General features: G+C 62.5%; 58 protein-coding genes, 2 tRNA genes and 3 pseudogenes. 26 read left to right on the top strand and 37 right to left on the bottom strand.

The genetic code is table 11. The annotated features are described in order from the left end of the window. On the top strand, positions 1-257 hold a 257-nt coding region (locus tag NKJ94_RS27035), incomplete at its 5' end, for a TCP-1/cpn60 chaperonin family protein (RefSeq protein WP_352529412.1). 79 nt (positions 258-336) lie between these two features. On the opposite strand, the gene NKJ94_RS27030 is transcribed toward NKJ94_RS27035, so the two are convergent. Continuing rightward, entirely contained in the window at positions 337-948 is a 612-nt protein-coding gene (locus tag NKJ94_RS27030; RefSeq protein ID WP_352529410.1) for a TetR/AcrR family transcriptional regulator, read from the bottom strand. A gap of 97 nt (positions 949-1,045) precedes the next feature. Here NKJ94_RS27030 and NKJ94_RS27025 point away from each other — a divergent pair. The 4 genes and pseudogenes from NKJ94_RS27025 to NKJ94_RS27010 all read left to right on the top strand — a co-directional run. Continuing rightward, positions 1,046-1,375: pseudogene (locus tag NKJ94_RS27025) on the top strand (alcohol dehydrogenase catalytic domain-containing protein); the annotation flags it as partial. A gap of 229 nt (positions 1,376-1,604) precedes the next feature. After that, the gene (locus tag NKJ94_RS27020) at positions 1,605-2,057 is read left to right on the top strand and encodes a zinc-binding dehydrogenase (RefSeq protein ID WP_352529408.1); all 453 of its coding nucleotides are present in this window, start codon (positions 1,605-1,607) and stop codon (positions 2,055-2,057) included. 37 nt (positions 2,058-2,094) lie between these two features. Then, entirely contained in the window at positions 2,095-2,541 is a 447-nt protein-coding gene (locus NKJ94_RS27015) for an OsmC family protein (RefSeq protein ID WP_352529406.1), read from the top strand. Positions 2,542-2,556: 15 nt separating this feature from the next. Continuing rightward, entirely contained in the window at positions 2,557-2,943 is a 387-nt protein-coding gene (locus tag NKJ94_RS27010) for a nuclear transport factor 2 family protein (protein ID WP_352529404.1), read from the top strand. 6 nt (positions 2,944-2,949) lie between these two features. Here NKJ94_RS27010 and NKJ94_RS27005 read toward each other — a convergent pair whose 3' ends face one another. Both NKJ94_RS27005 and NKJ94_RS27000 read right to left on the bottom strand, forming a co-directional pair. Further along, entirely contained in the window at positions 2,950-3,561 is a 612-nt protein-coding gene (locus tag NKJ94_RS27005; RefSeq protein ID WP_352529402.1) for a LysE family translocator, read from the bottom strand. 168 nt (positions 3,562-3,729) lie between these two features. Continuing rightward, on the bottom strand, positions 3,730-4,146 hold the full coding sequence (locus tag NKJ94_RS27000; protein ID WP_352529400.1) for a nuclear transport factor 2 family protein: 417 nt from the start codon (positions 4,144-4,146) through the stop codon (positions 3,730-3,732). A gap of 171 nt (positions 4,147-4,317) precedes the next feature. On the opposite strand from NKJ94_RS27000, the gene NKJ94_RS26995 reads away from it, so the two are divergent. Then, positions 4,318-5,271 (top strand): AraC family transcriptional regulator, encoded by a 954-nt coding sequence (locus NKJ94_RS26995; RefSeq protein WP_352529398.1) that lies wholly within the window; start codon positions 4,318-4,320, stop codon positions 5,269-5,271. 22 nt (positions 5,272-5,293) lie between these two features. On the opposite strand, the gene NKJ94_RS26990 is transcribed toward NKJ94_RS26995, so the two are convergent. From NKJ94_RS26990 to NKJ94_RS26960, 7 genes are all read right to left on the bottom strand, one after another. Continuing rightward, positions 5,294-5,632: a YkgJ family cysteine cluster protein gene (locus tag NKJ94_RS26990; RefSeq protein WP_352529396.1), complete on the bottom strand. Its 339-nt coding sequence runs from the start codon at positions 5,630-5,632 to the stop codon at positions 5,294-5,296. 50 nt (positions 5,633-5,682) lie between these two features. Continuing rightward, positions 5,683-5,847 (bottom strand): hypothetical protein, encoded by a 165-nt coding sequence (locus NKJ94_RS26985; protein ID WP_352529394.1) that lies wholly within the window; start codon positions 5,845-5,847, stop codon positions 5,683-5,685. Between the two features lies 1 nt (position 5,848). Next, complete coding sequence (locus NKJ94_RS26980) at positions 5,849-6,256, bottom strand: hypothetical protein (RefSeq protein ID WP_023722751.1); 408 nt, start codon at positions 6,254-6,256, stop codon at positions 5,849-5,851. Then, a complete protein-coding gene (locus NKJ94_RS26975) occupies positions 6,256-6,483 on the bottom strand; it encodes a hypothetical protein (protein WP_352529420.1) in 228 nt (75 codons plus the stop codon). The genes NKJ94_RS26980 and NKJ94_RS26975 overlap by 1 nt, the downstream gene beginning before the upstream one ends. A gap of 350 nt (positions 6,484-6,833) precedes the next feature. Then, the gene (locus tag NKJ94_RS26970; protein ID WP_010915421.1) at positions 6,834-7,043 is read right to left on the bottom strand and encodes a cold-shock protein; all 210 of its coding nucleotides are present in this window, start codon (positions 7,041-7,043) and stop codon (positions 6,834-6,836) included. 438 nt (positions 7,044-7,481) lie between these two features. Beyond that, positions 7,482-8,270 carry an SDR family oxidoreductase gene (locus NKJ94_RS26965; protein WP_352529392.1) on the bottom strand — a complete coding sequence of 263 codons (789 nt, stop codon included), beginning with the start codon at positions 8,268-8,270 and terminating at the stop codon, positions 7,482-7,484. 73 nt (positions 8,271-8,343) lie between these two features. Beyond that, positions 8,344-8,805 (bottom strand): RidA family protein, encoded by a 462-nt coding sequence (locus tag NKJ94_RS26960; RefSeq protein WP_352529390.1) that lies wholly within the window; start codon positions 8,803-8,805, stop codon positions 8,344-8,346. A 96-nt stretch (positions 8,806-8,901) separates the two neighbouring features. Between NKJ94_RS26960 and NKJ94_RS26955 the strand changes: the two genes are divergently transcribed. Continuing rightward, a complete protein-coding gene (locus tag NKJ94_RS26955) occupies positions 8,902-9,753 on the top strand; it encodes a LysR family transcriptional regulator (RefSeq protein ID WP_352529388.1) in 852 nt (283 codons plus the stop codon). 14 nt (positions 9,754-9,767) lie between these two features. Here the strand turns inward: NKJ94_RS26955 and NKJ94_RS26950 are convergent. Next, positions 9,768-10,522 (bottom strand): annotated as a pseudogene (locus tag NKJ94_RS26950) (SDR family NAD(P)-dependent oxidoreductase). Positions 10,523-10,605: 83 nt separating this feature from the next. Continuing rightward, positions 10,606-11,274 carry a glutathione S-transferase family protein gene (locus NKJ94_RS26945; RefSeq protein WP_352529386.1) on the bottom strand — a complete coding sequence of 223 codons (669 nt, stop codon included), beginning with the start codon at positions 11,272-11,274 and terminating at the stop codon, positions 10,606-10,608. A gap of 150 nt (positions 11,275-11,424) precedes the next feature. Between NKJ94_RS26945 and NKJ94_RS26940 the strand changes: the two genes are divergently transcribed. Further along, a complete protein-coding gene (locus NKJ94_RS26940) occupies positions 11,425-11,604 on the top strand; it encodes a CsbD family protein (protein ID WP_352529384.1) in 180 nt (59 codons plus the stop codon). Positions 11,605-11,670: 66 nt separating this feature from the next. Here NKJ94_RS26940 and NKJ94_RS26935 read toward each other — a convergent pair whose 3' ends face one another. Then, a complete protein-coding gene (locus tag NKJ94_RS26935; protein WP_352529382.1) occupies positions 11,671-12,801 on the bottom strand; it encodes a metallophosphoesterase in 1,131 nt (376 codons plus the stop codon). 120 nt (positions 12,802-12,921) lie between these two features. Between NKJ94_RS26935 and NKJ94_RS26930 the strand changes: the two genes are divergently transcribed. Next, positions 12,922-13,515 carry a hypothetical protein gene (locus NKJ94_RS26930; protein ID WP_352529380.1) on the top strand — a complete coding sequence of 198 codons (594 nt, stop codon included), beginning with the start codon at positions 12,922-12,924 and terminating at the stop codon, positions 13,513-13,515. A gap of 62 nt (positions 13,516-13,577) precedes the next feature. On the opposite strand, the gene NKJ94_RS26925 is transcribed toward NKJ94_RS26930, so the two are convergent. Beyond that, positions 13,578-14,189 carry a TetR/AcrR family transcriptional regulator gene (locus NKJ94_RS26925; protein ID WP_352529418.1) on the bottom strand — a complete coding sequence of 204 codons (612 nt, stop codon included), beginning with the start codon at positions 14,187-14,189 and terminating at the stop codon, positions 13,578-13,580. A 271-nt stretch (positions 14,190-14,460) separates the two neighbouring features. After that, entirely contained in the window at positions 14,461-14,862 is a 402-nt protein-coding gene (locus NKJ94_RS26920; protein ID WP_352529378.1) for a hypothetical protein, read from the bottom strand. A 133-nt stretch (positions 14,863-14,995) separates the two neighbouring features. On the opposite strand from NKJ94_RS26920, the gene NKJ94_RS26915 reads away from it, so the two are divergent. The 5 genes from NKJ94_RS26915 (at position 14,996) to NKJ94_RS26895 (ending at position 19,459) form a co-directional block, all read left to right on the top strand. After that, on the top strand, positions 14,996-15,772 hold the full coding sequence (locus NKJ94_RS26915; RefSeq protein WP_352529376.1) for an NIPSNAP family protein: 777 nt from the start codon (positions 14,996-14,998) through the stop codon (positions 15,770-15,772). A gap of 114 nt (positions 15,773-15,886) precedes the next feature. Further along, the gene (locus NKJ94_RS26910; protein WP_352529374.1) at positions 15,887-16,645 is read left to right on the top strand and encodes an SDR family NAD(P)-dependent oxidoreductase; all 759 of its coding nucleotides are present in this window, start codon (positions 15,887-15,889) and stop codon (positions 16,643-16,645) included. A 269-nt stretch (positions 16,646-16,914) separates the two neighbouring features. Further along, positions 16,915-18,312 (top strand): class II fumarate hydratase, encoded by a 1,398-nt coding sequence (gene fumC / locus NKJ94_RS26905; RefSeq protein WP_352529372.1) that lies wholly within the window; start codon positions 16,915-16,917, stop codon positions 18,310-18,312. A 154-nt stretch (positions 18,313-18,466) separates the two neighbouring features. Next, entirely contained in the window at positions 18,467-18,901 is a 435-nt protein-coding gene (locus tag NKJ94_RS26900) for a DoxX family protein (RefSeq protein ID WP_023677622.1), read from the top strand. A gap of 144 nt (positions 18,902-19,045) precedes the next feature. Continuing rightward, entirely contained in the window at positions 19,046-19,459 is a 414-nt protein-coding gene (locus tag NKJ94_RS26895) for a DoxX family protein (protein ID WP_352529371.1), read from the top strand. A gap of 18 nt (positions 19,460-19,477) precedes the next feature. Here NKJ94_RS26895 and NKJ94_RS26890 read toward each other — a convergent pair whose 3' ends face one another. From NKJ94_RS26890 to NKJ94_RS26880, 3 genes are all read right to left on the bottom strand, one after another. Continuing rightward, a complete protein-coding gene (locus NKJ94_RS26890) occupies positions 19,478-20,104 on the bottom strand; it encodes a hypothetical protein (protein ID WP_352529369.1) in 627 nt (208 codons plus the stop codon). Between the two features lie 63 nt (positions 20,105-20,167). Next, entirely contained in the window at positions 20,168-21,697 is a 1,530-nt protein-coding gene (gene ppx / locus NKJ94_RS26885) for an exopolyphosphatase (RefSeq protein ID WP_352529367.1), read from the bottom strand. Then, positions 21,697-23,898 (bottom strand): RNA degradosome polyphosphate kinase, encoded by a 2,202-nt coding sequence (locus NKJ94_RS26880; RefSeq protein ID WP_352529365.1) that lies wholly within the window; start codon positions 23,896-23,898, stop codon positions 21,697-21,699. Before NKJ94_RS26880 ends, ppx begins: the two co-directional genes overlap by 1 nt. 150 nt (positions 23,899-24,048) lie before the next feature. Between NKJ94_RS26880 and NKJ94_RS26875 the strand changes: the two genes are divergently transcribed. Then, positions 24,049-24,294, top strand: a complete 246-nt coding sequence (locus NKJ94_RS26875) for a zinc-finger domain-containing protein (RefSeq protein ID WP_254820632.1) — start codon at positions 24,049-24,051, stop codon at positions 24,292-24,294. A 19-nt stretch (positions 24,295-24,313) separates the two neighbouring features. Further along, positions 24,314-25,549, top strand: a complete 1,236-nt coding sequence (locus NKJ94_RS26870) for an FAD-dependent monooxygenase (protein ID WP_352529363.1) — start codon at positions 24,314-24,316, stop codon at positions 25,547-25,549. Positions 25,550-25,768: 219 nt separating this feature from the next. Here NKJ94_RS26870 and NKJ94_RS26865 read toward each other — a convergent pair whose 3' ends face one another. Next, on the bottom strand, positions 25,769-26,440 hold the full coding sequence (locus NKJ94_RS26865; RefSeq protein ID WP_352529361.1) for a TIGR02117 family protein: 672 nt from the start codon (positions 26,438-26,440) through the stop codon (positions 25,769-25,771). 107 nt (positions 26,441-26,547) lie between these two features. Between NKJ94_RS26865 and NKJ94_RS26860 the strand changes: the two are divergent. From NKJ94_RS26860 to NKJ94_RS37635, 3 genes and pseudogenes are all read left to right on the top strand, one after another. Beyond that, positions 26,548-26,812 (top strand): annotated as a pseudogene (locus tag NKJ94_RS26860) (metal-sensing transcriptional repressor). Next, a complete protein-coding gene (locus NKJ94_RS26855; RefSeq protein WP_502896131.1) occupies positions 26,809-27,465 on the top strand; it encodes a cation diffusion facilitator family transporter in 657 nt (218 codons plus the stop codon). Before NKJ94_RS26860 ends, NKJ94_RS26855 begins: the two are co-directional and overlap by 4 nt. Next, positions 27,419-27,856: a cation transporter dimerization domain-containing protein gene (locus tag NKJ94_RS37635; RefSeq protein WP_502896132.1), complete on the top strand. Its 438-nt coding sequence runs from the start codon at positions 27,419-27,421 to the stop codon at positions 27,854-27,856. The genes NKJ94_RS26855 and NKJ94_RS37635 overlap by 47 nt, the downstream gene beginning before the upstream one ends. Before the next feature lie 25 nt (positions 27,857-27,881). Here the strand turns inward: NKJ94_RS37635 and NKJ94_RS26850 are convergent, their stop codons facing one another. The 5 genes from NKJ94_RS26850 to NKJ94_RS26830 all read right to left on the bottom strand — a co-directional run bounded on the left by NKJ94_RS26850 (position 27,882) and on the right by NKJ94_RS26830 (position 34,444). Then, positions 27,882-29,807: a multicopper oxidase domain-containing protein gene (locus tag NKJ94_RS26850; RefSeq protein ID WP_352529357.1), complete on the bottom strand. Its 1,926-nt coding sequence runs from the start codon at positions 29,805-29,807 to the stop codon at positions 27,882-27,884. A gap of 377 nt (positions 29,808-30,184) precedes the next feature. Further along, positions 30,185-30,934, bottom strand: a complete 750-nt coding sequence (locus NKJ94_RS26845) for an amino acid ABC transporter ATP-binding protein (protein WP_502896133.1) — start codon at positions 30,932-30,934, stop codon at positions 30,185-30,187. 69 nt (positions 30,935-31,003) lie between these two features. Continuing rightward, positions 31,004-32,161 carry an amino acid ABC transporter permease gene (locus NKJ94_RS26840; RefSeq protein ID WP_352529353.1) on the bottom strand — a complete coding sequence of 386 codons (1,158 nt, stop codon included), beginning with the start codon at positions 32,159-32,161 and terminating at the stop codon, positions 31,004-31,006. A 4-nt stretch (positions 32,162-32,165) separates the two neighbouring features. Beyond that, positions 32,166-33,353 carry an amino acid ABC transporter permease gene (locus tag NKJ94_RS26835; RefSeq protein ID WP_352529351.1) on the bottom strand — a complete coding sequence of 396 codons (1,188 nt, stop codon included), beginning with the start codon at positions 33,351-33,353 and terminating at the stop codon, positions 32,166-32,168. A gap of 62 nt (positions 33,354-33,415) precedes the next feature. Further along, positions 33,416-34,444 (bottom strand): amino acid ABC transporter substrate-binding protein, encoded by a 1,029-nt coding sequence (locus NKJ94_RS26830; RefSeq protein ID WP_352529349.1) that lies wholly within the window; start codon positions 34,442-34,444, stop codon positions 33,416-33,418. 427 nt (positions 34,445-34,871) lie between these two features. Here NKJ94_RS26830 and NKJ94_RS26825 point away from each other — a divergent pair, with 427 nt between their 5' ends. From NKJ94_RS26825 to NKJ94_RS26810, 4 genes are all read left to right on the top strand, one after another. Next, positions 34,872-36,041: a cystathionine beta-lyase gene (locus tag NKJ94_RS26825; protein WP_352529347.1), complete on the top strand. Its 1,170-nt coding sequence runs from the start codon at positions 34,872-34,874 to the stop codon at positions 36,039-36,041. 255 nt (positions 36,042-36,296) lie between these two features. Beyond that, on the top strand, positions 36,297-36,968 hold the full coding sequence (locus NKJ94_RS26820; protein WP_352529345.1) for an RNA polymerase sigma factor: 672 nt from the start codon (positions 36,297-36,299) through the stop codon (positions 36,966-36,968). 104 nt (positions 36,969-37,072) lie between these two features. Beyond that, the gene (locus NKJ94_RS26815) at positions 37,073-37,597 is read left to right on the top strand and encodes a DUF4142 domain-containing protein (RefSeq protein WP_352529343.1); all 525 of its coding nucleotides are present in this window, start codon (positions 37,073-37,075) and stop codon (positions 37,595-37,597) included. Positions 37,598-37,608: 11 nt separating this feature from the next. Then, positions 37,609-37,923: a cupredoxin domain-containing protein gene (locus tag NKJ94_RS26810; protein ID WP_352529341.1), complete on the top strand. Its 315-nt coding sequence runs from the start codon at positions 37,609-37,611 to the stop codon at positions 37,921-37,923. Positions 37,924-37,927: 4 nt separating this feature from the next. Here the strand turns inward: NKJ94_RS26810 and NKJ94_RS26805 are convergent, their stop codons facing one another. The 6 genes from NKJ94_RS26805 to NKJ94_RS26780 form a co-directional block, all read right to left on the bottom strand. Further along, positions 37,928-39,148, bottom strand: coding sequence for an anion transporter (locus tag NKJ94_RS26805; RefSeq protein ID WP_352529339.1), 1,221 nt, complete (start codon positions 39,146-39,148; stop codon positions 37,928-37,930). A 207-nt stretch (positions 39,149-39,355) separates the two neighbouring features. Next, positions 39,356-39,802 carry a hypothetical protein gene (locus tag NKJ94_RS26800; protein WP_352529337.1) on the bottom strand — a complete coding sequence of 149 codons (447 nt, stop codon included), beginning with the start codon at positions 39,800-39,802 and terminating at the stop codon, positions 39,356-39,358. A 72-nt stretch (positions 39,803-39,874) separates the two neighbouring features. Further along, complete coding sequence (locus tag NKJ94_RS26795; protein WP_352529335.1) at positions 39,875-40,066, bottom strand: hypothetical protein; 192 nt, start codon at positions 40,064-40,066, stop codon at positions 39,875-39,877. 125 nt (positions 40,067-40,191) lie between these two features. Then, entirely contained in the window at positions 40,192-41,208 is a 1,017-nt protein-coding gene (locus NKJ94_RS26790) for a zinc-dependent alcohol dehydrogenase family protein (RefSeq protein ID WP_352529333.1), read from the bottom strand. Between the two features lie 16 nt (positions 41,209-41,224). Continuing rightward, the gene (locus tag NKJ94_RS26785) at positions 41,225-41,686 is read right to left on the bottom strand and encodes a cyclophilin-like fold protein (protein WP_352529331.1); all 462 of its coding nucleotides are present in this window, start codon (positions 41,684-41,686) and stop codon (positions 41,225-41,227) included. Then, a complete protein-coding gene (locus NKJ94_RS26780; RefSeq protein WP_352529329.1) occupies positions 41,683-42,873 on the bottom strand; it encodes an MFS transporter in 1,191 nt (396 codons plus the stop codon). The genes NKJ94_RS26785 and NKJ94_RS26780 overlap by 4 nt, the downstream gene beginning before the upstream one ends. Before the next feature lie 163 nt (positions 42,874-43,036). On the opposite strand from NKJ94_RS26780, the gene NKJ94_RS26775 reads away from it, so the two are divergent. Beyond that, positions 43,037-43,945, top strand: coding sequence for a LysR family transcriptional regulator (locus NKJ94_RS26775; RefSeq protein ID WP_352529327.1), 909 nt, complete (start codon positions 43,037-43,039; stop codon positions 43,943-43,945). Between the two features lie 38 nt (positions 43,946-43,983). Here the strand turns inward: NKJ94_RS26775 and NKJ94_RS26770 are convergent. Next, positions 43,984-44,060: transfer RNA gene (locus NKJ94_RS26770), tRNA-Arg, on the bottom strand. 56 nt (positions 44,061-44,116) lie between these two features. Next, positions 44,117-44,422: an ETC complex I subunit gene (locus NKJ94_RS26765; RefSeq protein WP_352479279.1), complete on the bottom strand. Its 306-nt coding sequence runs from the start codon at positions 44,420-44,422 to the stop codon at positions 44,117-44,119. Between the two features lie 159 nt (positions 44,423-44,581). On the opposite strand from NKJ94_RS26765, the gene NKJ94_RS26760 reads away from it, so the two are divergent. Continuing rightward, positions 44,582-44,658 (top strand) — tRNA-Pro (locus tag NKJ94_RS26760). A gap of 116 nt (positions 44,659-44,774) precedes the next feature. Here the strand turns inward: NKJ94_RS26760 and NKJ94_RS26755 are convergent. Further along, complete coding sequence (locus NKJ94_RS26755) at positions 44,775-45,602, bottom strand: alpha/beta fold hydrolase (RefSeq protein WP_352529325.1); 828 nt, start codon at positions 45,600-45,602, stop codon at positions 44,775-44,777. 132 nt (positions 45,603-45,734) lie between these two features. Between NKJ94_RS26755 and NKJ94_RS26750 the strand changes: the two genes are divergently transcribed. Beyond that, positions 45,735-46,787 carry a GlxA family transcriptional regulator gene (locus NKJ94_RS26750; protein ID WP_352529323.1) on the top strand — a complete coding sequence of 351 codons (1,053 nt, stop codon included), beginning with the start codon at positions 45,735-45,737 and terminating at the stop codon, positions 46,785-46,787. A gap of 440 nt (positions 46,788-47,227) precedes the next feature. Here NKJ94_RS26750 and NKJ94_RS26745 read toward each other — a convergent pair whose 3' ends face one another. The 4 genes from NKJ94_RS26745 to NKJ94_RS26730 are packed head-to-tail and all read right to left on the bottom strand — an operon-like array spanning position 47,228 to position 50,015. After that, positions 47,228-47,563 carry a hypothetical protein gene (locus NKJ94_RS26745; RefSeq protein WP_352529321.1) on the bottom strand — a complete coding sequence of 112 codons (336 nt, stop codon included), beginning with the start codon at positions 47,561-47,563 and terminating at the stop codon, positions 47,228-47,230. A 10-nt stretch (positions 47,564-47,573) separates the two neighbouring features. Next, entirely contained in the window at positions 47,574-48,278 is a 705-nt protein-coding gene (hdaA, locus tag NKJ94_RS26740) for a DnaA regulatory inactivator HdaA (RefSeq protein WP_352529416.1), read from the bottom strand. Between the two features lie 5 nt (positions 48,279-48,283). Further along, a complete protein-coding gene (locus NKJ94_RS26735) occupies positions 48,284-49,486 on the bottom strand; it encodes an AI-2E family transporter (RefSeq protein ID WP_352529319.1) in 1,203 nt (400 codons plus the stop codon). Beyond that, positions 49,458-50,015 (bottom strand): CDP-alcohol phosphatidyltransferase family protein, encoded by a 558-nt coding sequence (locus NKJ94_RS26730; protein ID WP_352529414.1) that lies wholly within the window; start codon positions 50,013-50,015, stop codon positions 49,458-49,460. The genes NKJ94_RS26735 and NKJ94_RS26730 overlap by 29 nt, the downstream gene beginning before the upstream one ends. Between the last annotated feature and the right edge of the window lie 195 nt (positions 50,016-50,210).

Genomic DNA, 50,210 nt, shown 5'->3' with positions numbered 1-50,210 from the left:
AGATCCTCGAGAACAAGGGCGCGACCTTCGGCTACAACGCCCAGACCGGCGAATATGGCGACATGATCGCCATGGGTATCGTCGATCCGGTCAAGGTTGTGCGTACGGCTCTGCAGGACGCGGCCTCGGTCGCCGGCCTGCTCGTCACCACCGAAGCCATGATCGCGGAGGCTCCGAAGAAGGAGTCGGCTGGCGGCGGCATGCCTGGCGGCATGGGCGGCGGCGGCATGGGCGGCATGGGTGGTATGGATTTCTAATCCAACCCATCAGCCTTGAGATACAGAAAGGGCGCCGAAAGGCGCCCTTTTTGTTTGCTTTGTTTAGCGGGTTGCCCGCTCAGACGGCGGCGTCAATACGCCGCGAGGGCGAGAGCTTTGCCGGCAATGCACCTTCAATCACCGCGGCGACTTCGTCGGCCACCGCCAGCACCGGGGCGCGGTCGCGGGTGGCGCGTGCGATCACCATCAGCCCTTCCAGTGATGATTCGACCAGCAGCGCCAGCGCATGCGCGCGGCGCTCGGGCACCCCTGCCCTGACGAAGGCCGCCCTGAGCAAGCCTATCCATTGCTCGAAAGCCGAGCGGCACAATTCGGCCAGCTCCGGCATGTCAGTCGGCGAGTCCAGCACCACGGGCGCGATCGGGCAGCCGAGCGTGAACTGGTTGTCCTCCAGCATGCGGGCGATCGACTGGTAAATGTGGTGGACGGCGACTGCCGGATCCTTTTCGGCAGCGAGCGCGGCGCCAAGCCTCTGCGTCACCTCGTCGACGCTGTCGCGCGTCACCTCGATGACCAGCTGATCCTTGCCGCCCGGAAAGTGGAAGTAGAGCGAGCCTCTCGGTGCGCCTGAGGCACTCAATATGTCGTTGAGCGACGTGCCGTGGTAGCCGCGCTGCCTCAGCAGCAGCGCCGTCGTTTCGAGTATGCGGATGCGGGTGTCGTTCGCCATGTCAACCTCTGTCAGGAGTGAGCATTATAGGCCTTGCCTCGAATATGACAACCGGTCTATCTACTATGTAGATTAGTCTACATAGTACGAGAGGCAAATGCGCAGTTATCGTCTTGAAGGAACCGGCGTGACCAAGTGCCTGGTGATGCGCGACGGGACGCCGCCGACGCCGAAGCCGCACGAGATCGTCGTGCGCGTCCGCGCCACCTCGCTCAATCGTCGCGATACGATGATCCTCTACGGCACCTATCCGCTGACGCCGCGCCAAGGCGTCGTCCCGCTGAGTGATGGTGCCGGTGAAGTCGTTGCCGTCGGCGATTCTGTCACCCGCTTTGCCGTAGGCGACCGCATCACCGGCAGCTATATCGCGCGCTGGATCGACGGCCGCATCAATGCCGGGCTGATCGACCAGCTTGGCTGCACGCTGGACGGGATGCTGACCGAATACGCGATGCTCGACGAGCAATGGGCGGTGCGGCTTCCCGATCATCTCGACTGGCATCAAGCAGCAACGCTGACCTGCGCCGGCCTGACCGCCTGGAATGCGGTGACGGGGGCCGAGATGCCGAAGCCAGGCCAATGGGTTCTGGTCATCGGCTCGGGCGGCGTCGCGCTGTTTTGCACTGCAATTCGCCAAGCTGCTCGGCTGCCGTGTTGTGGCGGTTACCTCGCGCAGCGAGAAGGTGGACCGGCTGCGGGCGCTGGGCACCGACCTCGTCGTCTCCACCGCCGACACGCCGGAATGGGGTGCGGCGGTGCGCGAGCAAACCGGTGGCATCGACCTCGTCATCGAGACCGGCGGCCCGCCGACTTTCGCGCAATCGATGATCGCCTGCGCGCTTTACGGGCGCATCGTGCTTCTCACCATACAGGACGCGAAAGGCGGGACGGTGCAAATTCCCGGCCCCGTCTACCAGCGCAGCCTCGCCACCATCAGCCGCCTCTTCGTCGGCAATCGCACCGGCCTCGAAGCCATGCTGCGCGCCATCTCGGTGCATCGCCTTAAGCCTGTCATCGACAAGGTGTTCGCCTTCGACGAGGCCAAAGACGCCTACCGCTATTTCCAGCAAGGCGACGTCTTCGGGAAAGTGGTCGTCGACGGCGCCTGACTAATCGACCCCCCTCAAACCAATGGAGAGAGATGCAATGACCATTCGTGAAGCAGAAGCCCAATGGCAGGGACCGTTGAAAGAAGGTTCGGGCCGGCTGAAGCTCGGCAGCGGCGTCTTCGAAGGCGCCTACTCCTTCCCGTCGCGTTTCGAGAACGGTCCCGGCACCAACCCCGAGGAACGGATTGCGGCAGCGCATGCCGGCTGCTTCTCGATGGCGCTGAGCGCCATACTGGGCAGAGACGGCCATGTTCCGGTGTGGATCCGCACCCTCGCCAAGGTGCATCTCGGCACCAGCGCGGCTGGACCGACGCTGACCCGCATCGACCTCGAAACTGAAGCCGAGATTCCAGGGCTGGAGTCCGAGGAATTCCAGCGCCTTGCCCAATCCGCCAAGACGACATGCCTTGTCTCGCGCGCTTTGGCCGGCGTGGCTGAGATCACGCTCAACGCGGAGCTGATCGCGGCCGCTGCGGAAAAATGAAATCGAGATACTGAAATGAAACAGGACAGCATCATCGTCGTCCATCCAGACGATCAATCCAGACAGACGGCCGAGATCATGCGACGCTTCAACGACGTGTTCCAGCTTCATGATCCGTCGGCACTCCCGGGCCTGGTGGCCGAGGACTGCGTCATCGAAAACACGACGCCGGCACCGGATGGCGCCCGTCATATCGGCCGTGATGCCTGCATCAGGCTATGGTCGGCGATCGCGACCGAACCCGGCACACGCTTCGACCTCGAGGAAACTTACGTGGCCGGCGAACGGGCAACGATCCGCTGGCGCTACTGGCGCGCCGACGGTAACTCCATCCGTGGCGTCAATCTGATGCGCGTAGCGGACGGGCAGATCGTCGAGGCAATGGGCTACGTGAAGGGATAAGGCTGCCTACCGGTCCGCCAGCGCCAGTTTGGCGCCGAGCATGACAAAGGCGCCGGCGAAGGTGCGACGCATCCAGGTCAGCACCTTTGGCCGCGACACGACATGGCTGCGGATCGACGCCGCGAAAATGCCGTAGCCGACAAAGACCACGAAGGTGAGCAGCATGAAGACGCTGCTGAGCTCCAGCATCTTCGACAACGCATGCGGTTCGGTGGTGCTGACGAATTGCGGCAGGAAGGCAAAGAAGAAGATCGACAGCTTCGGATTGAGGATGTTGATGAGGATCCCCGAGGTGATCACCTTGCCGGCCGAGCGCGGCGCGACATTTTCGTCGACGCTCAGGCCGCCCTTCTCCCTCAGCGTGTTCCAGGCCATGTAGAGCAGGTAGGCGACACCGAGATATTTCAGCGTCTCGAAGGCGACCGCGCTGGTGTGCAGCAGCGCCGCGAGGCCGGTGATGGCGGCCGCCATGTGCGGAATGATGCCGAGCGTGCAGCCGAAAGCGGCAATGACGCTGGCGCGCGCACCACGCGACAGACCGGCGCTCAGCGTATAGAGAACGCCGGTGCCGGGCGAAGCCACGACAATCAGCGACGTCAACAAGAATTCGAGGCTCACAGATGGTCTCCCGGTGCTGGCCCTGCCGCTGGCAGCGTAACCAGCGAAATGCTTGGGGACAAGCCAGCCTGAGAGCAGGTAATGTCTCATTTCGAAATTTTCGCCCACAACCGAGGCTGCACCTTCCAGCAGCGCGAGTTGGCTCCTTACGCTGCCGTCTATCCGCATTCAGATCATGCTATTGGCATGCAGCTTGCTATCCGCAATGGGCTGCCGAACTTCCCAGTGTTCGATGAGCTTGCTGTCCTTCAGCCTGAAAATGTCGACGATGGCCAAGCCCTCCTCTTCGGGTTCGCGTTTTGCGTGCATGTGCACGATGACGAAATCCCCTTCAGCAAAAATCCGCTTCACCTCTCCTCTCACGAGGGGAAATGACTGTTTGAGCTGATGCAGATAGGCTTTGAAACCGTCCGCACCATCCGCAATGTTCGGATTGTGTTGGATGTAGCGTTCGCCAAAATGCATCGAAGCAGCTTCGATGTTCCCTTGGTTTACTGCTTTGTCGATGAAGTCCAGGACGATCATCTTGTTGGTCTCCAGCGAATTATGAATCTTGGCTGGAAATGGATTTGATGGTTCACGCATGTTTTGCTCCTTCAGGTGCCTGCTTCTGCCTGTTGTGGACAGGAGCGTCCGCACGCCGACATTGCCAACATAATCTGTCGCGCTTGTGAGATGGTCGATACGCTATTCCGCTGGATTCTTATCCAATCGTCTAATATCGTCGCCTGATGCATTATCGGAGGATGTGTTCTCGTGGACGTCTTGTCCGAAGTTCTTGCTTCGCTGAGATTTGGCAGCGCCATGATCGGCAGCGCGATCCTACATCGGCCGTGGGGTATTTCAGTCGATCCGACAAGGAATGCCGCCATCCACGTCATACAGAACGGCGAATGCTGGTTGCGGCTGACTGGTCAAAAGGAGCCGATCCGCTTAGGCGAGGGAGACGTCATCCTTGTCGCGAGCGGAGTCGGACATACTCTTTGTAATCCGGCGGATGCACCGACGGCATCCATATCTGCCGTCCTTTCCGCAAATCGGAGCGGACCGGAACCGAAAAGCGAGGGCGGCGCGACAACTCTTCTTTGTGCGAGATATTCACTCGACGGCGTGGGGCCATATCCGATGGTTTCGCTGCTTCCTCCGCTGATTCATTTGACCCGAAATCAGATAGACACCAGCGAGCCGCTGCGGCTTGTCCTGAAACTTCTGCAGGTCGAAGCGAAAGACAATCTCGGCGGCCACGATATTGTCGCCCCACGCCTTCTCGATAGCACGTTGATCTTCTTGCTGCGTGCCTGGATAGAACATCAGCCTCTCGGAACAGGGGGATGGTTTGGCGCCTTACGCGATAAAGGCATTGCGCAAGCTTTGCGCCTAATCCACGAGCGGCCGGGTAATCCCTGGACCATCGCTTCCCTTGCCAGCGGCGCGGCACAGTCCCGGGCCACTTTCGCGCGTCGCTTCACCCAACTTATAGGACAGCCGCCGCTGTCCTATGTGACTCGATGGCGGATGAACCTTGCCGCCAAGGCTCTGCGCGAAACGAACCAGAACATTGGCGAGATCGGGCGCGCCGTCGGATATGAATCGGTGCCGTCGTTCTCGCAGGCATTCAAACGGTTGACCGGACGATCGCCTGGCCTCTACCGCAGCGATCATCTGACTGAGAATGTCCGCTCTTTGGCACAAGGTGGAAATTCAAACTGAGACGCCAGCCCGAGGGCCGTCATTACAGCGTCGGCAGTCCGTGAGCCCGGCGCGCCATCAGGCAGTCGTCATCGCCTGGCATGCAGGCGCGGCAGACGTCGGGGCGGATCTCGTAGATGCCGCAGGCAGTCGACTTGCCGACCTCGCCGCACAGTGCCGAACAGCGGGCGCCGTCACAGCGCATGCCGGCTTCGTCGGCAGCCACGTATTTTTGCGGGATCAGCTCGAGTTGCGCGTCATCCTCGGTGGAGAAGCGCGGCCATCTGGACGAGTAGGCGCAGCAGGCGCCACAGGTCTGGCAATCGAAGGCAACCGGGTCGGCGCCGTCTTGTGGCGACGAACAATCCTCTGCGACCGCCAAGGCAAGCAGCTTTGGCGCAGATTTCCGGCCGGTATTTTGCTGCAAAGGCGCTATTTCTTCTTCGGCTTGCGCGGTGGCGCTTCGGCCGGCGACCTGAACAGATCGGTGCCCGCTTCGGCGGCTTCGCCGGTCTTCGGCGCGGCCGCCGGCTTGGCCGGCTTTACGGCGGCAGCAGGCGCTGCCGGCTGGTCTTTGGCGGAAAACTTGATGGCCATATCAATCCTCGTCAGAGAAACGCGATGATGGCGCATTCGGATTGCGGAGGCGGCCGATGAGCGCCGAAACGGCCGTGATGTTCATCTCTTCGGGCGACCAGTTCCTGGCCTCCTCGATGTGCCGGGGCGCCAGCTCGCGATGCGTGCTGCCGCTATAGGCGGCATCCTGATAGGTCACGCGCTCGTGGGTCTTAGCGTTTTCCCGGACGTATTCGATCAGATAATTGGGGCATTCGGCACGGCCGCGCACGCCGAGCCGCACCTGGGCATCGCCGTGGACACGCCTGCAGCGCTCGAGCTTTTCAAGCACGCGCCGGACATATTCGACCGGCTTGTCGAGCTCGCCCACGACATCGGCGATGGTCGAATCGGCGGCGATCGCCTTTTGAGGCACACGTTTGGTGGCCATCAGCGTTTGCCTGCGCGTTTCGGCGAGGCTGCGAGCGCAACGGCCGCCGCCATCTCGTCGGCTTCCTTTTCCAGGCGCAGTTCGCGAAGCCGCGCGGTCTTGGCTTCGCGGGCCTCGCTGACGGCATCCCGTTCGGAAATGATGCGGTCGAGCGACATTGACTGGGTCCGGGTCTTGCTAAAAATGGATTCGGCTTGGTCGCGGGGTTTCTTTGAAGTTGCGGTCAAGGTCTTTCTCCCGGTTCGGAGCGGGCCGCCGAAAAGTGGCGAGACTGGTCTTTCGGCCAGGATCCCGCACAAAGCAATAGCGGCAGCCGGTTTCAAATTGCTGAAACGTCCTTAGCACGTCCGGGCCGTCGAGCAGCGCTCTTTCGGCGGTCGAAGTGCAAAAATGAAAAAGGCCAGGCACTGCCTGACCTTCCATAAGAGCGCCTGCGCATCCCGAGAGACGCGCAAAGAAACGTTCTTCTCAATGCACATGATCCGTTCCGAGATTTAACATCCCGCGATCATGCGCTGGAATTTGCCATTCACCGGTGCCAGTACATCCGTGGTCACCGGTGAGGCTTAATTCCGTTTTAGGCCGCCTTCAACTGGTCGGCGGACATCTTGCCCGACTTGTTGTCGCGGACCATCTCATAGCCAAGCTTCTGGCCCTCGACGATATCGCGCATTCCGGCGCGCTCGACGGCTGAGATGTGGACAAAAACGTCGGCAGAACCGTCGTCAGGCTGAATAAAACCAAAACCCTTGGTGGCATTGAACCATTTAACTGTGCCTGTGCTCATAACGAACCCTTTCCATGGCAAATATTCGTTCGCTGTCATGCGGATGCATAACAACGTTTGTCTCGATTTTGATGGGGAAGTTCGTCAAAGGCGCGCCTCGGCACGCGGATAACAAAAGTCGGTCAAACAAACATCGACAAAGTTCTTATAGACTTCTTTGCGCGTTGTGTCAATTTTTTTGATTTGCCACACTCGCAGAGACGCGTGGCGGCTGCCCGTGCAGGCACTTCCGACAGCGCCGGGCTATTGCCCGCCGAAAAAACCACTTAGCCGGGAACCATTTTGGCGCCGGGGCATTTTTTTCAGTGTCGAAAGCCGTTCTCGAAGAGCGATCTTGAGAAAGGCGGACGACAAACAGGACGCCCCCCGCGCAGATAAAAGGCACGAGGGGCGTTCCTGTGAGATGCAAGCAATCGTGCCGTCACATCACCCTGCCCCTCACAGAATGCCGCGGCTGAGTCCGCCATCCACCGGCAACGCCACGCCGGTGACATAGGCGGCGGCGTCGCTGGCCAGGAATGCAGCGACCGCGCCGAACTCGGCGGGGGTTCCATAACGCTTTGCCGGGATTTCGGCCTGACTCTCGGCGGCGATCACGGCGGCGTCGACACCCCTGTCGGCTGCGTCCATGGCGTCGAACTCTTTCGTCCGGTCCGTCGCAAAACGGCCCGGCAGCAACAGGTTGACGGTGACGCCGTCCGCAGCCACTTCGCCGGCCAGGGTCTTGGCCCAGCCAGCGAGCGACGCACGCAACGCGTTCGAAGCGGTAAGGCCGGGGATCGGCTCACGGACGGAAGTCGAGGAAACGGCGATGATGCGCCCCCAGCACCGCGCCCGCATGCCGGGCAGGAAAGAACTGGCAATGCGCATCTGGCTCAGCACCATGCTGGTGAACTGCTTCTCCCAGACGCTCGCATCGAAGACGCTGGCCGCAAAGGGTGGCGGGCCGCCGCCATTGAGCAGGACGATGTCGATCCGCTGATGCTCTTCCTCGACGGCACGGAACAGCCGGGAGACGCTATCGTTGTCGGACAGGTCAGCGCTGAAGGTCGAGCAGACGCGGCCGGCGGCCCCGATCGCGCGCCGCGCCGCATCCAGGGTCTCCTCCCCTCGTCCGACCAGGATGACTTCGGCGCCTTTCGCCGCGAGCGCTTCAGCGACGCCGAAGCCGAGGCCCTTGCCTCCGCCGAGAACCAGCGCCTTCCGCCCCTCAAGATTTGCAGCCATCAAGCCAAGCCTCCTTCTGGTTTCACTGCGCACCCTCGGGTCAGGCCCGAGGGCATGCTTTGGGCGACATGCGTCAGCGGACATGCACGATGGCGTCGGCTTCGACCGAAACATTGGCCGGCAAGCCGGCCATGCCGAGTGAGCAGCGGGCGTGCTCGCCACGCTCGCCGAAAATATCGAGCAGAAATTCGGACGCTCCGTTGCCGACCTCCGAATAGGCCGAAAAGCCCGTCGCCGCATTCACATAGACGGTCAGCTTGGCGAATTTGACGACGCGGTCGAGATTGCCGTCCAGTTCCTTGTCCAGCCAATAGACGATGTTGCCCGCGCAAAGCCGGGCGGCGCTCCGCGCCGCAGCCAGATCGATCTCTCTGCCGACCTGGCCGATCGCGGCGATCTCCTCGCCAATCTCCGGTATCTCACCGGAGACATAGACGATGTCCGCGACGCGAACCGTCGGCGAGAACGGCAAAGCGGGCCGCGACAGCGACGGCCAGGCGACACCGAGCTCTTCAAATCTTCTTCTGTAGGACAAGGAGGCTGCTCCTGTTTCGTTGATGCGAGCGGACCTTGAATTTAGACCGGCCTTTGGGATAGCCTGATAGTGCTGACACAGCTATCAGGAATTCTTATGACTGGAGATATCGACGTCAGGCTGCTGCGCGCCTTCGTCACCGTGGCCGATACGGGAACGGTGAGCCGGGCCGCCGATCGGCTTGCCCGCACCCAGGCGGCGGTGAGCATGCAGCTTCAGCGCCTAGAGGGCGAAGTCGGCGCCGAGCTGCTGCGCCGTTCGCCGCGCGGCGTGACGCTGACGGAGGCCGGCGAGATCCTGCTCGCCTTCGCCCGCAAGGCCATCGCGATCGGCGAGGATGCCAGGCGCGAGATAGAAGGCCGCAGGCTGGTCGGCCGTGTCCGGCTGGGCATCGTCGAGGATTTGGCGGTGACGCGGCTGCCGCTGATCATCGCCGACTTCCGACGCCGGCACCCTTCCGTGGAGATCGAGCTGACATCGGCCAGCAGCACCGATCTCAGCAAGTCGCTAGGCGAGGAAAAATGCGACATCGTCATGGCCGATCCGGCGCGCTTCGCAAAAGCGCCGCGAGGCCATCTGTCGCGACAGCTGGTCTGGGCGGCAAGCCGCATGATCGAGATCGATGACGAGGTCGAGCTTCCCTTGATCATCTTCGAAGGTGCCTGCTCCTGGCAGGACCGAATGCTGGCCTCGCTCGCAGAGGCCGGGATCGGCTGGAAGGTCGGCTGCCGCGTGTCGACCTTCGCGACGCTGATGTCGGCGCTCAGGGCCGGGCTTGGCATCGGGCTTCTGCTGCAGGAAGGATTGCCGCCCGACTGCCAAAGCCTCAATGGACGCTTCAACCTGCCGCCGGCGCCGACGGCGGATTTCGGCGTCTACATCGCGAAGGACCCATCCCGGCTGGTCGAGGAGTGTGGCGATTTCCTGCGGGCGGGATTCGAGGTGTAGCGAAAAGACGTCATTCACCGTTCCTGGTCGGTCGGGCGGATGACGATCTCGTTGACGTTGACGTGTGCCGGCTGGCTCACGGCATAGAGAATGGCCGCGGCGATGTCCTCGGCGGTCAGCGCCTCCATGGCGGCGAGCCGCTTATCCAGATCAGCCTTGAACGCCGGATTGGTGATGTGGTCGCCGAGCTCGGTATGCACCAGGCCGGGCTCGATGACGGTGACGCGAACCTTGTCGGCGTAGACTTCGCGGCGCAGCGACTCCGAAAAGCCGACGACGCCGAACTTGGTCGCCGCGTACCCGCTGGCGCCGGGATTGGCGACGCGGCCGGCAATCGACGAGACATTGACGATGTGACCCTTGGCGGCCCTGAGATGCGGCAGCGCCGCCTTGGTAACGCCCATCAGCGCCAGCAGGTTGAGCTAATCATGCGGCGCCAGTCGTCGAGAGCCGCCTCGGAGGCCGGCGACAAAAGCATGACGCCGGCATTGTTGACGAGGATGTCGAGGCGGCCCCATTCGGCGACGACCTTGTCGACCATCGCGGTGACATCGTCGTTGCTGGTGACGTCGGTCTCGATGCGGAGCGCCGTGCCGCCGGCCTTTTCGATACGCGCGCCCAGCGCTTCGAGGCGATCGGCGCGGCGTGCGGCAATCGCCACCTTTGCCCCGGCGGCGGCCAGCGCCGCAGCCGTCGCCTCGCCGATGCCCGACGATGCGCCGGTGACCAGCGCAATCTTGCCGGCCAGTGCGGAGGAAACAGATGTCATTGTAAAGTCTCCAAAACCCCTGCCCGACCTTCCAGATAGGCCGCGGGCCGCGATGTGAAAGACCGGCTGTCGGTTACCCGGCTCTATTCGTCGGGGCCGGGCTCCGGCCATGGCTCCTTTGCCGCCTCGGCATACCAGTGGCGCATCGCCGGCATTGAAAGCACGGCGTCGACATAGGCGCGGGTGTCGGGCGCCAGCGTGCCGCCATAGGTGTCGAAGCGGGTGACGACCGGCGCATACATGGCGTCGGCCGCGGTGAAATGGCCAAACAGGAACGGCCCGCCTTTGCCGTATTTTTCACGGCATTGCCGCCACAGCTCCTCGATGCGCGCCCGTTGCGCCTCACCGTCGGCGTCGAGCGGCTTGTGGCCTTTCGGCCGGCGCAAATTCATCGGCCAGCCGTAGCGGACCTCGCGAAAGCCGGAATGCATCTCGGTCGCCGCCGAGCGGGCCAGCGCGCGGGCGCCGATATCGGCCGGCCAGAGCTGCTTCTTGGGAAACAGGTCGGCAAGATATTCAAGGATGGCGAGGGTTTCCCAGACGATCAGGACCTCGCCATTCGACAGCCGATGGTTCAGCACCGGCACCTGGCCGGTCGGCGATATCCTGGCCAGATTGGCGGCGGTCTCGGGCGTGCGCAGGCGCACAAAACCCTCTTCGAACGGGATCTCCAGATGCTTCATCGCCAGCCATGGCCTCAGCGACCACGACGAAAAACACTTGTTGCCGATGAAGAGCGTGAATTCAGCCATTGTCCCTCTCCGGCCCTGCCTGCTCGGGCTTTCTGGCGCACCCTATCCTGTCCGCTTCGCGGCCGGAAGCCGGCCCAAATCGACCGGCCGAAGCCGGAACCTAAGCGATCGGCGACCGTTTCTTTAGGCGAACGGTTCAGGAGATGCGCGATGGTGAACAAGGATCAGGTTGCGGGCGTCGCCAAGCAAGCCAAGGGCTCGGTCAAACAGGCCGCCGGCAAGGCCACCGGCAACAGGCGCACCGAGGCTGAAGGCGATGTCGACAAGGCCACCGGCAAGATACAGAAGGCTTACGGCGACGTGAAGGACAAGGTGAAGAAGGCGCTTTGATGCTGGCCCTTCGCAAACCAGGAAAAAGGCGGCTCGGCCGCCTTTTTTTGCGCCGTCTCTTACCCGTCAGAAAGTCAGATTTTTGCTGTACGCGTTGGTGAAGGTGACCTCGCCATGATCTCCGGCGGCTTCGCCCAGTACCACATCCATGCTGTTGCCGGTCACCCGCGCCAACGCGAAGCCGCCCATGAAGGCGGCCTTCGGCTTGAACAAATCGAGCCCGCCACGATGATAGATCATCGGCGTCGCGTGCTGATGGCCATGGAAAATGCCGACGACATTGTAGCCTTTCAGAACAGCCAGCAGCGCCTGCCTGTCCGCCTCGCTCCACCAATGCGGCGGACCCGTGCCGCTGTCGTCGAAGGTTCTCTCCGCGGCGTCCCATCTTTCAATCGAGAAAGTATCCCAGCCATAATGCTGGAACAGGATAACCGGGCGGCCGTCGCCGGCATAGGTCGCCAGATCCTGCTTCAGCCATGGCAGGCTGCTGGCGGCGCCATGGCCGGTGTCGCCGGCAAAGCGGTGCGTCTGGACAAGATGCAGACCGCCCCAGTCCCATGAATAGCAGTCGGTCTCGACGTTGTAGTCGGTCGCCGGCGCGGGCGGCTTGAAGAACACGCCGGGGCGGTGGTTGACCTCGACGTAGTCGCGCATTTCGCGGCGGTACCAGTCGACATGCGAGCGCGGGCCGTTCTGGTCGAGGTCGTGGTTGCCGAGGCCGACATAGACCGGCATGTGCACGCGGTCGGGGCCGACGCCTTGCTGGTAGCGCTGGCTGAACTGGAGCAGCTGCGTGCCCTCGCTGGGCTGGGTGATCTGGCCACCGCCATCATCGGTGATGTCACCGCCAACGACGAGGCCGAGCGGCGTGCCGATGCTGCCTTTTGAGCGCAGGTCGGTGGCGACGCCGTTGATTTCAGCCGGCCATTGTCTGTCGGCGATGCCGTTGAGTGCAGCGACATTGCGCAGCAGGGCGGCGTCGGTCTTGCCTTCCTGCTCGCAATGCGGGCTCAACCCGCTCTCCGTGCGGCAAGCATGGACATCGGCAATGAACAGGAAGGTAGCGTCGATGGGCGGGATGCGCTGCCCGGTCTGGCCGAAGGCCGGACGCGAAACGGCGCCGGCCGCGGCAAGGCCCGCTACGTGCATCAGGAACCTGCGCCGGGAGACCGGTCGAGCCGGGATACGGTTCATCATGCATCAAAGTTCAGCATGACAGACGCCTGCAGTCCAGTTCTCTCGCACGGCATGTCGACACGCTGCCTTCGGTCTGGCATTGCTTTCAGCATTCAACCTGCGCGGGCAGAGGAGGACGCCATGAAAACTGTAACCATCGGCATGATATTGGCCATTCTGGCGGTGACGAGCGCAGCGCATGGCGCCGAATGCATCGACGCCAAATCAGCCAAGGCCGGCTTCATTCTCGAAAGGCCTGGCATCCACAGCGAATTTCGTCCGGCGGCAGGCGGAATGGTGGCCGTCGCCAACAAATACCAGTCGCAATCGCCACAGTCGCAGTTCCTGTTCGGCGGGCTGATCGAGGTGTTTCGCGACAGCAGCACGGGCGAGCTGGCGATGATCCCGTATTCCGATCTCAGAAAGCTGTTTCCGCTGAAGCCGGGGGCAAAGAGCAAGACCGTGTTTGCTCGCCTCGCGCCGAACAAGCCGCCGAAGGGCACCGAGACGCTGGAGATCAACGTCAAGGGCAAAGAGACGTTCAGCCTCGGCGACTGCAAATACTCCGTGCTCACGGTCAAGCAGACGATCAGGAGCGAAGCCGGCGAGACGCAGGACGAGTTTACCGCGCTTTACGCACCCGACCTGCAGGCGGTTGTGGCCAGGCGCTATGACGAGGGCACCAGTGCCGAAAGCGTGGTCGGCTACGAGCTGATCAAGCCGCTGCCGAATTAGGACACCGGCCTTCCGGCCTTGGTCGTGACATCAGCGGCGGCGGCGCCTCTGTCCTGCCGGCGTCAAAGGGCTCTGTGCAGTATCCTGCGACGTCGCCTCGCTCCTGTCTTGGACGATGTAGCTCCCTGCTCCAACGCCACCAGGCAGTCGCGCAGCACGCTTGCGTCCTGTGCGGTCTTGGCCATCGACATGGCGCCGGAATAGATGGCGACGGCGAGCGCTGCGAAGCGCTGCGGATCGGTGCCCTGCTCCCGGCCCGCCTGCTGGTCGACCCTGAGCTTGTCGGCGATCGCCTGACGCCAGGCCGAAAAAATGCCGGCAAGGGCCGTGCGGAAATCCGGATCGGCAAGCGACAATTCATGCGCCAGATTGTTGAGCGGGCAACCGCGCACGAAACCCTGCTGCTCCAGCTCCGCCGCGACGGCCGCAAACACGGAGCGCACGCCCTCCCGCGCCGAGCCGGCCATCCGCACCGGCGCGATCCATGTCTCTTCGACGGCGGCGGCGACCCGCTCCTCGATCACTGCAAGCGCCAGCGCCTTCTTGGTCGGGAAATGGTGGTGCAGCGCACCGCCGGTGACGCCCGCCGTCGCCATCAGGTCGCCCATGCTTGAGGCGTGGTAGCCGCGCGCCTGAAACGCCTCCTCGGCGACATCGAGCACCTTTTTGCGCATGCCTTCGGGGTTGTTGGTGCGTTTTTGAGGCCGCGCCTTTGCGCGAGCGGCAATCTCAGCTGACATTTTCACACGATAGCAGATTGACAAAACAGGACAACCGGTCTGTTTTGTCAAATAGCCGATTTGGGAGCTGCCTGGCGCGACGCCGCCAACGCCACGGTGATCGGATTCGGACGACGCGCTGCTGAGGCCGCATGGCCGGCCGCCGGCTTAGAATCATAAGGGATGTTCACGTCGGATTATGCTTATGATGGCAGATACTGAGCTTCTACTCTTTCATGAACCAATCAATATCCAACGTGCCTTTTCGCCACTCCGTTGCGGTCACATCGGCGCTTGAACTAACCACCCACGATTTCGCGTCTCTTGAGAGTCGCTTCATTTCAGCAAGAGCCAGTTTTTCCTCGAGCGGCAAAAGGTGCCCGGCACTCCAGAGCCTGACATTTTCGTCTGTATGCCTCAGGATTCCCAATAGAAAAGATCGCCCGCGATCAGTTCGGTTCCTGATCTCCCTTATTGCGCGGATCAAGCGGTCGTGAGCCGCATTCGATCCTTTGACATCCCCCATTTCAAGTAGCTGACGGTGCAATATGGCAGCCTCAACGTATTCTTCTTCGAGGCCTCTTGCCGGCGCTTTTGGCTGCTTCACACCGAGCACTTTCTTGCGCATGCCTCAGATCATTGGCGCGTTTTCGAGCCCGCTCGGGCGAGCACCAATCTTTCACACGATAGCAGATTGACAAAACAGGACAACTGGTCTGTTTTGCAAAACAGGATGACTGCCCTGTTTTGGAGATCGAGCGATGAACCTGCCTTTGAACGCCGTGCCCAACCTGCTCGCCTCGCCCATCGTCGAACTCCGGCAATACACGCTGAAACCCGGCCGGCGCGAGACGCTGATCGGCATCTTCGACAATCATTTGATCGAGGGCCAGGAAACGGCAGGCATGACCATCATCGGCCAGTTCCGCGATCTCGATCGGCCGGACATGTTCGTCTGGCTGCGCGGCTTCGATGACATGGAAGCGCGGAAGCACGCGCTGGGCGCCTTCTATGATGGGCCGGTATGGGCTGCCTGGCGCGACGCCGCCAACGCCACGATGATCTCATCCGACGACGTGCTGATGCTGAGGCCGGCTTGGCCGGACGCCGGCTTCGACCTCTCGGGACTGCGCCGGACAGCCTTGCAGGATCTCGAAAAGCCGAGCGCAAGCAGTGATTTGCAGGCAATCATTGTCATCAGGATTCATCATTTGCGACCGGGCCTGGAAGCCGGCTTCGCCAACGACTTCCAGACCGGAGCTCTTCCAGTGCTCGCCGCATCTGGCGCACGGCCACTCGCCGCCTTCGTCAGCGAACATGCCGAAAACAGCTTTCCGCGGCTGCCGGTGCGGGCCAGTGAAAACGTCTTCATCAGCGTCACGGGTTTCGACAGCGCGGACGCCCATGCCCGCCACGAGGCAGCCTTGGCCGCATCCCCGGAGTGGCAGGCCTTCCGGCAAAGCGTCCAGTCACGCATGGCCAAGCCGACTGAGACTTTGCGGCTGTCGCCAACCTCACAGTCGCTGCTTGGGCGGTGACACGAGGCGAAGTTTCATACGCTGGGATAGGCAGGCGACTTGACCCGGAGTGCAGGCAGCGCTGCTCTGGGGTGCATGCCGCCGGCGGAAGCGGCACGCGCGCGGGAGCGTTGAATGAGACTTCACGGTAAACGGGCGCTGGTCACCGGCGGCTCTGACGGGATCGGGCTGGCGATCGCCGAAGCTTTCTTGCGCGAAGGCGCGGACGTGCTGATCGTCGGCCGCGATGCCGGGAAGCTCAAGGCCGCCCGCAAGCAGCTCGGGGATGACGTCGAAACGCTGTCGGCCGACCTGTCGGCCAGCGCCGGCATCGACGCCGTGGTCGAGCATGTCAAGCGCGGCCCACCTCTCGATATCCTCGTCAACAATGCCGGCGTGGCGTTCCTGGTGCCGTTCGAAACCGTCAGCGAGGACCAGTTCCAGCAGTCGTTCGCGCTCAATGTGACGGCGGTGTTTTTCCTCACCCAGGGATTGCTGCCGCATCTCGCGCCAAGCGGGGCTTCGGTGATCAACATCTCGTCCTATTTTGCGCACAAGATGATCCCGAAGCGGCCGTCCAGCCTCTATTCGCTGTCGAAAGGCGCGCTCAATTCGCTGACCAAGTCGCTCGCCTTCGAGCTCGGGCCGCGCGGCATAAGGGTCAATGCCATCGCGCCCGGCACGGTCGACACAGCGATGCGGCGCAGGTCGATCGAAAACCTGCCGGAAGCCGCGCAAGCCGAGCTCAAGGCCTATGTCGAGCGCAGCTATCCGCTCGGCCGCATCGGCCGGACCACCGACCTTGCCGGCATCGCGGTCTATCTCGCCAGCGACGAGGCGGCGTGGACCAGCGGCGGCATCTTTGCCATCGACGGCGGGTACACGGCGGGGTGAGAGGAGCGCCTCTTCCTTCTCCCCCTGTGGGAGAAGGTGGCCGAGCGAAGCTCGGTCGGATGAGGGGTGTTCCAGCTTGACACCACCGCATTCCGTCCAACACCCCTCATCCGGCTCGGCGCTACGCGCCGATCCACCTTCTCCCACAAGGGGAGAAGGAAAGGCGCCACTCCTTCAACCGATTTGCATCGCTCCCACCCGCAATCTCCGCTTGAAGGCATTTGTGCAACGCGATACGCCGTTTGCAAATTGCAAACCGGAGAGACCTCGTGAGCGCGCCAGAGACAAGAACCGAAACCGACACGTTCGGTCCCATCGAGGTCGCCGCCGACCGCTATTGGGGCGCGCAGGCGCAGCGTTCGCTGGCCAATTTCAAGATCGGCTGGGAAAAGCAGCCGGCCTCGATCGTGCGGGCGCTGGGCATCGTCAAGCGGGCGGCCGCCGAAGCCAACATGGAGCTGAAGCGGCTCGATCCGGCGATCGGCAAGGCCATTGTCGAGGCCTCCCAGGAGGTCAGCGACGGCAAGCTCAACGACCATTTCCCGCTGGTCGTCTGGCAGACCGGCTCGGGCACCCAGTCCAACATGAACGCCAATGAGGTGATCTCCAACCGGGCGATCCAGCTTTTGGGCGGCATTATGGGGTCGAAGAAGCCGGTGCATCCCAACGACCACGTCAATATGAGCCAGTCATCGAATGACACCTATCCGACGGCCATGCACATCGCCTGCGCCGAGCGCATCATCCACGATCTGCTGCCGGCGCTGAGGCATTTGCACGCGGCGCTCGAGGCCAAAACCGAGGCTTTCGCCCACATCGTCAAGATCGGCCGCACCCACACGCAGGACGCGACGCCGCTGACGCTCGGCCAGGAGTTCTCCGGCTATGCGGCGCAGGTCGCCTCGTCGATCAAGCGCATCGAGATGACGCTGCCCGGCCTGCAGGAATTGGCGCAAGGCGGCACCGCGGTCGGCACCGGCCTCAACGCGCCGGTCGGTTTTGCCGAAAAGGTGGCGGCGCGTATCGCCGCGATCACCGGCATCGATTTCGTCACTGCGCCGAACAAGTTCGAGGCGCTCGCCGCCCATGATTCCATGGTGTTCTCGCACGGCGCCATCAATGCCTGCGCGGCGGCGCTGTTCAAGATCGCCAACGACATCCGTCTGCTCGGTTCCGGCCCGCGTTCGGGCCTCGGCGAATTGTCGCTGCCGGAAAACGAACCGGGCTCCTCGATCATGCCGGGCAAGGTCAACCCGACCCAGTGCGAAGCGATGACGCAGGTTTGCGTGCAGGTGTTCGGCAACAATGCGGCTATCAGCTTCGCCGGCAGCCAGGGCCATTTCGAGCTCAACGTCTACAATCCGCTGATGGCCTATTGTTTCCTGCAGTCGGTGCAGCTGCTCGCCGACGCCTCCATCTCCTTCACCGACAATTGCGTCGTCGGCATCGAGGCCCGCGAAGACAACATCAAGGCGGCGCTCGACCGTTCGCTGATGCTGGTGACCGCGCTGGCGCCGACGATCGGCTACGACAACGCGGCCAAGATCGCCAAGGCGGCGCACAAGAACGGCACGACGCTGCGCCAGGAAGCCTTGGCCACCGGGCTGGTCAGCGAAGCCGACTATGAGCGGCTGGTGCGGCCGGAGGACATGACGCATCCGGGCTAAGGTATGTTGATATCCCTGAATCTCAACACACCTATGTTGATCGCGAAAACGTTACCTCGGTGAACAATCCGTAACCAATCCGGCGTCTTTGGTGAACAGTCGGCCTGCGCTAACTGGACGGGTATTCCAAACCCTTCTGGAGAGAGTAACCGCCATGTCCACCAACACGTCCACCAACACTTCGTTTGCCGGTTCCGGCACCGCCGCCGGCGCCTCGGGCACGATCCTGCTCGGCCGCATCCTGCTGTCGGTCATCTTCCTGCTTTCCGGTTTCGGCAAGCTGACGGCGATTGCCGGCACGGCCGGCTATTTCGGCAGCCTCGGCCTGCCGCTGCCGATGGTGACCGCCATTGTCGTCGGCCTGATCGAACTGCTTGGCGGTCTCGCCATCCTCGTCGGCTTCCAGACCCGGATCGTGGGCTGGGTGATGGCGATCTTCACCGTCGCCACCGCACTGGTTGCCCACACCGGCTGGGCCGATCAGATGCAGATGATCAATTTCCTGAAGAACGTCGCGATTGCCGGCGGCTTCCTCGTGCTCGCCTCCTCGGGCCCCGGAGCCTACTCGATCGACGCCAAGCGCGGCTGAAGCAGTCCAGCATTGCTTGGACAAAAGGGGTGCGGAATTTTCCGCGCCCCTTTTTCGTTGTCGGTTTGTGCCCTTCGGTCCGCTGACGGAAAACCTGCTAAGATCGGGCGCCAGGCCAAGCGGCCGTCGACAACGGAGGTGAAGATGCCCCGCAATGCGCTGCTTTTGCTTTCCCGGCTGCTGTTTGCCGCACTGTTCGTGCCGTCCGGCTTCCATGTGCTTGCCGACATCGCCGGCACATCGGGCTATTTCGCCGGCCTCGGCCTGCCGCTGCCAACGCTCGCTGCCTGGGGCACGGGGCTGTTCGAACTGATCGCCGGGCTGCTCATCCTCGTCGGCTTCAAGACGCCGATCGTGGCGCTGCTGCTCGCCGCCTTTTGCGTCGCGACAGCGTTCATCGGCCACTATGGCCAGGGCGGCGGCGATCCGACGCTGACCTTCATGCATTCGCAGATGCTGATGAAGGACATCGCGATATCAGGCGGTTTTCTGGCGCTGGCGATGGCTGGCGCGGGTGCATGGTCGGCCGACGGCGGGATGGCTGCAGGGACTGGCTAAGCTGCCGCCCGGCTCGGCTCATTTGCTGTCGAGAAAGACGAACTCCGCAAGCCTGGTTATGTTTATGGGCTGAGAGAGAAAGGCGCCATGCCCCATTCGACCGACGCTGATGGTCAGGCAAACCTGTCTGCTTTCCACCGCGATCGGCAGCCATTCATATCCATATTGATCTGCGCCCTTGGGGGAGTAGCTCCGAAGATTGCTGTCAATCGCGACATACAGGTAGTTGCGCAATTGGATCAGGCTTGCCCTCTTAACGTATGGCAACAGGTCGGTTCGGCCCACGATAGGCTCAAGAAAGTTGCCGAGGGGCTGATGAACGGACACGGTTCGATCGACAGCGCCAGGACAGAGATTAACGTCCGCATAAAACGTGTTCATCGAAATCGATCTTTGAAATTTGATCATTTCGTCGCTTATTCTAAATACAAAGTAATTTATCTTTTGCCCATTTTTAGGTTCTAAAAAACCTTTGAGCAAATTGAATGGTGTTTTGCCGTCTGCGCCTTTTGGATAACTCTTCTCAAACTCAAACGCGCCTGTTGCAGCAACGGAAACCTTGGAAACCGTCTGAGCTCTGGCCGCGTCGAAAATCAACAATGGCAGGATGGAAAGCAGCAGCGGCAGGATTTGACTGGATTTCACGATCTTCTTCCCCCTAGCGTGCAGTCGTCGCGATTGGTATCCAATTCAGCGCCGGGCCTGAAGCTACTTCACCGAAACGCTTGGCCCGCCCTCGACCGCCAGCACCAGCCGGCGGTTGGTGACCCTTGCCAGCTGTGCCAGCCGGCCGGCCGGCCGCTCGCCGTAAAGATCGGCCAGCGGCGCCGGCAGGACCAGCGCCAGCACGCCATTGCCGCGGTTTTCCCATTTCAGCCGCGGCATGACGCCCGGCATTGCCGCGGTCAGCAAATAGACGACGCGCAGCAGCGCGGCCAGCACACGGGCGCGCTCGAGATAGCGCGGTGTCGCCAGTCCGCGGATTTCCGGAGCGGCTTCATTGAACACGCCCTCGTGGCGAAACAGGCTGACAAGCGCCAGGAAGGCGCGGCCGGGATGGTCGACGCCAATGAACGAGGCGTGGGCGATGATGTTGAGCGATTGCTTGCCGCGATATTCGGGATGGGCGCGCCAGCCGATATCGGCGAGCAGGCAGGCGGCGTGGCGGTAGCGCGCCTCATCCCTGGTTTCGTTGATGCCGAAGGCAGCGAAGGCCTTGCCGGTCCATTCGACAAGCTCATGCGCGTGGTCGACCGAGCGCGAGCGCAGGCGGGCAAGCTCTTCGGCCGCCGAGATCAGTGGATCGGCCTTCTGCTCGGCCTTGTCGAGCAGCGAGTAGAGAAAGCCCTCGCGCACGCCCAGCGCCGAGACGATGATCTTCGACGGCTGCATCGCCGCCATGATCTCCTGCAGCACGATGGCGCCATAGGGCAGCAGCGAGCGGCGGTTCTTGGAGATGCCCTCGATGCCCTTGACCTTATCAATCTCTGCTTTCGCGACCTGCCGGAGGAAGTTCGCGGCGCTTTCGATGCCGATCTCGTAATGATGCATGACGCCGAGCGGGTAGTTGGTCATTTCCATGTGCAGTCGGGCGAGGTTTCGCCAGGTGCCGCCAACCGTGTAGAAGGCCCTGCCCTGCCCGGCTTTCAGCAATTTCGCCCGCGCCAGTTGCTCGCGCGTGATCTTTGCCGCCTGGGCCAGCGAGTTCTTCGCCATGTCCTGCAGGCGCAGGCCGCCCAACGGCAGCGTGATGCCGTCACCGATCGTCTCACCGTCGATGTCGATCAGTTCGAGGCTGCCGCCGCCAAGATCGCCGGCAATGCCGTTGGAGTGGAAACCGGAGATGACGCCGAGCGCCGAATAATGGGCTTCCTCGCGGCCGCTCAGTACCTGGATCTCGGTCTTGAGCACATCCTCGGCGCGGTGGATGAAGTCGGGGCCGTTGACCGCCTCACGAGCGGCGGCGGTCGCCAGCACATACATGCGCTCGGCGCCGGCCTGGTCGGACAGCGCGCGGAAGCGGCGGAACTCTTCCATGGAGCGCGTCACCGCCTCGGGATCGAGCTTTCCGGTCGAAACGATGCCTCGGCCGAGGCCGGCCAGCATCTTTTCGTTGAACAGCAAGGTCGGCGAGCGCGCCAGCCCCTCATAGATGACAAGACGGATCGAGTTCGACCCGATATCGATGATGGACAGCGGTCGGCGGTCCTGAAGCCGGCCCTGGGATGCTGAAATCATCAGCCCGTCGCTGCGTTCTGTTTCTTGCGGCGCTTGAACTGCGCGATGCGCTTGGGCGCATGCGACTTCAACGCATCGCCCCGTCCGGACAGGCTCGGATTGGTCATGAAATATTCCTGCGCGTTGAACGGTTCCTCGCCCTCCTCCAGCACAACGCGCCGGGAAGTTCCGTCAGCCAATACGTCGAAACTTTGCTGGTTGTCCATGATGTTGCCGAGCATGATCTGGCCGAGCACCTGTTCATGCACAGTTGGATTGGTGATCGGCACCATGGTCTCGACGCGGCGGTCGAGATTGCGCGGCATCAGGTCGGCTGAGGAGATGTAGACGATCGCCCCGTCCGAGGGCAGGCCGTGGCCGTTGCCGAAGCAATAGATGCGGCTGTGCTCGAGGAAGCGGCCGACGATCGACTTCACCCTGATGTTCTCCGACAGGCCGGGCACCTGCGGCCTCAGGCAGCAGATGCCGCGCACGACGAGATCGATCTCGACGCCGGCGCGGCTGGCATCATAGAGAGCATCGATGATGATCGGGTCGACCAAGGCGTTCATCTTCATCCAGATGCGGGCCGGCCTGCTCTCCAGCGCGTGACTGATCTCGTCCGAAATGTGCTTGAGGATGCGGTCGCGCAGCGTAAACGGCGAGATGGCCAGCCGCATCTGCTCGGCCGGCTCGGCATAGCCGGTGATGAAGTTGAACAGCTGGGCGACATCGCGCGCGATCGTCGGGGCGGTGGTGAAGAAGGACAGGTCGGTGTAGATGCGCGCGGTGACAGGGTGGTAGTTGCCGGTGCCGAGATGCACGTAATTGCGTAGCCTGCCATCCTCGCGCCGCACCACCAGCGACATTTTCGCGTGGGTCTTCAGCTCGAGGAAGCCGAAGACGACCTGGACGCCGGCGCGCTCGAGGTCGCGGGCCCAGCGGATGTTGGCTTCTTCGTCGAAACGCGCCTTGAGCTCGACCAGCGCCGTCACCGACTTGCCGGCCTCGGCGGCGTCGACCAAAGCGCGCACGATCGGGCTGTCGTTGGAGGTGCGGTAGAGCGTCTGCTTGATTGCCACCACTTCCGGGTCGGCCATCGCCTGGCGCAGGAACTGCACCACCACGTCGAAGGATTCGTAGGGGTGGTGGACGATGATGTCCTTCTCGCGGATCGCGGCAAAACAATCGCCGCCATGCTCGCGGATGCGCTCGGGGAAGCGCGGGTTGTAGGGCGTGAATTTCAGATCGTCGCGGGCGACGGCGACGATCTCCGAAATCTGGCTGAGCGCCAGCGGACCGGTGAGCACGCTGATGCGGCTTGCCGAGACGCCAAGCTCGCCGGCGACGAAGTCGCGCAGCTCGGGCGGCATCAGCCGGTCGAATTCGATCCGGATGACCGAGCCGCGGCGCCGCCGCTTCAGTGCCGTCTCGAACAGCCGCACCAGGTCCTCGGATTCTTCCTCGACCTCGATATCGCTGTCGCGGATGATGCGGAACGTACCGGAGCCCTTGACCTCATAGCCGGGGAACAGCTTGCCGATGTAGAGACTGACCGCCTCTTCGAGCGGGATGAAGCGGACATGGTGCTTGCGATCCGGCAAGCGGATGAAGCGCCTCAGCGCCACCGGCAGGCGCAAAAGCGCGCTCATTTCCTCGCCGTTCTTGCGATGGCGCAATTGCAACGCCATCGAGAAACCGAGATTGGGAATGAACGGAAACGGATGCGCCGGGTCGATCGACAGCGGCGTCAGGACCGGAAACACCTGCTCCTGGAAATGGTCCTCGAGCCAGACCTTCTCGTCCTTGGTCAGCGCATCACGGGTGATGCTCTCGATGCCTTCCTTGTTGAGCAGCAGCATCAGCGCCGAAAGACTGTTCTGCTGGTCCTCCTGCAGACGTTCGACCTCGCGCAGCAATTGTTCGAGCTGCTGTTCGGGGGTGCGGCCGTCCGGGCTCTTCAGCACTATGCCTTCTCGCACCTGGCCGGCAAGACCGGCGACGCGGACCATGAAGAACTCGTCGAGGTTGGCGGCCGATATCGACAGGAAGCGAACGCGCTCGAGCAGCGGATGATTGGCGTTCAGCGATTCCTCAAGCACGCGCCGATTGAATTGCAGCCAGGAAAACTCGCGATTGACGAAGCGGTCGGGATTGCCGCCTTCGGGGCTCGCCACCTCGACGGTGATGAATTCGTTCTGGACCGGCTTCAGTTCGTTCATGATTCCTGCTCTTCCCACACCCGTCCACCGATTACGGCGTTAACCGGCTTAACTTATCCTCTGACAGGCTTTTGCGACAGTTTCATTTCATCGATCTTGCAAAGAGACGGGTTATAATCCAGATGCAATCGACAAGATCAGGAGACGACGATGGCAGGCGGTTCCATTCCCCATTTCCAGAACGATGCGGGCTATCCGGCGATCGACATCGGCGTCAAGGAATTCATGTGCACCGGCGCCAACCCACCTTTCGACCATCCGCATGTGTTTCTCGACATGGGCGACGACAATGAAAAAGTCTGCCCCTATTGCTCGACGCTCTATCGCTATTCGCCGAAGCTGAAGGCATTGGAAACGCAGCCGCCGGGCTGCCTCTATATCGACCAGGCCGCCTGATTCTTCCGCGACAAGCCTGATGCGAGAAACGCAGTCCCGGCAGGTGGTCATCGCCGGGGCGGGCGTCGCCGGGCTGACCGCGGCATTGGCCTTCGCCGAGCGCGGCTATTCGGTAAAATTGTTCGAACAAGCGCAGCACCTCGAGGCTGTCGGCGCCGGCATCCAGCTTTCGCCCAACGCGACGCGCATTCTTCGACAACTCGGCGTACTCGATCGGCTGATGCCCAATGCGGTGCGGCCCGAGGCGGTCGTACTCAAGGATGCCGCCACGCTGCGCGAGCTGGCGCGCGTACCGCTTGGCCACGCCGCCGAAACGCGCTGGGGGGCGCCCTATCTCGTCGCCCACCGTGCCGATCTGCAAGCCGCGCTGATGCAGCGAGCAGCCGAGCGGCCTGAGATCGAGCTTGTCACCGGTGCCCGCGTCGGCAGTGCCGCCACCGGACCGCATGGCATCACGGCGACGATCGAGAGCGCCGGCACGACCGTCGAAACCGCGGCATTCTTGCTGATCGGCGCCGATGGCGTCTGGTCGTCGGTGCGAGAAAAGCTGGCCCGCAAGGAGGCCGATTTTGTCAGAAGCCGCTTCTCGGGCGAGCTTGCCTGGCGCGCCACCGTGGGTGCCGGCAGCCCTGCTGGGCAAGCCTTTGCAGCGGTCGGCGCGCCCTATTGCGTTACTGCATTCCTCCATCCCGGCTTCCATATGGTCGCCTATCCGGTCAGACGTGGCACTGCCTTCAACCTCGCTGCCTTCACCAAGGGCGAGCGCATCGCCGAAGGCTGGTCGGGGCATGCCAACCCCGCCAGTTTCGCCAGCGCCATGCGCGGTACCGCGCCGGCGCTGGTCCGGCTGGCGGGCGAGGCGGCGCCGTGGACGGCATGGCCGATCCACACCGTCGAGCAGCGGCGGTGGACGACGCGGGAAGGGATCGCCCTGATCGGCGATGCGGCGCATGCGATGACGCCCTTTGCCGCACAGGGCGCGGCGATGGCGATCGAGGACGCCGCGACGCTTGCCGGCTTCGTTGCCGCTTCGCCAGCCGATCTTGAGGGGGCGCTTGCCGCTTGGGAACAGGCACGGCGGCCGCGCGTCGCCCAGGTCGCCCGCCGCGGCGCCATCAACCGCCTCGCCTGGCATGCGGCCGGGCCGGTGGCGATGGCCCGCAACCTGTTCCTGGCGATGCGCTCGTCCGAAAAGCTAACCGCTGATCTCGACTGGCTCTATGGCTGGCGGATGCCGGATGGTGGCGCGCGATGATACGCTCGACAGGCCGGCGGGACAGCGCCCCTCTCTGTCCTGCCGGACATCTCCCCCACTTGGGGGGAGAATCGGCCGTCACCTCGGCTTTCGCCAATTTGCAACGTTGCAGGATGAAGCGCAGCGCCGAAGCTGCCAATCTCCCTCCCTGTGGGGAAGATGTCCGGCAGGACAGAGGGGGGCGCGAAGAATCGCGGCGCTGATCAGCCGGAACACCTGTCAATCATAAAGCCGCATCGACAGGCCGAGCGAGGCCGGCAGCGGGTTCCACCAGCCTGTGCGCAGCCCGGCTATGCGTAACGCCGCCGCCGTCCAGGTGTTGCAGCCGACCAGCGCGTTGAAATGGCCGTTGGCTTCGAAAAAACGATCGAAGCGGGAATAGGCGGCGTTCTCGATCGGCATGGCCCCGTTGGGTCCCTGCTGGAAGCTTGCTGCAATGTAATCGAGCAGCGCCGCAAAGCGCTCATCGCCGATGGCGAAGCCGGCGACGTCGGGATGCAGCTCGGCGATGTCGCCGGAAACGTCGACATGCATCACCGAGGCGTCGACGGTCAGCGCCTTGAGCACCGGCACCGCCTTCAGCTCCGACCAGGTCGGCGTCTCCAGATAGAAGGCGCGGCCGCCCCAGCCGAAGACGATGTAGCGGACCTCCGCCATGTCGGCCGGAATGCCGGCATCGACCAGGAAATGGAAGCGCCGGCGCACATTGTCGTCGACCGGGATGGCGATGTCGGTGTGGATCGGATTTTGCAGCACCAGGATGCGGTGGCTTGCGCCGATCGGATCGGCAACGGCCGCCGGCCAGAGCGGGCGCGGCAGCAGCGTGCCAAGCGCCACCGCAACGACTATTGCGACGACCAGCAGGCCAAGAAAACGAGCAAGCTTCTTCATGGGGAAGGCATAGAGCAAGCAATGCTCAAGGTGAAGTGTCTGTGGAAGTTGTACCGGCTGATAAAAGCGCTTGACGCATATCCTCCCCCGGAGGATATGCGTCAAGCATGTCAGATCACCTCCATGCTTCGCATCCTTCCATCATAAAGCGCCTGAAGCGCGCGCAAGGCCACCTTGCGGCGGTGCTGTCCATGATCGAGGCGCATCGCCCTTGCGTTGATCTGGCGCAGCAGCTCCATGCCGTCGAAAGGGCCATCAGCAGCGCCAAGCGCGAGCTGATCCACGATCACATCGAACATTGCCTTTACTGACAGCGCGGAAACCGGCGGCAATTCGCTGGCGGAGCTCAAGCAGCTGGCGAAGTATCTATGAACGACATTGTAGTGCGGATTCTGGACTGGTTTGGTTTCGGCTCGCACGATCCCGCCACCCATAACCATAGCCATGGCGATCACCGTTCGCACGCTCACACCCACGGCGTCATCGATGCAACGATCGCCACCACCGATCGTGGCATCTGGGCCATAAAATGGTCGTTCGTCATTCTGGCAGTCACGGCGGCATTGCAGATGGTCGTGGTCGTGCTGTCGGGCAGCGTGGCGCTGCTGGCCGATACGATCCACAATATCGGGGATGCCACTACGGCGATTCCGCTGTGGATCGCGTTCATGCTGGCCCGGCGCAAGCCATCGCGGACCTTCACCTACGGCCTTGGCCGGGTCGAGGATCTGGCCGGGATCATCATCGTCCTGATCATCCTGTTCAGCGCCATTGTCGCCGGTTACCAGGCGACTGACAGGCTGTTCAATCCGCTAGGTGTGACACATCTCGGCTGGCTGACCGCGGCGGGTATTGTCGGGTTTCTCGGCAATGAGGCTGTCGCGGTGTTCCGCATTCGGGTCGGTCGGGAAATCAACAGCGCGGCGCTGATCGCCGACGGCTACCACGCCCGCACCGACGGGCCTTACCAGCCTTGCCGTGGTCCTCGGTGCGTTTGGCGTCTGGCTCGGTTTTCCGCTGGCTGACCCGATCGTCGGCCTGCTGATCACGATCGCGATCTTCGGCATCGTGTGGCAGTCGGCTCGCTCGGTGTTGACCCGCATGCTGGACGGCGTCGACCCTAGGGTAATTGAGGAAATCCATCATGCCGCCGAGCGTGTTCCGGGCGCGCATATTGTCGATGCCAAAGCGCGCTGGATCGGTCATAGATTACACGCCGACATCGCAATTGCCGCAGACGAAACTCTGCCGCTGTCGGAAGCGAACAAGATCGCGGCAGCGCTGAAAGACAAACTGTTCCAGTATATGCCAGCCTTGGCTGCGGCGAACGTGCGGTTTTCAACCGAACGTGGAGAGAACGACCATCCGCACCCTCACGAGCACGCGGCTGCCGAAAACCACGGCCACGAGCGTTGACGCTCCTTTGTAGGCGGCTAGCGGGTCACGTGACGTCGATGACGACCATGAGCCCGCCACCGCCCTTCTCCTCGACATTGTTGTTCGTGGTGTGATGCGGGATGTGGCAGTGGATCAGCCATTTGCCCGGACGCTGCGCCTTCCAGATCACGTCGTATCGCTGACCCGGCCCGACATTGATCGTATCGGCAAGAAACCGAGCCGATGCGGGAAGCGTCTCGCCGTCACGGGCGACGACCTCGAACGGTCCACCATGGATATGCATCGGATGGATGAAGCCGTTATTGGTGCCGATGAACCGCACCTTGAGCGTCTCGCCGACCTTCATCTGGATCGTCTCGGTCGAGGGATAGGCCTTGCCGTTGATGGTGAAGAAATTCGGCATGCCGCCGTCCATCGGCATCGACGGGTAGGTCAGCCCTTCCCGCACCAGCCATTCCTGAAGCTCGATGACGTAATCATGGTCGGCCGCGACCTCATCGGCGGGATTGGCCGGATCGATGATCAGTGCACCATATAGACCGAGCGCCTGGGTCCGGTCGGGCTTGGCATGAGGGTGGTAGAAATAAGTTCCGTGCTGGGTTGCGGTGAACTCGTATGAATAGGATTGCCCGGGCTCGATCGGCGCCTGGGTGATTTCGGCTGGCCCATCCATCTGGTTCGGCAGGATCAGGCCATGCCAATGCACCGTCGTTTCCTCAGGCAGGCCGTTGGTGACGTTGATCCTGACCCGGTCGCCCTGGCGAATGTGAATTCGCGGGCCGGGAATCTGGCCATTATAGGCATAGGCGTCGACCGCAACGTCCGGCAGGATTTGCCAGCGGACCACCGAAGGCCTGAGCTCGAACACCTTGATGCCGTTCTCCATTCGAAACGGCAGGTCCTGGTCACCCTTTGTCGTCAGATCATAAGAGGCGGCCACAAGGCGCGGATCGGTGGCGGCCATGTCGCGCATCGCGTCGGCCGGAGTGTCGCGGTCCATGATCATGCCTTGCGGCATGATCACCCCGCCGACGTCGCGCGCCGACAGCGTCAGGTTCAGCCAATTCGCCGGCGCGATCATGCCGATGGCGAGCGCCAGCAGGGAGACGGCACCAAGGGCAGCGACCTGCGGGGTCGTGGCATCCGTCTCCATGTGATGACCGCCGCTGCCTTTGCCTTTGTGGGAAGCCATATCGTGGCCTCGCCCGTGATGGCCGCGGCCACTGGCGTCGGCCTGCTGCATTTGCATCTGCGCGTGCTGCCCATGGCCGGCCTGCTCCCGACCGTTCGTGCCGGCTGTCTGCTGGCGCTGTGTCATCAGCCCATGTTTCAAGCCGCGGGCGACCAGCCAGACATTGGCCGGGTAGGCAAGCGCAAAGCCGGCGATGACGCCGATCGACATCACACCCCAGAACAAAAGCTCCGTCGGTTCCATCGCGCGCATGTCGCGGCCCATCATCAGGAAGCTCATGACGGGTGCCATGCCGGCCATCATGAAGTTCATCGAGATGAACTCGGGCAGGAAGCTCTTGCGCACGTTCTCCCAATAGGTGCCGCCCATCATCGATTTCATGAACAGCGATTGGAAGATGAACAGGCCGAAGGCAAAGCCGGCGAGATATTCGACGATCAGGTCGATCCACATCGGCAGGCCGAGCGCCGCCGTGATGGCGGCGGCGAGAATGATGCCGGTGGCATCGCCTGCGACGCAGTGGATGGTGGAGCCGACGCCCTGCTTCCAGAGCGGCCGGGTGAAGACCTCATGCTCGCCCGGTCGGGGTTCCTTGTCGGTGAGCACGTAGAGCAGCAAGCCGAGTGGACCCATATAGAGGGTGACCAGGATGAAACCCCATTTCATCACCACCGGCTCGGGGTTGTTGCGATATTGGTCGAAGCCGACATAAAGCGTCGAAGCCAGCGCCAGCGCGAACCAAACGACAAGAAAATAATCGATCGGTTGTATGAGCATCAGGATGAACCCTTGACCTGCCGCCGCACTCGCCCACGCGGCTTGTTATACAACTCCCAATGGCAATGAACGCGGCCGGCGCGCTTATGATCCGCGCCGGCCGTACGTGCGAGTTGCAGGGACGGCGATGCGGTCGCACGCGACCTTGCTATCTTCTGGGCGCAGCGCCCGACCGCCCAAAGAACATGCCACGCATGATCCCATCACGCAGCCGCACGATATGCACCAGCGCGCCCGGGATGAGCGCCAATGAGCCCAAACACGTCCAGCGCAGGCGCTGGTTCATCTCCCGAGCATCACCGCTCGTCGAATACGCGCAAGGCCCGAGCAAGACAGAGAGCCCGGTCTGCCGGTCTTGTCCAAACCGGCGTACAGGATCAGTGCAGGATCTGAGACAGAAACAGTTTCGTGCGTTCATGGCGCGGGTTGTCGAAGAACTCGGCCGGCGTGTTCTGCTCGACGATCTGGCCTTGGTCCATGAAGATCACGCGGTTGGCGACTTTGCGCGCAAAGCCCATCTCGTGGGTGACGCAGAGCATGGTCATGCCCTCCTCCGCCAGCCCGACCATCGTCTCCAGCACTTCCTTGATCATTTCCGGGTCGAGCGCCGAGGTCGGTTCGTCGAACAGCATGATGCGCGGGTTCATGCACAGCGAGCGGGCGATCGCCACGCGCTGCTGCTGGCCGCCCGAAAGCTGGCCGGGATATTTGTTGGCCTGTTCGGGGATCTTGACGCGCTTGAGGAAATGCATGGCGATTTCCTCGGCCTGCTTCTTGGGCGTCTTGCGCACCCAGATCGGCGCCAGCGTGCAGTTCTCCAGGATGGTCAAATGCGGGAACAGGTTGAAGTGCTGGAACACCATGCCGACCTCGCGGCGCACCTCGTCGATCTTCTTCAGATCATTGGTCAGTTCCTTGCCGTCGACGATGATTTTGCCCTTCTGGTGTTCCTCCAGTCGGTTTATGCAGCGGATCATCGTCGATTTGCCGGAGCCCGACGGACCGCAGATGACGATCCGCTCGCCGCGCATCACCTTCAGATTGATGTCCTTCAGCACATGGAATTCGCCGTACCATTTGTGCATGGCGATGATGTCGATGGCGACATCGGTGGTGGAAATATGCATCTTGGCGGCATTGACCTTGATCTCTTCCGCGCTGACGGCGTTTTCTATGGCCATGGCAAGATCCCTTTTTTAGCGTTTGTGGCCGGTGTCGAGGCGGCGTTCCGTGTACATCGAATAGCGCGACATGCCGAAGCAGAACAGCCAGAAGATGAAGGCCGCGAACACCAGGCCGGACCTGGCCGTCTGCGGCGTCGCCCAGTTGGCGTCAGAGAAGTTCTGCTTGACGATGCCGAGCAGGTCGAACATCGAGATGACGATGACCAGGCTGGTGTCTTTGAACATGCCGATGAAGGTGTTGACGATGCCGGGAATGACCAGCTTCAGCGCCTGCGGCATGACGACCAGGCCCATCTTCTGCCAATAGCCGAGGCCGAGCGAATCGGCGCCTTCATACTGGCCCTTGGGGATCGCCTGCAGGCCGCCGCGCACCACTTCGGCCATGTAGGCAGCGGCAAACAACGACACACCGATCAGCGCGCGCAGGAACTTGTCGAAGCTGACACCGGCCGGCAGGAACAGCGGCAGCATGACGCTGGCAAAGAACAGCACGGTGATCAGCGGAATGCCGCGTACCGTCTCGATGAAGACCACGCACAGCGTCTTGACGATGGGCATCTTCGAGCGCCGGCCGAGCGCCAGCATAATGCCGATCGGCAGCGACACGGCTATGCCGACGAACGACAGGCTGAGCGTCACCAGCAGTCCACCCCACCGCGACGTTTCGACATGCGGCAGGCCGAACATGCCGCCGACCAGCAGAACGAAGGCGACGACCGGCAGCACCAGGAAGAGAAGAATGGCGTTCAGCCCTTTGCGCGGCACGCGTGGGATAAGCAAAGGCACCAGCAGAGCCACAAACAGGATGGCCACCAGGATCGGCCGCCAACGCTCCTCGATAGGATAGGTGCCGAACATGAACTGGCCGAACTTGGCGTTGACGAACGCCCAGCAGGCGCCGGTCCAGCCGTCCGGCTGGACGCCGCCTTGCGCCACGGTGGCGCAGACCGAGCGGTCGGGTCCGGTCCACTGGGCGTTGATGAAGGCCCAATTGACGATTTGCGGCAGGATCATAGCGACCAGCGCGATGCCGACGATGGTCAGGATGGTGTCGCCCGTGGTGGCGATCAGGTTCTTGCGGATCCAGGCGGTGAGGCCACGCTCGCTCGACGGCGCCGGCTGCGCCAGCGCCATCTCCGTCCGTACCCAGGACATGTCGTGCTCCTGCATGGCCCTACCTCTCCACCAGCGCCATCCTGGCGTTGACGACGTTCATGATCGCCGACGTGATCAGGCTGAGCGCGAGATAGACAGCCATCATGATCACTACGCCTTCGACCGCCTGCCCGGTCTGGTTCAAGACAGTGCCGGCGGTCGCCGTCAGGTCCGGATAGCCGATGGCGATGGCCAGCGAGGAGTTCTTGGTCAAGTTGAGATATTGGCTGGTCAACGGCGGAATGACGATGCGCATCGCCTGCGGAACGACGACAAGCCTGAGGATCGATCCCGAGCGCAGCCCGAGTGCCGCGGCCGCCTCGGTCTGGCCCTTGCTGACCCCCCTGATGCCGGCACGCACGATCTCGGCGATGAAGGCTGCCGTATAGCAGGACAGCGCCAGATAGAGCGACAGGAACTCCGGCCTGACCTGAAAGCCACCAACCAGGTTGAAGGTCGACTGCTTTGGGAATTCGAAGCTCAGCGGAAAGCCACTCAGCGCGTAAGCCAGCAGCGGCAGGCCGACGATCAACGCTATGGATGTCCAGAGCACCGGGAATGGCTGACCCGTCGCCATCTGCCGCTGCCGCGCCTTATGGGCGACGAACCAGGCCATGGCGATGCCAAGGAGCAGCGCGACCAAGATCAGCCAGGAGCCCTGGCCCCACATAGCGCGCGGAAAATAGAAGCCGCGCTGGTTGAGGAAGGAGCCGAACGGCAAATTGATGCTCTCGCGCGGCGGCGGCAGCACGGCAAGCACGCCGGAATACCAGAAGAAGATGACCAGCAGCGGCGGGATGTTGCGAAAGACCTCGACATAGACCGTGCAGATCTTCCTGATCAGCCAGTTCTGCGACAGCCGGCCGATGCCGACGATGAAACCGATGATGGTGGCGGTGATGATGCCGACGACAGCAACGATCACGGTGTTGATAAAGCCAACCAAAATGGCGCGGCCATAGGTCGAATCCGACGAATAAGCGATCGCGCTTTCGCTGATGTCGAAGCCGGCGCGGCCCTTGAGGAAGCCGAAGCCGGAAGCGATGTGCAGGCGCGTCAGATTGACGATGACGTTGTGGGTAACCCACCAGACCCCCGCTACCAGCAGGACGAGGACCACTGCTTGAAAGAATATACCGCGGACGCGAGGATCATTGATGAAGGAACCGCGGCTTGGCTCCTCGCGAAGAACTTCCTGCGATGCCATTCGACCGTCCTCTGAAAGAGAAACCGGAAGGCAGGCGATCTGCCTTCCGGATCAATTTTCGATCAGCGGATCGGCGGAGCGTATTGCAGGCCGCCCTTGGTCCACAACGCGTTGATGCCGCGCGCGATCTTCAGCGGGCTGCCCGAACCGACATTGCGTTCGAACATCTCGCCGTAATTGCCAACTGCCTTGACGATGTTGACGACCCAGTCGTTGGAGACGCCGAGATCGGTGCCGATCTTGGTGTCGGCTTCCTGGCCGAGCACGCGCTTGATCTCGGGATTGTCCGAGTTCTTCATCTCGTCGACATTAGCCTTGGTGATGCCGAGTTCCTCGGCGTCGAGCAGCGCGAAATAGGTCCACTTGACGATGTGGTACCACTGGTCGTCGCCCTGGCGCACGGCCGGCCCAAGCGGTTCCTTGGAGATGATCTCGGGCAACACGACGTGGTCGGCCGGCGCGCCGAGCGTCAGACGGATGCCATAGAGGCCGGACTGATCGGTGGTGTAGACGTCGCAGCGGCCGGCGTCATAGGCGGCGTTGACCTCTTCGAGCTTTTCGAAGACGACCGGGTTGTACTCCATCTTGTTCGACTTGAAATAGTCGGCAAGGTTGAGCTCGGTCGTGGTGCCGCTCTGCACGCAGACCGCCGCGCCAGAAAGCTGCAGCGCCGAGTTCACGCCCGGAAGCTTCTTGGCGTTGATCATGAAGCCCTGGCCGTCATAATAAGTAGTGCCGATGAAGTTCAGGCCGAGTGCGGTGTCGCGATTGATGGTCCAGGTGGTGTTGCGCGACAGGATGTCGATCTCGCCCGACTGCAAAGCGGTAAACCGTTCCTTGGCGCTGAGCGGCGTGAACTTCACCTTGGTGCCGTCGCCGAACACGGCGGCCGCGACCGCGCGGCAGAAATCCGCATCGATGCCTTGCCACTCACCCTTGTCGTCCGGCGCCGAGAAGCCGGCCAGGCCGGTCGAGACGCCGCATTGGATGAAGCCCTTCGCCTTGACATCGTCGAGCGTGGCCGCCGAAGCCGCCGAAGCCGCGAATCCAAACGCGGCGGCGCCCAAAACGCCGATTGCAATGTGTTTCATGACCCACAGACCCTTTTCTGTTTTTTCCAGGCGAACCTGACTTTTTCCCGTGTGAACGCAGCTATGTATCCCGGCCCATTACCGGAATCCCGCATCGTAACCGACGCGCTGCCTCCCATTCACGAACAACATCGAAGGCGATTATTCCTGTGAGGTCAAGGGAAATGACCAAATCCGAAAGACTTTGAAAACCAACCGCCTGAAATGCCTGAAATTGCAGACAAACGCGCTCGCAAATTGGTCAGCGCGCCAATAAAGCCGGCAAAGTCGGACCGTGACTTGCCAAGCGCACCTGGCAGCCGTCCAGAGGATCTACGGCGCATTGCTGAATTGGCATATTCGAGACCTTGGCCTGGCGGGCGCCGCGCGGTTGCGTGGCCAATGCCGCCGCACTATGGCTAACGACCTACCCATGGGACGAAAAGCAATGGCAAAAGACGGCAGCGAGATGGGCATCAACACGCGGCTCGCCCATTCCGGCAACAACCCGCATGACTATTTCGGCTTCGTCAATCCGCCGGTCGTGCATGCCTCGACCGTGCTCTATCCCAACGCGGCGACGATGGCGGCACGCGGCCAGAAATACACCTACGGCACGCGCGGCACGCCGACCACCGATGCGCTGACCAGCGCGATCGACGCGCTGGAAGGCTCCGCCGGCACGGTCGCTGTGCCGTCCGGCCTGGCGGCAGTGGTGCTGCCGCTGCTCGCCTTCCTGTCGGCCGGCGACCATCTGCTGATCGTCGATTCCGTCTATCACCCGACCCGCAACTTCGCCGACACGATGCTGAAGCGGCTGGGCGTCGAGGTCGAATATTACGATCCCCGCATCGGCGCCGCCATTGCGGCGCTGATCAAGCCCAACACCAGGGTCGTGTTCACCGAATCGCCGGCCTCCAACACTTTCGAGGTGCAAGACATACCGGCCATCGCCATGGCGGCACATGCCGCCGGCGCCATCGTCATGATGGACAACACCTGGGCGACGCCGCTCTACTTCCGTCCGCTCGACCATGGCGTCGACATCTCGATCCAAGCGGCGACGAAATACCCGGCCGGCCATTCCGACGTGCTGCTTGGCACGGTGTCGGCCAATGCGGACTGCTGGAAGCAGCTTTGCGAGACGTTCAACACGATGGGCTGCTGCGCCGGGCCGGACGACGTCTACCAGGTGCTGCGCGGCCTGCGCACCATGGGCGTGCGGCTGGAACACCATCAAAAGAGCGCGCTTGCCCTCGCCGTCTGGCTGGAGAGCCAGCCGGGCGTGGCGCAGGTGCTGCATCCGGGGCTGCCCAGCCACCCCGACCACGCTTTGTGGAAGCGCGATTTTTGCGGATCGAGCGGCATCTTCTCGATCGTTCTTGCAGGCGGCGGACAGAAGCAGCAGCACGCCTTCCTCGACGCGTTGAAGTTTTTCGGCCTCGGCTATTCCTGGGGCGGCTATGAGAGCCTTGCCGTGCCGGTATTCCTGGGCGACCGTACCGTCGCCAAGGGCCCGTATGACGGACCGCTGGTGCGGTTGCAGATCGGGCTCGAGGACATCGAGGATTTGAAGGCCGACCTGGCGCGTGGGCTGGCGGCGGCCGCCCACGCCTGAGCCGGCACCTTTCCAAGCTAAGTCAGGAAATCGGCGTAACAGCCTGGAACAATAGCGATCTGAGCCACGTAATCGCGGCCGATCTGCCGATGAAACGGTGCCTAAAAAGAGAATAAGACGCCGATGTGGTGGAAGCAGTAGAATAGCCACTGCCGGCCCTTGATGCGGGTCCAAGCTGGCCGGCGGATTGGTCGGGAACCTTTTGTCGGCAGATGCATCCAATATCCCGATGAGGAGCCTATCAGGAGATCGGCCATGCCTGCTACGTTGACGGCAACGTCCGCCGCTTCCGGCGATATGCAGCTTGTCGGCCGCGCGCTGGCACGCGATGGCGATGCATTCCGCACCATCATCAAGACGCACAACCAAAGGCTCTACCGCATCGCCAGCGGCGTAGTGCGTGACGACAGCGAAGCCGAGGACATCGTCCAGGAGGCCTATGTCAGCGCCTTTGCCCATCTCGAGGCCTTTCGCGGCGATGCCTCGCTCGCCACGTGGCTGTCGCGTATCGTCATCAACGAAGCGCTCGGCCGCTTGCGCAAAAGGCGGCGAATGGTAGCGATGCCTGAAAATCCGCAAGCCGAAATCATCCGGTTCCCCCTCAACCCGAGCGACGATCCGGAGAGGACGATGGCGCAGCGGCAGATCCTTGAGCTTGTCGAACGGGCAACCGACAGTCTTCCCGATGTCTACCGGATGGTGTTCGTGGCGCGCGTCATCGAGGGACTGAGCATCGAGGAGACCGCCGAACTGCTTGGCGTGCGGCCCGAAACCATCAAGACCCGGCTGCACCGCGCCCGTGCCCTCGTGCGCAAGGCGCTGGACGACCAGATCGGCCCGGTGCTGCTCGACGCCTTTCCATTCGCGGGTCGGCGCTGTGAGCGGCTGACCAATGCCGTGATGCGGCGGCTTGGTCTTTCCGGGTAGGTCGCGTTGATTTTTGCGGGAACGTTTGCCGGCGACCTGCATCCAATGAGCGTCACTGAAAACGAAGCCCGATGCAGTTCCGCGTCGGGGCGAAGGAGAGCATCATGTTTATTCGATCGACCACGGCACTGGCCGCACTTTTCCTGCTTAGCGCAGCGCCCTTGTCGCAAGCTGCCGACAAGCCAACCGATCCGCAGATCGCAGATATCGCCTACACAGCGGGCGTGCTTGACGTCGAGGCGGCCAAGCAGGCGCTGAAGAAATCGAAAAACAAAGAGGTCGTAGATTTCGCCAAGGACATGGTGCGAGATCACGAGGCGGTCAACAGACAGGCTCTCGAGCTGGTCAAGAAGCTCAAGGTCACGCCTGAGGACAATCCGACCAGCAAAGCGCTGACCAAGGCGGCGGCCGAAGAACGTGCCAAGCTTGCCAAGCTCAAGGGCGCGGCGTTCGACAAGGCCTATGTCGCCAGTGAAGTGGCCTACCACAAGCAGGTCAATGGCGCGCTGGAAACGCTGCTGATCCCGTCCGCCAGCAATGCCGAGCTGAAGAGCCTGCTGGAAACCGGCCTGAAAATATTCCAGGGCCATGAACAGCACGCCGAACATGTCGCCGGCATGCTGAAGTGAGGATTGGACCAATGGTGTCGAGGCGGCATCTGTGGGTTGCACTGGCGCTGACCATCGGTGCCGCACCGGCCAAGGCCGAAACCATTGAGGTGACGATCGAGAAGCTTGTGTTTTCGCCGGCAAAGATCGAGGCGAAGGTCGGCGACACGATCCGGTGGGTGAACAAGGACGTATTCGCCCACACGGCAACCGTGAACGGCGGCTGGGAGGTGATGATCCCGCCGAAGAAGGCCGCGAGCCTGACGGTGAGGAAGGCGGAATCGGTCGATTATTTCTGCCGCTTCCATCCGAACATGAAAGGCCATCTGACGGTGACTTCGCCCTGACTGGCTATGCCGCCAGCCACGCCGTCCCGACAAGAAGCGTGACCAGCGTCAGCGGCAGGCCGACCTTGAAGAAGGCGATGAAGCCCAGCGGTTTGCCGGAGATCCGCGCGTGCTCGGCGACGATCAGATTGGCGACCGAGCCGAGCAGCGTAAAATTGCCGGCCAGTGTCGAGCTCATGGCGACGACCAGCCAGGCGCGCTCGGGGTTTTCCAGGCCAGGTATGAACGGCCGCAGCGCCAGCACGGCCGGCACATTGCTCATGATGTTGGACAGCACCGCGGTGAAGCCGGACAGCCGCCAGACATCGTCCAGCCCGAGGCCTTTTGCCGAGGCAATGATGTCGGGCGTGAGCAGCGTCTTCTCGGCACCGGCGACAACGATGAACAGCCCGGCGAACATGAACAGCAGCGGCCCGTCGATCTCGCGATAGATGCGCTCGGGCTTGATGGCGCGGGTCAAAAGAAGAATGGCGCCGCCGATCAGAGCCGCCTTGGCAACGGGAACGCCGGCAAAGAAGGCGATCGCCAGGCCGATGCAGACCACCACCGCCTTGAGCACCTGTCCCGGCAGCATGCGGCCGCGATAGACTTCGGGGCTGAGCTCGGCCTTGCGCGAAAATTCGGCGCGGTAGACGATGCGGATGATGACAATGACGGCGACGAGGCCGAACAGCGCGACCGGCGCCAGCGCGGCCGAAAAGGCCGGATAGGAAATCCCCGACAGCGCGCCGATGACCATATTCTGCGGATTGCCGGTGATGGTGGCGACACTGCCGCAATTCGATGCCGTGGCAGTCGCGACCAGATAGGGAACCGGGTTGCGGTTGATGACGCGGGTGACGTGGACGACGATCGGCGCCATGACCAGGCAGATTGCGTCGTTGACCAGGAATGCCGACAGGACGCCGGTCAAGAGCGTCACCATCACCAGCAGCATGAATGGCGCATGGGCGTGCTCGATGGCGAACCCACCGAGCGCGCGAAAGGCGCCGGACACTTTCAGATGCGCCACCACGATCATCATGCCGAGCAAAAGCGTGATGGTGTCGAAACTCATGGCGCGGTAGGCGTCCTCCATGCTGAGCGCGCCGATGGCGATCATCGCCGCACCGCCGAGCAGCGCGATACCCGCCCGGTCGAGGCGCAGCCCAGGTATCCTGCCGATTGCGACGCCGGCATAGGTCAGGACAAGGATCAGCAGTGCCGCCGCGCCCATCGCTGTCATGTCTGGAAATCCTGTTCAGATCGGGCCGTCGGCGAATGTATCTGTCCGGAACCGACCTCGGTGCCTGACGCGATATCCGCCGACGAGAGCTGCGCCGGCGCCGTTGTCAGCGTCGAATAGTCCAAAATCCGACAACAAGGAAGATGGCCGAGCCGTGGCCGGCGACTTGGCGGGACGAGACCGATGCTGCGACGGCTTAGACCGGTGCTATGACGGCTTAGGCGCAGACCCGGCTACAGGCTCGATCGACTTGACCTTCGACCGTTGGCCGTCCGTGGCGATGAGCCAGTAGTCGGTGCCGATCATTGCAACCTGGTCGCACCGCTTGCTCCCTTTCCGGGTTGGGCCGGTCGAGAAAGTCACACAAACCTTGTCACCCTGAAAGGCATAGGTTCCCGTCGAATGGCCGTTCGCATCAACGGAATCGTATCTGCCGTCGGCAAAGTATGTGGCAGTGCTATCGCTCGTGCCCGAAAGGTGAAGCGCTTTCCCGACGATCAATGACTTGAGCGCGTCGCCAGGAAGCGGATCGAAACCCGCTGTGCTTGGCGTCGTCACGGCAGGAGCCGGGACCGAAGCAGCGGCCGGAGGCGTGGCGCTGGTCTTGCAAGCGCTAAGCAGCGCCAAGGCAGCCAGGACGAGAATAAGTTTCATGAATGATCCACCGTTTACTCCTGGTCGAATACCAAGGACTGGAACGACAAGCCCTGACACTATCCAAGCCGGTCAAAGAGGTGGGAGTGAGGCAGGAGACGCTATTCGCTTGGGACCAAAATAGCGGAGTTCAATACGCAAAAGTGGACCGTCGAGCGGCGCGATCCCTGCCCTGTCGAGGCGCAGCCCGTGTATCCTGCCGATGGCGATGCCGGCATAGGTCAGGACAAGGATCAGCAGTGCCGCCGCGCCCATCGCTGTCATGTCTCGGAAATCCTGTTGAGGGCGCGCTCATTTATTCGGCGCTTTCTCCTGCGATACACGACAAAATGGCGGAAACCGGTGCGCCGTTTTGGCGCACCGGTTTCCGGAAAGTGTTTAGCTGCTGCTCACACCCGGAGCAGCGTCTTGATCGCCCGCCTCTCATCCATGGCGCGATAACCCTCGGCAACATCCGAAAGCGGCAGCGTGAGATCGAAGACCTTTCCGGGATTGATCTTGCGATCGAGTACGAGGTCCATCAGGTGCGGAAGGAAGCGCCGCACGGGAGCGGGACCGCCAAGCAAGCTTTTCTGAGCGAAGAACAAACCCTGGCCGTCGAGCTGGACGCCGTGCGGCACTCCGACGAAGCCGATCGAACCACCGGGACGCGCGCAGTTGATGGCCTGCATCATGGATTCCTGCGTGCCGACACATTCCAGCACCGATTCCGCGCCGACGCCGTCGGTCAGTTCCTTGATCCGGGCCACGCCCTCGCTACCACGTTCGGAGATGATGTCGGTCGCGCCAAATTCGAGGGCGAGGTCCTGGCGCGTCTTGTGACGGCTCATGGCGATAATCCGCTCCGCGCCCATCTGCCTGGCCGCAAGCACGCCCATCAGCCCAACCGCCCCGTCGCCCACGACGACGGCCGTCGAGCCTGGCTGCACCCGCGCGGCATCGGCTGCGTACCAGCCGGTGCCGAGAACGTCCGACGCCGCCAGCAGGCCCGGAATAAGATCGTCCTCGGGCAGTTCCGCGGTAGCGACCAGAGTGCCGTCGGCGAGCGGCACGCGAGCCAGCGGCGCTTGCGCGCGGCTCATGAACTCGCGTTGCTCGCACGATGACTGGAAGCCGAAGCGGCAATGCGGACAGGTGTTGTCGGAAATGCAGAACGAACCGACGACGAACTGCCCTGGCTTCACAGTCCGGACCGCGCTGCCGACTTCCACAACCACGCCGCAATATTCGTGGCCCATATGCATCGGTTCGTTCACCGGCTGAAGCCCGCGATACGGCCACAGGTCGGAGCCGCAGATGCAGCTTGCCGAGAGCTTGACGATGGCGTCGGTCGGCGCGAGGAGCTTCGGCTCCTCGACCTCCTCGCAGCGAATGTCGCCGGGACCGTAAAGAATTGTTCCAAGCATAATTTTCTCCTTTACATCATGGCAGGCGCTCGATGCGCACCGTGAAACGACCGTCGCGCAGCAAAGGCGCGATATCGCCGTCGAGCCTTCCAAGCCGGATCAGCCCTCGCGAATATCGGTAGCCGCCATAGAAAAAGGCGAGGTTGCCCCACGGCGCATAGTACGCGATGTCACCAATGGCCTCGCCGCCAAAGGGACCGCTGCCGTCCGTCGTCAGCTTGCGCGGCAGATAGCCGATCTTCTCGTTGGCGGCGTAGTGCTCAAGCGCCAGATCGAGCGGCAGCATCGAGGCGAAGTCGCGGGCGCTTGGATTGTCGAACAGCGATGCCGTCAAGCGCGTGCCGCTCACGTCGATTGCGATCTGCATGATCATTCTCTCTGAGGGTGCCGCTCGCCCGCTCTGGGCAAGAGCGATGGATGAACCGACGGTGCTGCCCAGCAGCGTGACGATCGCAGCGCGGCGCGTGACGGGCTTCATCTCGCGCCTCGGCTGTGATCGCAGGCCGCGGCGGCCGCGGCGAGAGCCGATCCCAGCAGCAACACGGCGCCGAACCCGAAAGGGCTCCGCCAACCGAAGGCGTCAAACAACAGGCCGCCTGTCGCAGCGCCGAGCGTAATGGCGAACTGGATGACGGCTACCTGCAGGCCACCGCCAGCCTCGGCGTCGTCGCCCAATGCACGGCTTAGCCAGGTGCCCCAGCCTACAGGCGCCGCGGTTCCGAAGAAGCCCCAGCCGATCAACAGCGCCGCGACGGCAATTGGCATCGATCCCAACGCGATCAGCGCCGTCGCCAGCAATGCCATGATCAGCGGAATGGCGATGACGATGCCATAAAGGCGCGTCCTGACCAACTCGCCGATGGTCCAGGTGCCGGCAACGCCGGCGAGGCCCATCACGAGGAGGACTGCCGACAGGGTCGAAACGCTAAAACCGGTCACGGATTCGAGGAACGGCCTAAGATAGGTGAAGAGCGCGAACTGGCCCATGAAAAGCAGCAGGATCGACGTCATGCCGAGTGCCACCTGCCGGCGCAAAAGCAGCCTGAAGACGCTGCCCGACGCCTGGCGCCGCCTCGGTGGCAGCGAAGGCAAAGCGAGCCACTGCCACACCAGTGCGAACAACGCCAATGGAACCACGAGGAAGAACGCGCCGCGCCAGCCGACATGATCGCCGAGCAGGCTCCCCAGAGGGGCCGATACGGTGGCCGCGATGGCGTTGCCGGCGTTGATCATCGCCAGCCCCTTAGGCACGGAGTCTTCCGGCACCAGACGCATGACGATCGCGGTGGACATCGACCAGAATCCGCCGATGGCGATTCCAAGCAAGGCGCGGCCGATCATCAGCACCGTGTAATTGGGCGCGAATGTCACCACCACGCCGGACGCCACCAGCAGCAGCGAAAAGGAGAGCAGAACGCGCTTGCGGTCGATGCGCTTCGCGAGAGCGACGATGAGCAGGCTGGTGACGACCGCAAAGACGCCGGAGATGGAGATTGCCTGACCGACGCGACCTTCGGTGATGCCGAGATCGCCCGCTATTGGCGTCAGCAGGCTGACCGGCATGAACTCGGAGGCGATGAGAACGGCGACGCAAAGCGCCATCGAAAACACCGCGCCCCAGGCCGTGCGAGGCTCAACCAGCCTGTCGTCGAAAGTCGTGTCCATGAATTTCACCGAACATGCAAGCCGGCCGCCCCGATGCGATCCGGGCGGCTTGTCCACGGCGAAAGATGGCACTGGAAGATTGCCATGATTAGCCTCTTGAATTCGTTTGAACTTATCGACCAGAAACATAAATATGGGGAGAGATTGGTTCACAGGAGGCTGCATGGCGCGGGAGAATTTCAACGACCTGCTGTGGTTTCTGGTCGTAGCCGAAGAACGCAGTCTTACCAAAGCGGCCGCCAAGATCGGCGTTACGCAGTCGACCCTCAGCCACACCATCAAGCGGCTCGAAACGCGTATGGGGTTGCGGCTCCTGGCGCGAACGACACGCAGCGTATCGACAACAGAGGCCGGGGAGCGGCTTCGTCAATCGCTCGCGCCGCGCATCGCGGAAATCGAGACCGACATCGCTGCCCTGACGGCCTATCGCGACAAGCCTTCCGGCACCGTGCGCATCACTGTGTCAGACCACGCGTTTGAGAGCGTGGTATGGCCGAAGCTGCAGCCCGTCCTGAGCGAATACCCGGACATCAAGCTGGAACTCAGCCGGGACAATGGCCTGCGAAATATCGTCGAGGACGGCTTCGACGCCGGTGTCCGGCTCGGCGAAAGCCTCGAAAAGGATATGATCGCGGTCCGTATCGGACCCGATTGGCGTCTCGTCGCGGTCGGCGCGCCGACCTACTTCGCCGATCGCACGATCCCTCGGACGCCGCAGGATCTCATCGGCCACAACTGCATCAATATGCGCATGACCACTGGCGGCGGACTCTATGCTTGGGAGTTCCAAAACCATGGACAGGACGTTCGCGTGCGCGTCGACGGCCAGCTCATTTTCAACTCGTCCTACCCAATGGTCGACGCCGCCATTGCGGGGTACGGTATCGCCTATGTACCCGACAATCTCGTCATGCATCACATCGCTGCTGGCCGCCTGCAGCTGATCCTCGATCCTTGGTCGCCGAAATTTGCCGGATATTATCTCTACTACCCCAGCAGCCGCCAGAATTCGCCAGCGTTCAAGGTGATCGTCGATGCCCTCCGGCATCAGGCAGGTCGAACACGGGTATAAACCGTAACCTATGTCTCCGGGCCGTACACTGAATTGTTTGGCGATCCCGACAGGATTCGAACCTGTGACCATCGGCTTAGAAGGCCGGTGCTCTATCCAGCTGAGCTACGGGACCGCTGGCCGGCCGCACGACCGGCTGATTTGTTGGGCGCCGGCAGGGCCGGCATAGGATCAATGCGTCCAGGGTGTCCTGCGGTCATAGCGGAAATTCTCCGCATACGAAATCTGGCGGCGTTTGATTTCCTTCGGCTCCTCGACGCGGAAAGCCAGCCCTTCCTTCTCGGCATAGGCAACCGCCTCTTCCCTGGTGTCGAAGGTCAGCCTGATCTGGCTTCGCATGTCGCCGGACGTGGTGTAGCCCATCAGCGGATCGATCTTCTTGCGCTGCTCCGGATCGAATTCCAGCACCCAATGGCCGGTCTTGGCCTTGCCGGACTGCATCGCGGTTTTGGCTGGGCTGAAAATGCGGGCTGACATGACCACCTCATTGCTGGTTGCAAGCACACGACCTCGAAACCAGACTACTATTCCCGGGTCATGCACTCACCCGTCATTACTGCGCAATGCCGCCGGCAGCAAGGCCGATGGTTTTTGCGCTTGCTTTGGCGGGCCGAAATCACTAGGCAACAGACGGTTCGGAGTGTAGCGCAGCCTGGTAGCGCATCTGGTTTGGGACCAGAGGGTCGGGAGTTCGAATCTCTCCACTCCGACCATTCATCACGCGAAATCTCGTCGGCAGCGCAAGCGGATCACGCTTGAACCTATCGGCATGCTCAAGCGACCGACGGACAGCACGGATCTCCGCGCTGCCCGTCAGAGGCTCCAGCCGTCAGCCCTGGATGAAGGCCAGCAGATCCGGATTGATGATCTCCGGATGGGTGGTGCACATGCCGTGCGGCAGGCCCTTGTAGACCTTGAGCGTGCCATGTTTCACCAGCTTGGCCGCAAGCAGCGCAGAGTCGGCAATCGGCACGATCTGGTCGTCGTCGCCATGCATGATCAGGACAGGGGCCTCGATCTTCTTGAGGTCATCGGTGAAGTCGGTCTCCGAGAACGCCTTGATGCAATCGTAATGGGCCTTGGCTCCGCCCATCATGCCCTGGCGCCACCAATTGTCGATGACCCCTGGCGAGACCTTGGCGCCGTCGCGGTTGAAGCCATAGAACGGGCCGGCCGGCACGTCCCTGTAGAATTGGGCGCGATTGGCGACCAGAGCGGCGCGGAAGCCGTCGAAGACCTCGATCGGCAGGCCGCCCGGATTGCTGTCGGTCTTGACCATGATCGGCGGCACCGCACCGATCAGCACCGCCTTGGCAACACGGCCGCCGCCGCCATAATGCGCGACGTAACGCGCCACCTCGCCGCCGCCGGTCGAGTGGCCGATGTGGATTGCATCCCTGAGATCGAGATGCGCGGCCAGCGCTGCGACGTCGGCGGCATAAGTGTCCATCTCGTTGCCGGTTGCGGTCTGCGATGAGCGGCCGTGCCCACGCCGGTCATGCGCGATGACGCGGTATCCTTTGTCGAGGAAGAACAGCATCTGGTTGTCCCAGTCGTCGCCGCTGAGCGGCCAGCCGTGATGGAAGACGATCGGCTGGCCCTTGCCCCAGTCCTTGTAGAAAATCTCGGTGCCGTCATGAGTGGTGAATGTGCTCATCGTTCTACTCCTTGATGGAAAAGTTGGGGGGGTAACAGGGAAGCTTTTAGCCCCCTTCAGCTGGACAAATTATAACAGTGCTGTCAGGGTGAGCATTGGCAAAACGGACATTCAACGTGGCAAAACTGACAAATGACGGCTGCGCGTGATCTGATCGAAATCGGCCTTGTCTTGTATCCCGGCGTGCAGGAAGCAGCCGTGCTCGGCCTGACCGATCTTTTTATGCTGGCAAACCGGCTGGCTGTCGAACGGTCGCCGGACGCGCTGAGGCTTCGCGTCAGCCATTGGCGCTTGCAGGAGAGCGCCGTCATCCGCGTTTTCGACAGCGAGCCCGGGGACAGCGAAGCCGGGGATAGCGGGCCAAGCCGGGGCGATGGACCCGCCATGATCATCCTGCCGCCCACCCTGCTGCAGCCGATCCCTCGCGAAGCGGCCGCGCCCTATGCCGGCTGGCTCAGGGATCGCCACACGGCAGGCGCGACGCTCGGTTCGGTCTGCGCCGGCGCCTTCGTGCTTGCCGAGACCGGCCTGTTGTCCGGTCGCGCGGCGACGACGCACTGGGCCTATCGCGACGCGCTGGCGCTACGCTTTCCCGACATCCTCCTCGATGCGGACAGGCTGGTCATCGACAATGGCGATATCATCACCGCCGGCGGCTACATGGCCTGGACCGACCTCGGCCTCAAGCTCGTGGACAGGGTGCTCGGGTCAACCGTGATGATGGACACGGCGCGTTTCATGCTGGTCGACCCGCCGGGCCGCGAGCAACGTTTTTACAGTCCGTTTGCGCCACGGCTGACCCATGGCGACGAACCGATCCTTAAGGTGCAGCATTGGCTGCAGGCGAACGGCGCGCGCGATGTGACGCTTGGCGCCATGGCCGATCACGCCAGGCTGGAGGAGCGGACTTTTCTGCGCCGCTTCCGCAGCGCCACCGGCCTCAAGCCGACCGAATATTGTCAGCACCTGCGGGTCGGCAAGGCGCGCGAGATGCTGGAAACGACGATACGATCGATCGACCAGATCGCCTGGGAGGTCGGCTATGACGATCCCGGCTCCTTCCGCAAGGTATTCGCCAGGATAACCGGGCTGGTGCCGGGCGATTACCGTCGGCGCTTTGGCGTGGAACGAGCGGCGCTTGGGGGAGACGATCGGTCTGAAACGGTAGCGAGGCTAGAGCAATGACGGACCGACCAATCGCGACCTGCGATGAGTGCGGCAGCACATATTTTTCCGACAGCAGCGCAATGGCCAGTCTATGTGCCGAATGCGCATCTCTGCTCTATGGATATCCAAACTGCGAACATCATTTCGAAAGCGGCCGATGCACGGCCTGCGGGTGGGACGGCTCTCAATCAAAATACGCCGCCGATATCATTTCCAGGCAAGACCGACAGCGTTGAGAATGGCGCTATCAGCTGGCGAGAAAATCACACTTCAAGGCGACTGGTCGGATCGCCGCATATGGCAAGCTCGCCGGGAAGAGAACCCCAACCGCCCCATCTCCCGGCGAGCCTACAACCTGATTTGGTACGCAATCAGGACCGGGGTTAGCCGGCAAGCTGTCAGGTGCAAGACAGATGCCAGGTTTGTTTCCCGAAATGAGACACCGGCCGAGGTAAGAACTAGGTATATGCACCTTCCCCGGCCCAGCCAAAAACCATTGGCCGTAGTTCTTCAAGGGCGGCTTGCAGCATTTCGGGAGACGCGTGGCGTTCCTCTCTGGCACCCCATTTTGTAGCGCTTTTAGGATCCAGCACCGACGCCACAATGGTTACGTTGCCGTTGACGTCAGGCAGATCGAGCCACAACTGAGCACGACGATTGCCATTCTTGTCGTAGACCCAGATAGAACGGACATCGTCGTCGCGATATTTAGTGGCGACCCGTATTCCGTGCCGATTTGCCCACGACATCAGAAACGGATCAATGATGTCGTATGCACTGAATTCAGACGTCATTTTGTATCCTCTAAATCTCGAACTCGCCCTGCCCTTCGTCCATGGCGCTGACGGTCTCGGTGGCCAGCGCGCGCGTTATCGGCGTCTTGCGCTCGAGCGCGGTGCGGTCGAGCCGCTCGACCACGCGCATTGCGGTGGCCAGCGAGCGCTCGATGCGGCGCACCAGATATTGCACGACATGCGGCTCGACCTCGACCTGCCGGTCGGCGAATAGTTTCGTGATGACGCCGGCCAGCAGAAGATCGTCGGGTTGGTGGATCTCGACGGTGGCCGCCGCCTTGAGCCGCGACGCCAGGTCGGGCAGCCTGACGCCCCAGGCGGACGGAAAGCGCCGCGCCGTCAACAGCAAGGTCGAGCCGGCGCCGCGCACCGCGTTGATCAGATGGAATAGCCCCTCTTCGTCGACCGGGCCGGCATCGACATCGTCGATCAGGGCCGGGTGGGCGCCGAGATTTTCGATGCAGTCGCCGATGCGCTCCGCCTCCACTTTCACGGCGCCGGCGCGGGTCCGCCAGATCGAGGCCAGGTGGGTTTTCCCCGAGCCGGGCGGCCCGGCCAGCACGACCACCGGCGACGGCCAGTCCGGCCAGCGGTCGACAAGCGCCGCCGCCTGGCTGTTGGTGCCGGAGACGACGAGCTCGTCGCGCGAATAGCCGGTGCCGTGGCCTAGATCGAGCGGCAATTGGCGCGGCGGATCGATCTTGTTGTCCGGCATCTGGCTCAACTGCGCGCGCCACTGCCCCCGCGGCGCCGTACCGGCAGCGGTGGCACCGGCTCGTCGGCATGGCCTTTGTAGAGCGGCGATTCGAGATAGCGCGCGATGGCAAAGCGTACCAGAACGGCAACGGCCGCCGAGGCCGGCACGGCAATCAGCAGGCCGACGAAGCCGAACAGCGCGCCGAAGGCAAACAGCGCAAACATCAGCCACACCGGATGCAGGCCGACGCTTTTGCCGACCAGCCGCGGCTGCAGAATGTTGCCCTCGATGAACTGGCCGACGAAGAACACGCCGGCCACCGCCGCGATCATGGTCCAGTCCGGCCAAAACTGGACGAAGGCGACGCCGACGGCCAGCACCAGGCCGGTCAGCGAGCCGACATAGGGGATGAACGAGATCAGCCCGGCGAACAGGCCGATGAGGATGCCGAAATTCAGTCCGGTCAGCGTCAGGCCGGTGGCATACATGGCGCCGAGCACCAGGCAGAGCGTGCCCTGGCCGCGCACGAAGCCGGCGGTCGCTGTGTTGATGTCCCTGGCGATCGCCCGGACCGTCTTGACATAGTCGCGCGGCACCCAGCTGTCGACGATTGCCACCATGCGGTCCCAGTCGAGCAGCATGTAGAAGGCGACGACCGGCGTCACCACGAACAGGCTGACCACCGAGACCAGCGCCACGCCGGAGCTCCAGATTGAGGTGAAGACGGCGGTCAGGAGGCCGAAGCCGGAGGTCAGCAGCGAGTTCAACCCTTCGCGCAGGCCGTTGGCGTCGACGCCGAATTTCTCTTCCAGCCATTTCGGGTCAAAGCTGGTGATCAGGCTCTGCAGCCGGGTCAGATAGTCCGGCAGCTTGCTGGCGAAATCAGCCATCTGCGAGGCGAGTATCGGAACCAGGATGACGACGGCCAGCACCAGGACGACGATAAAGGCGATGAGGATGACCACCGTCGCCATCAGCCTGGACAGGCCGAGCCGCTCCAGCCGGTCGGCGACAGGGTCGAGGAAGTAGGCGAGCACCATTCCGGCGACGAAGGGCAGAAGGATGCCGCTGAACACATAGAGGAAGGCGGCGAGGATGATGGCGCTGATCAGCCAGAAGCGGATCTGGCGGCGAAACGACGCCGATGCCGCAGCCTCCGCTGCCGCGGCTTCGGCCTCGGCGTCGATGGACCGTTCGTCAGGTGCCCGGTGTGGAGCCTTCGCCATAGCCGCTCATATGCCTCAGCCAAGCCACGAGATAGGCTGCGGCCGAAGCCACGGTCAAGACCCCGGACAGCAATATGAGGGCCGGCCTCAGCGGATCGAGACGGACGTCAAAGGCGAGTTCGCCCAGTACCACCGCCGCCAGCACGATCTGGATCGCGGTGTTGGCCTTCGACACCAGGAGCGGCTTCATCTCGACCGGATGCGCCATGACGGTGGACAGCACGACGGCGCAGACGATCAGCGCATCGCGCGACACCATGGTGACGACCAGCCATAGCGGCAGCTCGCCGCTGAAGCCCATGACCACGAAGACGGAAACCAGCAGCAGCTTGTCGGCCATCGGGTCGAGATAGGCGCCGAGTCTGGAAAACTGATTGAAATGGCGGGCGATGAAGCCGTCGACGCCGTCGGAAATGCCGGCAATAAGGAAACCGGCAAAGGCCCAGTCCCAGCGTTCCTGCAGCATGGCCAGCACCACGGCCGGCACCAGCACGAAGCGCATGATCGTGATCATGTTGGGGATGGTCAAACGCATATCCCGTCGCTCTTGTTTGTCGATACATGATGGAGATGGAGGGTTACGGCAAGTGAGAAGCGACGCAGAAGCTGCCAATCTCCGCACTAGTCCCTATGATTGCTGGGCCTGAGGGCGGCCCGTCATCCGATATGCAACGGTACGAGGGTTAAGCCGGCTGGCCGGCGCAGAGCCTCATGCATAGGAGAC

The organism is Mesorhizobium sp. M0060 (genome assembly GCF_040323155.1).
Classification (GTDB): domain Bacteria; phylum Pseudomonadota; class Alphaproteobacteria; order Rhizobiales; family Rhizobiaceae; genus Mesorhizobium.
Note: the sequence above shows the minus strand (reverse complement) of the source record. Positions and strands in the feature narration are given on the sequence as shown.

What these genes read in the sequence shown, in the direction of transcription:
- NKJ94_RS26925 (WP_352529418.1), bottom strand. Translation starts at nt 14,189, where the DNA reads ATGCGCAAAAAGGTGCTCGATGTCGCCGAGGAGGCGTTTCAGGCGCGC.
- NKJ94_RS26945 (WP_352529386.1), bottom strand. Translation starts at nt 11,274, where the DNA reads ATGGCTGAATTCACGCTCTTCATCGGCAACAAGTGTTTTTCGTCGTGG.
- NKJ94_RS26980 (WP_023722751.1), bottom strand. Translation starts at nt 6,256, where the DNA reads ATGGCCACCAAACGTGTGCCTCAAAAGGCGATCGCCGCCGATTCGACC.
- NKJ94_RS26795 (WP_352529335.1), bottom strand. Translation starts at nt 40,066, where the DNA reads ATGACAGCGATGGGCGCGGCGGCACTGCTGATCCTTGTCCTGACCTAT.
- NKJ94_RS26745 (WP_352529321.1), bottom strand. Translation starts at nt 47,563, where the DNA reads ATGACGTCTGAATTCAGTGCATACGACATCATTGATCCGTTTCTGATG.
- NKJ94_RS26895 (WP_352529371.1), top strand. Translation starts at nt 19,046, where the DNA reads ATGCCCCGCAATGCGCTGCTTTTGCTTTCCCGGCTGCTGTTTGCCGCA.
- NKJ94_RS26810 (WP_352529341.1), top strand. Translation starts at nt 37,609, where the DNA reads ATGGTGTCGAGGCGGCATCTGTGGGTTGCACTGGCGCTGACCATCGGT.
- NKJ94_RS26955 (WP_352529388.1), top strand. Translation starts at nt 8,902, where the DNA reads ATGACTGGAGATATCGACGTCAGGCTGCTGCGCGCCTTCGTCACCGTG.
- NKJ94_RS26865 (WP_352529361.1), bottom strand. Translation starts at nt 26,440, where the DNA reads ATGAAGAAGCTTGCTCGTTTTCTTGGCCTGCTGGTCGTCGCAATAGTC.
- NKJ94_RS26765 (WP_352479279.1), bottom strand. Translation starts at nt 44,422, where the DNA reads ATGTCAGCCCGCATTTTCAGCCCAGCCAAAACCGCGATGCAGTCCGGC.
- NKJ94_RS27000 (WP_352529400.1), bottom strand. Translation starts at nt 4,146, where the DNA reads ATGCGTGAACCATCAAATCCATTTCCAGCCAAGATTCATAATTCGCTG.
- NKJ94_RS26755 (WP_352529325.1), bottom strand. Translation starts at nt 45,602, where the DNA reads ATGAGCACATTCACCACTCATGACGGCACCGAGATTTTCTACAAGGAC.
- NKJ94_RS26845 (WP_502896133.1), bottom strand. Translation starts at nt 30,934, where the DNA reads ATGCATATTTCCACCACCGATGTCGCCATCGACATCATCGCCATGCAC.
- NKJ94_RS26785 (WP_352529331.1), bottom strand. Translation starts at nt 41,686, where the DNA reads ATGAAGCCCGTCACGCGCCGCGCTGCGATCGTCACGCTGCTGGGCAGC.
- NKJ94_RS26830 (WP_352529349.1), bottom strand. Translation starts at nt 34,444, where the DNA reads ATGAAACACATTGCAATCGGCGTTTTGGGCGCCGCCGCGTTTGGATTC.
- NKJ94_RS26775 (WP_352529327.1), top strand. Translation starts at nt 43,037, where the DNA reads ATGGCGCGGGAGAATTTCAACGACCTGCTGTGGTTTCTGGTCGTAGCC.
- NKJ94_RS26825 (WP_352529347.1), top strand. Translation starts at nt 34,872, where the DNA reads ATGGCAAAAGACGGCAGCGAGATGGGCATCAACACGCGGCTCGCCCAT.
- NKJ94_RS27030 (WP_352529410.1), bottom strand. Translation starts at nt 948, where the DNA reads ATGGCGAACGACACCCGCATCCGCATACTCGAAACGACGGCGCTGCTG.
- NKJ94_RS26855 (WP_502896131.1), top strand. Translation starts at nt 26,809, where the DNA reads ATGAACGACATTGTAGTGCGGATTCTGGACTGGTTTGGTTTCGGCTCG.
- NKJ94_RS26790 (WP_352529333.1), bottom strand. Translation starts at nt 41,208, where the DNA reads ATGCTTGGAACAATTCTTTACGGTCCCGGCGACATTCGCTGCGAGGAG.
- NKJ94_RS26840 (WP_352529353.1), bottom strand. Translation starts at nt 32,161, where the DNA reads ATGCAGGAGCACGACATGTCCTGGGTACGGACGGAGATGGCGCTGGCG.
- NKJ94_RS26965 (WP_352529392.1), bottom strand. Translation starts at nt 8,270, where the DNA reads ATGGCTGCAAATCTTGAGGGGCGGAAGGCGCTGGTTCTCGGCGGAGGC.
- NKJ94_RS26985 (WP_352529394.1), bottom strand. Translation starts at nt 5,847, where the DNA reads ATGGCCATCAAGTTTTCCGCCAAAGACCAGCCGGCAGCGCCTGCTGCC.
- NKJ94_RS26750 (WP_352529323.1), top strand. Translation starts at nt 45,735, where the DNA reads ATGACGGCTGCGCGTGATCTGATCGAAATCGGCCTTGTCTTGTATCCC.
- NKJ94_RS26920 (WP_352529378.1), bottom strand. Translation starts at nt 14,862, where the DNA reads ATGCGCAAGAAAGTGCTCGGTGTGAAGCAGCCAAAAGCGCCGGCAAGA.
- NKJ94_RS26880 (WP_352529365.1), bottom strand. Translation starts at nt 23,898, where the DNA reads ATGAACGAACTGAAGCCGGTCCAGAACGAATTCATCACCGTCGAGGTG.
- NKJ94_RS26940 (WP_352529384.1), top strand. Translation starts at nt 11,425, where the DNA reads ATGGTGAACAAGGATCAGGTTGCGGGCGTCGCCAAGCAAGCCAAGGGC.
- NKJ94_RS26800 (WP_352529337.1), bottom strand. Translation starts at nt 39,802, where the DNA reads ATGAAACTTATTCTCGTCCTGGCTGCCTTGGCGCTGCTTAGCGCTTGC.
- NKJ94_RS26780 (WP_352529329.1), bottom strand. Translation starts at nt 42,873, where the DNA reads ATGGACACGACTTTCGACGACAGGCTGGTTGAGCCTCGCACGGCCTGG.
- NKJ94_RS26850 (WP_352529357.1), bottom strand. Translation starts at nt 29,807, where the DNA reads ATGCTCATACAACCGATCGATTATTTTCTTGTCGTTTGGTTCGCGCTG.
- NKJ94_RS27015 (WP_352529406.1), top strand. Translation starts at nt 2,095, where the DNA reads ATGACCATTCGTGAAGCAGAAGCCCAATGGCAGGGACCGTTGAAAGAA.
- NKJ94_RS26815 (WP_352529343.1), top strand. Translation starts at nt 37,073, where the DNA reads ATGTTTATTCGATCGACCACGGCACTGGCCGCACTTTTCCTGCTTAGC.
- NKJ94_RS26910 (WP_352529374.1), top strand. Translation starts at nt 15,887, where the DNA reads ATGAGACTTCACGGTAAACGGGCGCTGGTCACCGGCGGCTCTGACGGG.
- NKJ94_RS26970 (WP_010915421.1), bottom strand. Translation starts at nt 7,043, where the DNA reads ATGAGCACAGGCACAGTTAAATGGTTCAATGCCACCAAGGGTTTTGGT.
- NKJ94_RS26735 (WP_352529319.1), bottom strand. Translation starts at nt 49,486, where the DNA reads ATGGCGAAGGCTCCACACCGGGCACCTGACGAACGGTCCATCGACGCC.
- NKJ94_RS26870 (WP_352529363.1), top strand. Translation starts at nt 24,314, where the DNA reads ATGCGAGAAACGCAGTCCCGGCAGGTGGTCATCGCCGGGGCGGGCGTC.
- NKJ94_RS26820 (WP_352529345.1), top strand. Translation starts at nt 36,297, where the DNA reads ATGCCTGCTACGTTGACGGCAACGTCCGCCGCTTCCGGCGATATGCAG.
- NKJ94_RS26930 (WP_352529380.1), top strand. Translation starts at nt 12,922, where the DNA reads ATGAAAACTGTAACCATCGGCATGATATTGGCCATTCTGGCGGTGACG.
- NKJ94_RS26915 (WP_352529376.1), top strand. Translation starts at nt 14,996, where the DNA reads ATGAACCTGCCTTTGAACGCCGTGCCCAACCTGCTCGCCTCGCCCATC.
- ppx (WP_352529367.1), bottom strand. Translation starts at nt 21,697, where the DNA reads ATGATTTCAGCATCCCAGGGCCGGCTTCAGGACCGCCGACCGCTGTCC.
- NKJ94_RS26935 (WP_352529382.1), bottom strand. Translation starts at nt 12,801, where the DNA reads ATGATGAACCGTATCCCGGCTCGACCGGTCTCCCGGCGCAGGTTCCTG.
- hdaA (WP_352529416.1), bottom strand. Translation starts at nt 48,278, where the DNA reads ATGCCGGACAACAAGATCGATCCGCCGCGCCAATTGCCGCTCGATCTA.
- NKJ94_RS26805 (WP_352529339.1), bottom strand. Translation starts at nt 39,148, where the DNA reads ATGACAGCGATGGGCGCGGCGGCACTGCTGATCCTTGTCCTGACCTAT.
- NKJ94_RS26835 (WP_352529351.1), bottom strand. Translation starts at nt 33,353, where the DNA reads ATGGCATCGCAGGAAGTTCTTCGCGAGGAGCCAAGCCGCGGTTCCTTC.
- NKJ94_RS27010 (WP_352529404.1), top strand. Translation starts at nt 2,557, where the DNA reads ATGAAACAGGACAGCATCATCGTCGTCCATCCAGACGATCAATCCAGA.
- NKJ94_RS26900 (WP_023677622.1), top strand. Translation starts at nt 18,467, where the DNA reads ATGTCCACCAACACGTCCACCAACACTTCGTTTGCCGGTTCCGGCACC.
- NKJ94_RS26875 (WP_254820632.1), top strand. Translation starts at nt 24,049, where the DNA reads ATGGCAGGCGGTTCCATTCCCCATTTCCAGAACGATGCGGGCTATCCG.